47 protein-coding genes and 1 pseudogene are annotated in these 50,452 nt (G+C 47.7%); 33 read left to right on the top strand and 15 right to left on the bottom strand.

Annotated elements, in window-relative coordinates:
- Window positions 1-270: 270 nt before the first annotated feature.
- The 11 genes from ACOI06_RS12515 (at window position 271) to ACOI06_RS12465 (ending at window position 13,033) form a co-directional block, all read left to right on the top strand.
- Window positions 271-816 (top strand): hypothetical protein, encoded by a 546-nt coding sequence (locus ACOI06_RS12515; protein ID WP_420662928.1) that lies wholly within the window; start codon window positions 271-273, stop codon window positions 814-816.
- Complete coding sequence (locus tag ACOI06_RS12510) at window positions 813-1,571, top strand: ABC transporter permease (RefSeq protein WP_420662927.1); 759 nt, start codon at window positions 813-815, stop codon at window positions 1,569-1,571. The genes ACOI06_RS12515 and ACOI06_RS12510 overlap by 4 nt, the downstream gene beginning before the upstream one ends.
- Complete coding sequence (locus ACOI06_RS12505) at window positions 1,571-2,242, top strand: ABC transporter ATP-binding protein (protein WP_420662926.1); 672 nt, start codon at window positions 1,571-1,573, stop codon at window positions 2,240-2,242. Before ACOI06_RS12510 ends, ACOI06_RS12505 begins: the two co-directional genes overlap by 1 nt.
- A gap of 5 nt (window positions 2,243-2,247) precedes the next feature.
- On the top strand, window positions 2,248-3,192 hold the full coding sequence (locus ACOI06_RS12500; protein ID WP_420662925.1) for an ABC transporter substrate-binding protein: 945 nt from the start codon (window positions 2,248-2,250) through the stop codon (window positions 3,190-3,192).
- 97 nt (window positions 3,193-3,289) lie between these two features.
- Window positions 3,290-3,817: a hypothetical protein gene (locus tag ACOI06_RS12495; protein ID WP_420662924.1), complete on the top strand. Its 528-nt coding sequence runs from the start codon at window positions 3,290-3,292 to the stop codon at window positions 3,815-3,817.
- A gap of 478 nt (window positions 3,818-4,295) precedes the next feature.
- Window positions 4,296-5,666, top strand: a complete 1,371-nt coding sequence (gene ltrA / locus ACOI06_RS12490; protein WP_420662923.1) for a group II intron reverse transcriptase/maturase — start codon at window positions 4,296-4,298, stop codon at window positions 5,664-5,666.
- Window positions 5,667-5,778: 112 nt separating this feature from the next.
- Window positions 5,779-7,056, top strand: a complete 1,278-nt coding sequence (locus ACOI06_RS12485; RefSeq protein WP_420662922.1) for a pyridoxal phosphate-dependent aminotransferase — start codon at window positions 5,779-5,781, stop codon at window positions 7,054-7,056.
- 720 nt (window positions 7,057-7,776) lie between these two features.
- Window positions 7,777-8,784 (top strand): NAD-dependent epimerase, encoded by a 1,008-nt coding sequence (locus ACOI06_RS12480; protein WP_420662921.1) that lies wholly within the window; start codon window positions 7,777-7,779, stop codon window positions 8,782-8,784.
- A 5-nt stretch (window positions 8,785-8,789) separates the two neighbouring features.
- Window positions 8,790-10,097, top strand: coding sequence for a nucleotide sugar dehydrogenase (locus ACOI06_RS12475; protein WP_420662920.1), 1,308 nt, complete (start codon window positions 8,790-8,792; stop codon window positions 10,095-10,097).
- Window positions 10,098-10,252: 155 nt separating this feature from the next.
- Window positions 10,253-12,025, top strand: coding sequence for an ABC transporter ATP-binding protein (locus ACOI06_RS12470; RefSeq protein ID WP_420662919.1), 1,773 nt, complete (start codon window positions 10,253-10,255; stop codon window positions 12,023-12,025).
- A 69-nt stretch (window positions 12,026-12,094) separates the two neighbouring features.
- Window positions 12,095-13,033, top strand: a complete 939-nt coding sequence (locus ACOI06_RS12465) for a glycosyltransferase family 2 protein (RefSeq protein WP_420662918.1) — start codon at window positions 12,095-12,097, stop codon at window positions 13,031-13,033.
- Between the two features lie 88 nt (window positions 13,034-13,121).
- On the opposite strand, the gene ACOI06_RS12460 is transcribed toward ACOI06_RS12465, so the two are convergent.
- Genes ACOI06_RS12460 through rfbF form a run of 7 tightly spaced genes read right to left on the bottom strand, consistent with a single transcriptional unit; the run spans window position 13,122 to window position 19,376 of the window.
- On the bottom strand, window positions 13,122-13,892 hold the full coding sequence (locus tag ACOI06_RS12460; RefSeq protein WP_420662917.1) for a cephalosporin hydroxylase family protein: 771 nt from the start codon (window positions 13,890-13,892) through the stop codon (window positions 13,122-13,124).
- The gene (locus ACOI06_RS12455; protein ID WP_420662916.1) at window positions 13,885-14,934 is read right to left on the bottom strand and encodes a class I SAM-dependent methyltransferase; all 1,050 of its coding nucleotides are present in this window, start codon (window positions 14,932-14,934) and stop codon (window positions 13,885-13,887) included. Before ACOI06_RS12455 ends, ACOI06_RS12460 begins: the two co-directional genes overlap by 8 nt.
- Window positions 14,935-14,937: 3 nt before the next feature.
- A complete protein-coding gene (locus tag ACOI06_RS12450) occupies window positions 14,938-15,759 on the bottom strand; it encodes an NAD-dependent epimerase/dehydratase family protein (RefSeq protein WP_420662915.1) in 822 nt (273 codons plus the stop codon).
- Window positions 15,756-16,979 carry a methyltransferase domain-containing protein gene (locus ACOI06_RS12445; RefSeq protein ID WP_420662914.1) on the bottom strand — a complete coding sequence of 408 codons (1,224 nt, stop codon included), beginning with the start codon at window positions 16,977-16,979 and terminating at the stop codon, window positions 15,756-15,758. Before ACOI06_RS12445 ends, ACOI06_RS12450 begins: the two co-directional genes overlap by 4 nt.
- Complete coding sequence (gene rfbC / locus ACOI06_RS12440) at window positions 16,976-17,539, bottom strand: dTDP-4-dehydrorhamnose 3,5-epimerase (protein ID WP_420662913.1); 564 nt, start codon at window positions 17,537-17,539, stop codon at window positions 16,976-16,978. The genes ACOI06_RS12445 and rfbC overlap by 4 nt, the downstream gene beginning before the upstream one ends.
- Window positions 17,536-18,606, bottom strand: a complete 1,071-nt coding sequence (rfbG, locus tag ACOI06_RS12435) for a CDP-glucose 4,6-dehydratase (protein WP_420662912.1) — start codon at window positions 18,604-18,606, stop codon at window positions 17,536-17,538. The genes rfbC and rfbG overlap by 4 nt, the downstream gene beginning before the upstream one ends.
- Window positions 18,603-19,376 (bottom strand): glucose-1-phosphate cytidylyltransferase, encoded by a 774-nt coding sequence (gene rfbF, locus ACOI06_RS12430; RefSeq protein ID WP_420662911.1) that lies wholly within the window; start codon window positions 19,374-19,376, stop codon window positions 18,603-18,605. The genes rfbG and rfbF overlap by 4 nt, the downstream gene beginning before the upstream one ends.
- A gap of 500 nt (window positions 19,377-19,876) precedes the next feature.
- Between rfbF and ACOI06_RS12425 the strand changes: the two genes are divergently transcribed.
- On the top strand, window positions 19,877-21,007 hold the full coding sequence (locus tag ACOI06_RS12425) for a glycosyltransferase family 4 protein (RefSeq protein ID WP_420662910.1): 1,131 nt from the start codon (window positions 19,877-19,879) through the stop codon (window positions 21,005-21,007).
- Window positions 21,008-21,121: 114 nt separating this feature from the next.
- On the opposite strand, the gene ACOI06_RS12420 is transcribed toward ACOI06_RS12425, so the two are convergent.
- Window positions 21,122-22,273, bottom strand: a complete 1,152-nt coding sequence (locus ACOI06_RS12420) for a glycosyltransferase (protein WP_420662909.1) — start codon at window positions 22,271-22,273, stop codon at window positions 21,122-21,124.
- Window positions 22,274-23,009: 736 nt separating this feature from the next.
- On the opposite strand from ACOI06_RS12420, the gene ACOI06_RS12415 reads away from it, so the two are divergent.
- The 3 genes from ACOI06_RS12415 (at window position 23,010) to ACOI06_RS12405 (ending at window position 27,101) form a co-directional block, all read left to right on the top strand.
- A complete protein-coding gene (locus tag ACOI06_RS12415; protein ID WP_420662908.1) occupies window positions 23,010-25,547 on the top strand; it encodes a ribonucleoside-diphosphate reductase subunit alpha in 2,538 nt (845 codons plus the stop codon).
- 27 nt (window positions 25,548-25,574) lie between these two features.
- Window positions 25,575-26,672, top strand: a complete 1,098-nt coding sequence (locus ACOI06_RS12410; RefSeq protein WP_420662907.1) for a ribonucleotide-diphosphate reductase subunit beta — start codon at window positions 25,575-25,577, stop codon at window positions 26,670-26,672.
- Between the two features lie 195 nt (window positions 26,673-26,867).
- The gene (locus tag ACOI06_RS12405; RefSeq protein ID WP_420662906.1) at window positions 26,868-27,101 is read left to right on the top strand and encodes a type II toxin-antitoxin system Phd/YefM family antitoxin; all 234 of its coding nucleotides are present in this window, start codon (window positions 26,868-26,870) and stop codon (window positions 27,099-27,101) included.
- Window positions 27,102-27,389: 288 nt separating this feature from the next.
- On the opposite strand, the gene ACOI06_RS12400 is transcribed toward ACOI06_RS12405, so the two are convergent.
- Together ACOI06_RS12400 and ACOI06_RS12395 are read right to left on the bottom strand one after the other, a co-directional pair.
- On the bottom strand, window positions 27,390-28,172 hold the full coding sequence (locus ACOI06_RS12400) for a 3-hydroxybutyrate dehydrogenase (RefSeq protein ID WP_420662905.1): 783 nt from the start codon (window positions 28,170-28,172) through the stop codon (window positions 27,390-27,392).
- 175 nt (window positions 28,173-28,347) lie between these two features.
- On the bottom strand, window positions 28,348-29,001 hold the full coding sequence (locus tag ACOI06_RS12395; RefSeq protein ID WP_420662904.1) for a YczE/YyaS/YitT family protein: 654 nt from the start codon (window positions 28,999-29,001) through the stop codon (window positions 28,348-28,350).
- A gap of 358 nt (window positions 29,002-29,359) precedes the next feature.
- On the opposite strand from ACOI06_RS12395, the gene ACOI06_RS12390 reads away from it, so the two are divergent.
- The 7 genes and pseudogenes from ACOI06_RS12390 to ACOI06_RS12360 all read left to right on the top strand — a co-directional run.
- Entirely contained in the window at window positions 29,360-29,755 is a 396-nt protein-coding gene (locus ACOI06_RS12390) for a porin (protein ID WP_420662903.1), read from the top strand.
- A 20-nt stretch (window positions 29,756-29,775) separates the two neighbouring features.
- On the top strand, window positions 29,776-29,919 hold the full coding sequence (locus ACOI06_RS12385; RefSeq protein WP_420662902.1) for a hypothetical protein: 144 nt from the start codon (window positions 29,776-29,778) through the stop codon (window positions 29,917-29,919).
- Window positions 29,920-30,180 carry a hypothetical protein gene (locus ACOI06_RS12380; protein WP_420662901.1) on the top strand — a complete coding sequence of 87 codons (261 nt, stop codon included), beginning with the start codon at window positions 29,920-29,922 and terminating at the stop codon, window positions 30,178-30,180.
- Window positions 30,096-30,428, top strand: a complete 333-nt coding sequence (locus ACOI06_RS12375; protein ID WP_420662930.1) for a hypothetical protein — start codon at window positions 30,096-30,098, stop codon at window positions 30,426-30,428. The genes ACOI06_RS12380 and ACOI06_RS12375 overlap by 85 nt, the downstream gene beginning before the upstream one ends.
- Before the next feature lie 122 nt (window positions 30,429-30,550).
- Window positions 30,551-31,489 carry an alpha/beta hydrolase gene (locus tag ACOI06_RS12370; protein WP_420662900.1) on the top strand — a complete coding sequence of 313 codons (939 nt, stop codon included), beginning with the start codon at window positions 30,551-30,553 and terminating at the stop codon, window positions 31,487-31,489.
- 246 nt (window positions 31,490-31,735) lie between these two features.
- On the top strand, window positions 31,736-33,019 hold the full coding sequence (locus ACOI06_RS12365; protein ID WP_420662899.1) for an SLC13 family permease: 1,284 nt from the start codon (window positions 31,736-31,738) through the stop codon (window positions 33,017-33,019).
- Between the two features lie 309 nt (window positions 33,020-33,328).
- A pseudogene (locus ACOI06_RS12360) lies at window positions 33,329-34,381 on the top strand (AAA family ATPase); the annotation flags it as partial.
- Window positions 34,382-34,405: 24 nt separating this feature from the next.
- On the opposite strand, the gene ACOI06_RS12355 reads toward ACOI06_RS12360, so the two are convergent.
- The gene (locus ACOI06_RS12355; protein WP_420662898.1) at window positions 34,406-34,663 is read right to left on the bottom strand and encodes a type II toxin-antitoxin system CcdA family antitoxin; all 258 of its coding nucleotides are present in this window, start codon (window positions 34,661-34,663) and stop codon (window positions 34,406-34,408) included.
- A gap of 475 nt (window positions 34,664-35,138) precedes the next feature.
- Here ACOI06_RS12355 and ubiU point away from each other — a divergent pair, with 475 nt between their 5' ends.
- From ubiU to ACOI06_RS12325, 6 genes are all read left to right on the top strand, one after another.
- Window positions 35,139-36,182, top strand: a complete 1,044-nt coding sequence (ubiU, locus tag ACOI06_RS12350; RefSeq protein WP_420662897.1) for a ubiquinone anaerobic biosynthesis protein UbiU — start codon at window positions 35,139-35,141, stop codon at window positions 36,180-36,182.
- 38 nt (window positions 36,183-36,220) lie between these two features.
- Window positions 36,221-37,141 (top strand): ubiquinone anaerobic biosynthesis protein UbiV, encoded by a 921-nt coding sequence (gene ubiV, locus ACOI06_RS12345; protein ID WP_420662896.1) that lies wholly within the window; start codon window positions 36,221-36,223, stop codon window positions 37,139-37,141.
- A 48-nt stretch (window positions 37,142-37,189) separates the two neighbouring features.
- Entirely contained in the window at window positions 37,190-37,675 is a 486-nt protein-coding gene (ubiT, locus tag ACOI06_RS12340; RefSeq protein WP_420662895.1) for a ubiquinone anaerobic biosynthesis accessory factor UbiT, read from the top strand.
- A 300-nt stretch (window positions 37,676-37,975) separates the two neighbouring features.
- The gene (locus ACOI06_RS12335) at window positions 37,976-38,602 is read left to right on the top strand and encodes an HNH endonuclease (protein ID WP_420662894.1); all 627 of its coding nucleotides are present in this window, start codon (window positions 37,976-37,978) and stop codon (window positions 38,600-38,602) included.
- A complete protein-coding gene (locus tag ACOI06_RS12330; protein ID WP_420662893.1) occupies window positions 38,599-38,826 on the top strand; it encodes an ABC-three component system middle component 6 in 228 nt (75 codons plus the stop codon). Before ACOI06_RS12335 ends, ACOI06_RS12330 begins: the two co-directional genes overlap by 4 nt.
- Window positions 38,823-40,568 carry a DUF2326 domain-containing protein gene (locus tag ACOI06_RS12325; protein ID WP_420662892.1) on the top strand — a complete coding sequence of 582 codons (1,746 nt, stop codon included), beginning with the start codon at window positions 38,823-38,825 and terminating at the stop codon, window positions 40,566-40,568. Before ACOI06_RS12330 ends, ACOI06_RS12325 begins: the two co-directional genes overlap by 4 nt.
- A 35-nt stretch (window positions 40,569-40,603) precedes the next feature.
- On the opposite strand, the gene ACOI06_RS12320 is transcribed toward ACOI06_RS12325, so the two are convergent.
- The 3 genes from ACOI06_RS12320 to ACOI06_RS12310 all read right to left on the bottom strand — a co-directional run bounded on the left by ACOI06_RS12320 (window position 40,604) and on the right by ACOI06_RS12310 (window position 43,576).
- Window positions 40,604-41,545: a hypothetical protein gene (locus ACOI06_RS12320; RefSeq protein ID WP_420662891.1), complete on the bottom strand. Its 942-nt coding sequence runs from the start codon at window positions 41,543-41,545 to the stop codon at window positions 40,604-40,606.
- Between the two features lie 116 nt (window positions 41,546-41,661).
- A complete protein-coding gene (locus tag ACOI06_RS12315) occupies window positions 41,662-42,900 on the bottom strand; it encodes an MFS transporter (protein WP_420662890.1) in 1,239 nt (412 codons plus the stop codon).
- A gap of 217 nt (window positions 42,901-43,117) precedes the next feature.
- Window positions 43,118-43,576, bottom strand: coding sequence for a GNAT family N-acetyltransferase (locus tag ACOI06_RS12310; RefSeq protein WP_420662929.1), 459 nt, complete (start codon window positions 43,574-43,576; stop codon window positions 43,118-43,120).
- A gap of 265 nt (window positions 43,577-43,841) precedes the next feature.
- Here ACOI06_RS12310 and ACOI06_RS12305 point away from each other — a divergent pair, with 265 nt between their 5' ends.
- On the top strand, window positions 43,842-45,458 hold the full coding sequence (locus ACOI06_RS12305; protein WP_420662889.1) for an HD domain-containing phosphohydrolase: 1,617 nt from the start codon (window positions 43,842-43,844) through the stop codon (window positions 45,456-45,458).
- Window positions 45,459-45,512: 54 nt separating this feature from the next.
- Here the strand turns inward: ACOI06_RS12305 and cpdA are convergent, their stop codons facing one another.
- Window positions 45,513-46,349 carry a 3',5'-cyclic-AMP phosphodiesterase gene (gene cpdA, locus ACOI06_RS12300; protein WP_420662888.1) on the bottom strand — a complete coding sequence of 279 codons (837 nt, stop codon included), beginning with the start codon at window positions 46,347-46,349 and terminating at the stop codon, window positions 45,513-45,515.
- A 201-nt stretch (window positions 46,350-46,550) separates the two neighbouring features.
- Between cpdA and ACOI06_RS12295 the strand changes: the two genes are divergently transcribed.
- From ACOI06_RS12295 to tnpB, 4 genes are all read left to right on the top strand, one after another.
- Window positions 46,551-47,873 (top strand): surface lipoprotein assembly modifier, encoded by a 1,323-nt coding sequence (locus ACOI06_RS12295; protein WP_420662887.1) that lies wholly within the window; start codon window positions 46,551-46,553, stop codon window positions 47,871-47,873.
- Between the two features lie 30 nt (window positions 47,874-47,903).
- The gene (locus tag ACOI06_RS12290; protein ID WP_420662886.1) at window positions 47,904-48,845 is read left to right on the top strand and encodes a FecR family protein; all 942 of its coding nucleotides are present in this window, start codon (window positions 47,904-47,906) and stop codon (window positions 48,843-48,845) included.
- 737 nt (window positions 48,846-49,582) lie between these two features.
- On the top strand, window positions 49,583-49,912 hold the full coding sequence (tnpA, locus tag ACOI06_RS12285; RefSeq protein WP_420662885.1) for an IS66 family insertion sequence element accessory protein TnpA: 330 nt from the start codon (window positions 49,583-49,585) through the stop codon (window positions 49,910-49,912).
- Window positions 49,912-50,256, top strand: a complete 345-nt coding sequence (gene tnpB / locus ACOI06_RS12280) for an IS66 family insertion sequence element accessory protein TnpB (RefSeq protein ID WP_420662884.1) — start codon at window positions 49,912-49,914, stop codon at window positions 50,254-50,256. The genes tnpA and tnpB overlap by 1 nt, the downstream gene beginning before the upstream one ends.
- Window positions 50,257-50,452: the final 196 nt, after the last annotated feature.

The following is a 50,452-nucleotide window of genomic DNA, read 5'->3' as shown; positions in this document are numbered from 1 at the left end:
CTCTCTGATACTGGGCGTGGAGGAAAGCGTCAGACTAACAAAGCGAAAAGCAATGTTAGCAGCATCCAAAGAAGCGTCAAAAAAGAAAAAATAGCAGCTTAGCTGTTGTTTTGGAAGCTCGTTGCTTTAGCGGCGAGTAGTTCACAATTTGTTGGTGATTGTGCGGGTGTATTCGGTGACTGCCAATTAAATATCGAATATGATATTGAGAACGGCACGCATTTGCATTTGACGTGTTCTAGATAATATTTCGACAAAGAATCAGCAGCCATGGCAACCCTTATTGATCAAAACTTGTGGGTAGAACCCACAATCACAGTTTTAGATGGTGATGTCCAGACAACATTTCATATTCAAGATTGCTTCAACTTTCATGGCTACGATGCCGTAGGTGGTGTCGTCTTGGGCTTTCGTTTAATGCAGGCTGTTCAAAAGCACCTGAATCAGGATCAACCTTTGAAGCGCCATGATGTGTCGTTGTTTACCGCATTTCCAGGTTTGGGCGCACGCGATGTGTTTGAGCTAATCACCAGAATGTGTAGTGAAAACCGCTTCGAACTAGATATCGAATTTGAACATCCAAAAGCCACAAAAGGCGTTGCAGGTTCGTTCTATTACCGATTTAGATACGGTGGGAAAACGATCGAGCTAGCACCGATTGAAGGTGCTCCCAGTGATGATTTTATTAATACGGGTAAAGCCAGTAAAGATCCAAACGCCAGTGCCGAATTGTTAGCGCACTGGGTGGATGTGAAGCACGAGCTTGCCAATGCGTTGTTGCAAAGCCGGGCTGATGAGGTAATTCGCGTTTTATGAAACGGCGTGCCCAGGCGCTGATCACACCGGTTGCATTGCTGGTTTACTGGCAGGTAATCGCAAGCACAGGTTTGATTTCGACGTATCTGCTACCAACACCACTCATGGTGTGGCAGGCGTTTGTCGATTTATTGATGTCAGGCCTGTTGGGTCGCAATATTGCCACGTCGTTGGCAAGAGTGTTCGCGGGCTTTGGGATTAGTTGTGCATTGGCGTTTGTATTGGCGTTGTTAGTCAACGCGTCACGTGTGATTGAACAGCTTTTGTCAGCACCATTGGCCTTGTTGCGGATGATTCCGCCACTCGCCATGACGCCGTTATTGATTTTGTGGTTTGGCATTGGCAGTACAACGCAGATCACGATCATTGTGTTGGCGTCTATTTTTCCGGTGTTTCTGAACTGTAGAGATGGTTTACGCCGAGTCGAACCTGGCCATCAAGAGCTGGCAAGAACATTACACATGCCTTCTTGGCGTTATTTCATGATGGTGTTGTTACCGAGTGCCGTGCCTTCAATTGTGACAGGGGTTCGGGTCGGGTTTGGCTACAGCTGGCGAGCATTGATCGGGGCTGAATTGATTGCGGCTTCTGCCGGCTTGGGATACTTGATCATCGATGCGCAGGAAATGATGCGCACAGACGATGTGATGGTGGGCATTCTGACCATCGGCATTATTGGGTGGTTGCTTGATCAGTTGTTTTATCAGTTGGTGTGTAAGCGGTTGTCTCACCGCTTTCCGGAGGTTTGTCGCTAATGGCTGCATTGATTGACGTGCGTAAGCAGTTCGATGATCAGGTTGTGATTGATCGGGTGAGTCTGGACTTGAGTACTCATCCGGTGACCGCATTGGTTGGTGCTTCGGGTTGTGGAAAATCCACCCTGCTGCGGATTGCTGCGGGTTTGTTGCCGACCGATGAGGGTGAAGTGCAGGCATCACCGGATCGGATTGGCGTGGTGTTTCAGGATGCGCGTTTGTTGCCTTGGTTAACTGTTCGAGAGAACTTGTTGCTTGCATTGCCACCTAGACAACCTGGTCGTCAGCAAGCAGTGAAAGAAGCGCTTGAAGCCGTTCGATTAGCGGATGCGCAAGATAAGTTTCCGCGTCAATTATCAGGTGGCATGTCGCAACGCGTCGCAATTGCTCGGGCGTTGCTTAGAAAGCCTGAATTGCTCCTCATGGATGAACCTTTTGCTGCACTGGATGCGATGACGCGCGCTGAACTCCAAAGCATGCTGCGCACACTCGTGACAGAGCAATCGTTGAATTGCATGTTTGTGACCCATGATTTGAATGAAGCCGAATTGATAAGTGACCGATTGGTGGTTATGCATGGTGGTCGACTGATTGCCTGTTATGAAAAACACAATGGTTTTTACGAGGCCGATATGCAGGCCAATATCCGACAATTGTTGAATTTGAGGTGATTTAAATGAAAAAAACATTGCTATCTCTATTAATTGGCGCATCCGCCATGGCAGTTGGTGTCACGAGCGTGAGTGCTGAAACACTGGACATCAGCTACGTACGTTCCCCCTTTAATTTGCAGACCATCATCATGAAAGAAAACAACTTGCTTGAACAAGAGATGGCTAAACAGAATGTGGATGTGAAGTGGCATGAAATCACCTCGGGCTCTAAACAAGCCCAGGCGCTGGCCAGTGGCGACTTGGACATTGCCGGTGTGATGAACACCGCATCGGTGTTGATGGCCAATGGTGCCGGTAACCCTGTCAAGATCATTGCGGGTGTGTCACGCCCAACAGATACTTTTGCGATTGTTGGTAAAAAAGATGGCCCTAAAACTGTGGCTGATCTGAAAGGCAAGAAAGTGGCGGGGCCTAAAGGGACAGTTCTGCACCAGACATTGGTTGCCGCTTTGGCTAAAAATGGCATGAGCATGAACGATATTGAGTTCTTGCAAATGGATATTCCGCAGGCTTTTGCAGCGATGCAAACAGGGCAAGTGGATGCGGCATTGCTAGCAGCAGGTTTCATTATGAATGCTGAACGTGAGGGTGCCAACGTGGTGACCACTGCGCAAGGTCTGACTGTCCCTAAACTTGTGATGGCGACAAGTGAGAAAGTGGCTACGGACAAACCTGAGTGGGTTGAAGCTGTTGTACGTGCACACGATCAAGCCGCAGACTGGATTGCAGCTAATACCGATCAAGCGATTGAAATTGGCGCCAAGCGTCAAGGTATTAGCGTTGAAGATGCCCGTAAATTGTATGATTGGGCGCATTTCACACAGCGCATGAACCAAGGTGATATCGACAGCATGAAAGAAGATCAGACCTTTATGCTGGACAACGACCTGATGCGTAAGCCCGTGGAAGTCGAAGCGATTTTCTTGAAGGGTTCGTTAGAACAATAAATATGGGAAACAGGTACATGGTCGGTGCAGCTTGCTCACCGACCATGTCATCAGTTCGGATTGTGGCAGAAAGCCAGTGTTTCACAAGGAAAGATCTATGCAGGAATATGTTGTTCAGATTCAGGATCAGGATGGTGTCATTGAAATAACGCGCCAAGATTTACTGAACTATACGGGCTATGGCAATGTGATTGCAGCCGCACTCATGATTCGCGTTTGCCGTCATGCGTTCCAGTTACTCTCACCTGACGAACCTGTGAATCGCCGTGAGTTGTATTGGGCATTGGGCTTTTGTGGCCCAGGCATTTTGGATTGTGTCGAATTAGTGAGCCACGCTGTGCGTGAAGGACGATGTTTGCAAAAACCTATCCTGAACCATCCACATGCGCCTGCTTCACTAGGCGGACAGTTTGTCTTTGATGTCATGTATCGGGATCGTGCGGTTCGTTTGTGGCCAGCCAAAGATTTGTTTGATGATGAGTTCCGTCAACAAGTGTCGACTTGGCAGGAGCAAGATGGTAGTGACGCCCGTCAGGCTTTTCTAGATTACAAAGAACGTAAAGTTAAAGAGATTCTGTCGTATCCGGAAGAAAACTTGTTTACAGTCGAATGGTTGCAGAAATAAGCAAATTGATAGATAAAAGCGTGTGAATGGAGGATTGCTCACAAAAATTGTCAGCGGTCATCCATTTTTTACGTGCGCCCAGCATGGGCGCATTCCTGCGGGTGCAAGTCCCGCCGTGAGTTGGTCACAGCGAATGAAGTGAAGCGCAACTGCACGAGGGTGACCGAGTGTGGAAAGGAAGCGTGGAGCATAAATCGTGAGCCGATGAACAAGAACTGTATAGAAGGCGTTGCTAAGCAGGGCGAGTGGGCATGTAACCATGAAGCTCTTGTGATCAAGGCGAAGCAGCGTAGATACAGCGGTTGTGCGATGAAGGAATGCGTTCTTACCTGGGGAGATCTCACCTTAATCCTGAAAGGGTAACGGTATGACGCCGGAGTGAGAAGTCAGCAGAGGTCGTAGTAGCTGCAGGGACGAGGCCAAATAATCCGCCAACGAGCCCCAGCGAAGGACCGAACGAGAAGGAGTATGACCCGATATGGCGATGCAAATCGTACTGCCTCAGATGTTCACGCGAGTGGAGCGGGAAGGCGCAGTCAATGGTGAAGCCATTGGTGATCCTACCAGCGAGGAAACGAGGTGTCCGCGCCATGAAACGGCGCATACAGGGTCAGGGCTGCTGCAAGCAGTCCTGACGAGAGAGAATCTGTTAACGGCGATGAAGCGAGTTCGGGCAAATAAAGGTGCGGCCGGTGTGGATGGTTTGGATATAGACCAAACTGCCCAACACTTGGTCAAAGCTTGGCCTAGCATTCGGCAAGCGCTGTTAGCAGGGACGTACCGGCCCAGTCCGGTGCGACGGGTGCTGATTCCGAAGCCTGATGGTGGCCAACGTGAGTTGGGCATTCCGACGGTGACGGATCGACTGATCCAACAAGCCTTGTTGCAAGTTTTGCAACCCTTGCTTGATCCAACATTTAGCGACCATAGTTATGGCTTTCGACCCGGACGTCGTGCACAAGATGCGGTCCTAGCGGCTCAATCCTATGTGCAGTCCGGGCGACGTATCGTGGTGGACGTGGATTTAGAGAAGTTCTTTGACCGTGTCAATCATGACATTCTGATTGACCGTTTACAGAAGCGCGTCCCGGATGCGGGCATTATCCGACTGGTTCGTGCCTATCTGAACAGCGGCATCATGGATGGCGGTGTCGTGATGGAGCGACAGAAAGGGACTCCGCAAGGTGGACCTTTGTCGCCGCTGCTGGCGAACGTGTTGCTAGACGAGGTGGACAAGGAGCTTGAACGCCGAGGTCATTGCTTTGCACGCTATGCAGACGACTGCAACGTATACGTTCGCAGTCGCCGTGCGGGTGAACGAGTGATGAAATTATTGCGACGGTTATATGCTCGATTGCGACTGAAGGTCAATGAGACAAAAAGCGCAGTGACGAGTGTATTTGCTAATCGCAAATTCCTTGGGTTTAGTTTCTGGGATACCCCAAAAGGCGTGGTCAAATGCAAAGTGGCTGCTAAAGCACTGGAGACGTTTAAGCAGCGTATCCGGCAACTGACGCGACGCACGGGTGGGCGCAGTATGCAACAAGTTGTGGAACAACTACGTTCCTATTTGCTGGGATGGAAAGGTTACTTCCGACTGTCACAAACTCCGGGCGTCTGGCGAGAGCTAGACAAATGGATACGACATCGGCTTAGAGCTATACAACTCAGACAATGGCAGCGTGGTAAAACAATCTTCAGGGAGTTGCGCGCATTAGGCGTAAGCGCAATTGTTGCTCATCGAGTGGCGGCAAATAGCCGCCGCTGGTGGCACAATAGTCGCATGCTGCTCAATAGCGTACTAACTTTAGATTGGTTTGATGGATTAGGTCTGCCCCGGCTATCCTGACCTCAACTTCTCGAATCGCCCGGTGCGGACCCGCATGCCGGGTGGTGTGGGAGGGGTGCGCTCCATGAGGACTGTCCCCTATCCCGATATTTCGCTGTTAAGGTAGCGAAATGTGACGAAGTGTAACGACATCATAGAAAACGAATTAACAGAGATTGCCATGCGTTTAATTGAAGAGAAATTCAGAAAACTTGGAACTGACAATGCACCGGGACAAGAAGTACGCCAACAAATTACTCAAGGAGATTTGAAGTTAGTGGGAGACAACATTCCAGGGCGCGTGGTGGATTTTTCGCATGGCGACGTGGACGCGTTTACACCGATCCCCGGCTCGTTCGAAGCGTTTACCGAAGGTTATGAGGTCGGCGGTGCTCAAGCCTATACAGAATACCGGGGCAGTCTGGTGATTCGCGAAGACTTGGCGCAAAAACTCGCTACTTTTACAGGCTCACCGGTGCAGGGTGATGAAGATCTTATCATCACAACAGGTACTCAAGGCGCTTTGTTTCTTGCTGCAGCAAGTACGATCGCACGCGGCACAAAAGTAGTTGTTGTGCAGCCAGATTACTTTGCCAATCGTAAATTGGTCGAGTTTTTTGATGGAGAGATGATACCTGTTCCGATGGATTACCTGAATGTTAAAGGTAAAGCAGGACTTGATTTGAACGTACTGGAAGATGCATTCAAACAAGGTGCCGAAGTGTTCTTGTTCTCCAATCCGAACAACCCAGCGGGTGTTGTGTATTCGGAAGATGAAATTATTGAGATCGCACGCTTAGCTGAAAAATACTCTGTGACATTGATTGTCGATCAGTTGTATTCACGTCTACGGTATGACGGTGAGTCTTATACGCATATGTGCGCGCATTGGCATAAAGCAGGCTTAGATGGCAACAAAATCGTCACTATCATCGGGCCCTCTAAAACCGAATCGATGAGCGGATATCGTTTAGGTGTTGCATTTGGATCGCCTGAAATCATTGAACGCATGGAAAAACTACAGGCCATCGTTTCGTTACGTGCCGCTGGTTATAACCAAGCGGTTCTGAAGACGTGGTTTTCTGAGCCAGAAGGCTGGATGGAACAACGTATTAAGGCGCATCAAGCAATCAGAAATGATTTGATTGAAATTTTGAGCAATATTGAAGATGTTCGTGTGCGCACACCGCAAGCCGGTAGCTACCTGTTTCCTCAACTACCAAAACTGAATTCCTCAGGGCTAGACTTCGTACGAGCCCTGAGGCTTCAAGCGTGCGTCATTGTGACACCGGGGACGGAGTTCAGTCCGTACGCGGAATCTAGTATTCGGTTTAATTTTTCGCAGAATCACCAAGCTGCTGTAGATGCCGTACAGCGCGTAGCTAAGATGGTTGCACGCTATCGAATTTGATGCATATTTTGATGAGTGTGACGGTTAGTGGGTTTGCCTTGTGGGATGGATGCCTTGAGCCAAACGGTTTTCCCTGAGCTTAAGGTGTTTTTATCCTTTTTGTTCTAACCGCCCGGTGTTGATCTGCCATTCCCTTTGATGTTCCAGAATATGAACTGAAATGAGGAACTGTTTTTGCTCCGCACCCTGATTTTGTCTGGTACGTATCGTTGGATGTTCGATTGCTCGATGCTCAATAGAGACGCAGCATCGTCAGCGCATTGCCTAAGAAACCTGTTATCTCTAAAGTGGAGAGTGATTCGCGGAATTTCATCATACAATCTCGCGATCATGTTCAACTTTTAGGGTCGGTTTAGTTCTGGCTCGATTCAGGGATACACTGATCAGTTAACGTGATAGGACGCTTCATAAAACTATGTTCGGCATTGTCTTGTTCGTTGATTGTTTATTTCACATGTACTAGGCGGTCGGCCGTCAATATGCGACGGAACAATCTCAGTAAGTGTTAAGGTTCTGACGATGCGGGGTGATTCTTGGTTTTTGGTCACCACCCGATTGAGGCGACAGTGCGATCATAGGGTCTATGGAAGAAAGATACCTGTAGTGACAAAGTGTTTTTTGAAACCTATCAGTGAATTTCTAGGATAATCTCTTTTGGCTTCGTGGCAGAATCCGATTTCGATTGCCGACTAAAATGCATTGCACAACTATTAACAAACTATGAAAATTCTCGTAACAGGCTCCGCAGGTTTTATTGGCTCAACCCTAACAATGCGTCTGCTCGAGCGTGGCGATACCGTGATTGGTATCGACAACCATAACGATTACTATGATCCTGCGATTAAAGAGGCTCGATTAGCGCGCTTTGTTGATCATCCGAACTACACGCATCTGAGGATCGATCTGGCAGATCGCGAGGCGATTGCCGATTGTTTCGCAACCCATAAACCACAGAGAGTGGTCAATCTAGCAGCCCAGGCCGGTGTGCGTTATTCCATAGAAAACCCCCATGCTTACATTGACAGCAACATTGTGGGTTTTTTGCATATTCTGGAGGGTTGTCGTCACCATGGGGTGGAGCATCTAGCTTATGCCAGCAGTTCTAGCGTTTATGGTGCAAACACGGCAATGCCGTTTTCTGTTCACCAGAATGTTGATCATCCGTTGAGTTTGTACGCAGCAAGCAAAAAGGCCAATGAGCTTATGGCTCATACTTACAGTCAACTTTACGGTTTGCCTACAACCGGACTACGATTTTTTACGGTCTATGGACCGTGGGGTCGCCCGGATATGGCGCTTTTTAAGTTTACAAAGGCGATACTGGCTGACGAGCCGATTCAGGTGTTCAATTACGGCAAGCACAGACGTGACTTTACGTATATTGATGACATTGTCGAAGGTGTGATTCGAGTCACTGACAGACCTGCACCTAGCAACCCGGATTGGAATGGCGACAAACCAGATCCAGGCACGAGCAAAGCACCTTGGCGCGTCTACAATATTGGTAACAACAGTCCGGTAGATCTGATGGACTATATCGCAGCGATTGAAAAAGCTCTAGGTAAAAAGGCACAAATGGACATGTTGCCGTTGCAAGCGGGTGATGTACCAGACACCTATGCCGATGTGGAAGCACTCCATGATCAGTTCGACTTTAAACCGACCACCAGTGTTGAACAAGGTATTGCTAATTTTGTGACTTGGTATCGCGATTATTTCAAGGTTTAATGACGATGACCCGTATTTCAATGCTCACTGATGAAACTGTAGTCGCCGTTGTTGGCTTGGGTTATGTTGGCTTACCATTGGCAGTGGAGTTCGGTAAGCGCTATCACACCATTGGCTACGATCTGTCACAAGATAAAGTTGAGAGCTACAAGAAGTTCTGTGATCCTACCGGCGAAATCTCTACACAAGATCTCAAGGCTGCACACAAACTATCAGTTTCATCTGATCCTAAAGCCATCGAGCGAGCGGATGTTATTGTGGTGGCTGTGCCCACGCCCGTAGACTTGGCGCATACACCTGATCTGTCGCCTCTGATCAAATCTTCTGAAACCGTCGGTCGACATATGAAACGCGGTGCTATCGTGGTCTATGAGTCCACGGTCTATCCTGGTGTCACCGAAGATGTTTGTGTGCCAGTGCTTGAGAAGTTTTCAGGAATGAAGTGGCACCAGGATTTTAACGTCGGCTATTCTCCCGAACGAGTCAACCCTGGCGATCGCGAACGCACCATCACCAAGATCATCAAGGTTGTGGCTGGTGACAATGAGCACACCCTTAAGTTGGTCGGTGATTTGTATGCCTCGGTGATTGAGGCTGGCGTTTACCGCGCTACCTCGATCAAGGTCGCAGAAGCCGCCAAAGTTATTGAAAACACCCAGCGTGATCTAAATATCGCGTTGATGAACGAGCTCTCGATTATCTTTAACAAGATTGGTATCGACACACTTGAAGTATTGGAAGCAGCGGGTACGAAGTGGAATTTTTTGCCGTTTCGTCCCGGCCTTGTAGGCGGTCACTGCATCGGTGTCGATCCCTATTATCTTACCTACAAAGCTGAGATGTTGGGCTATCACCCGCAGGTAATTCCTGCTGGTCGACGCATTAATGATGGCATGGGTGCTTATGTGGCCCAGCAAACCGTCAAGCAGCTTATTCAAACCGGTAGTTGCGTTAAGGGTGCCCATGTGACGGTGCTGGGGCTTACGTTCAAAGAGAATTGTCCGGATCTTCGCAACTCCAAAGTTGCAGACGTGGTTAAAGAACTCGAATCTTATGGCTGCGTGGTTAGTGTGCATGATCCCATTGCTGAAAATCAGGAAGCTAAGCGTGAGTACGACATTACCTTGACTACTTGGGATGATCTACCAGAAGCCGATGCTTTGGTGGCCGCTGTCTCGCATGCTGAGTACATAGAGAAGCCTTTGCCCGAAATTCTGAATAAGCTCAGACCTTCAGGTGTGTTTATAGACGTGAAATCTGCCTACGCTGCTGAAGATATTCTTGCCGCAGGCTTTGCGTTGTGGCGTCTGTGATTAAGAGTCACGGTCAGACTGAATTAAGGGCGATTTTCGTGATATCCCCTTTCGGATTTTTTGTACAATTTGCCATGCATCCCCTTATGCCGCATCAGACTCGTGGGCGTACCGCTTGTGAATCTTTGTAATCAACATCAGCTACGGTGCCGCCTATGAACATGTTACGACGTTATGGGCAGCAACTTAAAGTTTGTCGTGCGGTAAGCTTCTGGGGGGTGCTGCTCGCTGGAGCAGCAGCACTTGCCGAAGGCGTTGCTCTAGCTGCATTGATACCACTGTTAGACCTGATGTCTGGGCGCTCGCAACCTGGTGTGGAACGAGTGTGGGCGGCTATTGGTTGGAAGCCCGAAGGTCAAACCTTGTTGGTGACCTGCCTGCTGATTTTTTTGATATTAGCCACCGTGGCCGCAACCACTCGTGCACTGTCTGAGGTTCTCAGCTTGGATGTGAAAACACGGGTTGAGACTTCGATGCGTGAGCGTATGACCGATGCCCTCTTAGCAATGGACTGGACTGCATTCGTCAAACTACGCCAAGGCGATATTTCAAAAGCGATGGTGCTTGAAGGAATGCAGGTTGGTACGGGTGCCATGTACATCGTGTCTGCCCTTGGAGCAGGTGTGGCGGCTGCGTGTTACCTAGCGATCTCTTTTACCGTATCGTTGGATCTGACACTGATTGCTTTGGGTTTCGGGGCGGTGGGGGGTGCGATCTACATACTGGCTTCACGTGGAGTACGTCATTACGCAGATAGGCTGTCACAACTAGTGGGTGATATAGGGGATCGGTCAACGGAACTTTTTGGTAATCTTAAGTACTTTCGGGCCACTGGACAGGAATTAGAATTACGGCAGCGCGCGGTTGATTTGTTTGGTACCTATGGCAGGCTATATCTTAAGAGTCAACTGTTTGCACCTGTTCTGCGTGGTGGAATTGAAGTTTTAGCGGCATTTTTTATCGCAGGATTCTTATTCTTTCATTTGGGTCTGCGCGAAGGTTCAATCACCCAGATTTTGATATTTCTGGCGATTTTTTATCGCATGGTACCTAGACTACTGAACGCACAAAGCTTTCTGTTTCAGGCTCGCACCTACTTAACTTGGCTTGACACATATGATGAGCGGCTGAAGACAGCACATGGTGCCGCTAAAGTAATTGGAGGCACTGAAAAACCCTTGTTCGAGCACTCAATTCGTCTACGTGATGTCAGTGTGACTTTTTCTGAGAAATCAGAACCTGTACTCAAAGGTATTAACCTTGAATTGCACAAAGGCCAGAGCATTGCATTCGTGGGACCATCCGGTGGCGGTAAAACCACGCTTACCGATATGTTGACAGGCTTAATTCAACCCTCTGAAGGAGCAGTCGAGATTGATGGGCAGGACTTGCGTACACTTAATCAGACAGCATGGCGAGAAAAAATCGGTCTCGTGATGCAGGAGCCTCTTATGTTGCATGCGTCGATTGCAACGAACGTGGCGATGAGTGAAGATATAGATCGTGCCCGAGTTGAAAACGCCTTGCGTGCTGCAGACGCTTGGGAATTTGTAAAGCAGCTGCCAGATGGCATTGATACGCTTACGGCTGAACGAGGAGCTCGTTTATCAGGAGGGCAGCGCCAGCGCATCGCCATTGCCCGTGCTTTATACCGCCAACCCGATTTGCTGATTTTAGATGAGGCGACGAGTGCGTTGGATAGTTACGCTGAAGAGCGTGTTCAGACTGTGGTAGAACGGATGCGCCATCACATGACAACGGTAATTGTGGCGCACAGGTTAAAGACCGTGCGCAATGCGGATCTTATTTGCGTCGTTGCAAACGGTCATATATGTGAATCTGGTGGCTGGGAAGATCTCATGGAACGCAAAGGGATTTTATATGAAATGGCATTGCGTCAGAGTATGGATGGCAGTAGGAATGTATAGTCGCCGACGTAAAAGCATCTATGAGGTAGTGAAGAGACGGAGTGGCTGTCGTGTGTGGAGTGCTGTCATTTGAAGCTAAATATACCAACCTCTGCCCAATTTTCTGAAAAAGGGAAATACCCGCTCGTTAGCATTGGCGTGCCGGTGCGTAATGGTGGAGAATCCCTAGCAGAATCGTTACAGTTGTTGGTGAGTCAGACTTACCCAAATATCGAAATTATCATCAGCGACAATGCTTCTGAGGACGCAACTGCAGAAATCATCCGTAGCTTTGCTAATGCTAATCCCTATATTCGGGTTTATCACCAAAAACAGACGTTGTCTGCGATTCAGAATTTTCGTTTCGTTTTTGACCAGAGCCGAGGTCAGTACTTCATGTGGGCTTCCGACGATGATCGTCGTGATTGCAATTATGTTGAGCTTCTTGTGCAGGCATTAGAGTCAAATTCGAGTGCTTGTCTGGCGTTTGGGCAGACGTACTTGTTCACTAATCATGAGAATTGGCGCACCAACAATACACTCTATGCGTTTGATTACACCTTTAGTAGCACTTTGTCTTTATATGCTAGGGCGTTAATGTTTGGACGTCGTGATCTGTTTTTTAATATTTACGGTCTTATAAGGACCCAGGCGCTAAAGAAATATGATTGGGGCACAACTGAAGACTATATGCCAGATTTGCCGATAATGGTTTTTTTGGCTATGAATGGAGAATTTCTGCAGGCTAACCACTGTCCGTTCTATTACTACTACGAAGAAAAGTCTTCGCAAGAGCGGTCGTTGGATAACTCTCTGCGCAAGATTAAACCTTGTCCGGAAATTCGAGTGTCTTGGTCTGCTGCCACAACTGCTGTGCAGGCTATGAAGCCTGTATTTAAGACTCCTAAAAGTGTGTTTCTCTTTTTGCAAATCTATGCAAGTCGTTTCTGGCGGCGTATAAAACCGAAGATTTTTGAGTTGTCACCTGACTTTGTTGTAACTGTTTATCGAAAACTATTTAAAAAATAACCATCCATTTTGATGAATGGTTATTTAGTCACATGTTAGCAATAACGCCTAATTTATTGATTTCATTGGGACTCTGATGCGATCGGTTTTACGAAATTCGTTTAAGATATCCGTCTGGTGCCACTGACACCATCAGTTGATTATTCAGACCGCGATCAATCTCAAAATTCTGATTTTCTTTAAGAAATGCCCATACCGCTGTTTTTGGATTGTCATCTGGACCCCAAGGGCGATTTTTAACCATCCCTGCAGGCAAATCTTCCACCACAGTATCAAACACAACGCAGTAACTATCGACAGAGGTTAGTGAAGCATAAGCCCGTAGCTCAGCCAAAACATGGTCATGAGTGTGGTTGCTATCCAGACAGACCAACACACGCTTATAGTTTGCGGCGATTTCGCGGACTTGCGCCACAATTTCTGGTGCAATGCTGGATCCTTGAATCATCTGAATACGCGAAGCCATCGGGTGTGCTTCAATCGCCTCACGGTTGTGAGATCGGATGTCGATGTCGATTCCCAGTACCTTACGTTGTGATTTTTTGGGATCAATGCTCTGACCAGTTGCAATGGCTTCTTCAACATCGAGCAGAACGAGCAAAGATGCATTCAGAATGAGCGAGCCACCATGAGCAATTCCGGTTTCAATAATCAAGTCGGGTTTGACCCGCCATATTAATTCTTGTATGGCCACTATATCCTGCGGGTACTGGATGATGGGGCGGCCTAGCCAACTGAAATTGTAGGAATATTGGGCGTCAATTGATTCCAGTAAAAACTGATTGGTTGCGCGTTTAAAAGATTCATTGTTTGCATTAGCCAGAATGCGTTGTTCGACTTCTTTTTTAAAATCACTCATGTTCTATCCCGATGTAGGTATAACGGTCTTGTGTCATGCGACAGATTTCTTCTCTATAGTTGGAGTTCATGATGTAAATTGGCGTGCCTTCTGGCAGCTGAGGTAATGCTTCTTCGGGAGAACTTATCCGAAGTCCGGTGCTTGCAACAAAACGTCCCTGTTTGGCGGGATTAATGTCAATGATGATGTCGATTGGTAAGCTGGCGCGCGCCATTAGCAGAGAAAAGATGACACCTTTGGAAGAGCCACCCCAGATCACTCGAGGACCAATGACGTCATGGGATAATGCTGGAGCAGAAAACGTAAAATCTGATGGTAATGTCACAGGTTCTGCGGTCAGAGCTTCAGTACGTAGACTCGACAGATCCACAACCGCGTAGAGATACTGACCGCCAAACAGATGCCCGGCTTCAATCACTTTTCCAAACCAGCGTGAGAAGTCAGAAATGCGAAAATAATTAACGTGCTCGTAAAAAATATCAAACCAAGCACGTCGCGCTATGATCCAATCTAAACACGGAACTTCAATATAGATTCTGCCGGAACCACCATTGGCGATCGCGATGCTACGCAAAAAATCTATGGGATTCTGTATGTGCTCAAGGACATGACGCAGAATCAGACCAGTTGCTTGGTCAATAATACCCGGCGAAAATGCCTCGCATCGGATCCGGGGGTTGTTACCTTCGTAGGCTGGGTCAAACCCCGTTACATCAAAGCCTTGTCCTATCAGGCGCTCAAGAAAGTAACCTTTGCCACAACCCACTTCCACCAAACTAGTTTTACCAAGGGTTTTTGCAACAATTTCTGCAACCTGATCAAGGTGGTCCTGAAATGCGGAACTAAGCCCTTGCTCATTTTGGTAGTCCTCGTCGTAAACCATAAGCGAAGCATCAAAAGCACTGTTGCAGACGATTCCGGTATGCGGATCTTGTATAAGCACAATGTCGCCTTTAACGCAATCACGCGCTTCCTGAGCTGAGTTATAAGTTTTATTTTGAAACACGGGAAATTCCCGTTGTTGATACAGTACTTGCGACATGATTTAATCCTTGATTCCAACCACAATCGGTGGATCTGTAAAATTGTCTGAACGCTCCCCAAAGCGTAGAAGATCGTGTCGGTCGTACTGGTCGGCAATGCTTTCGACTATGTTGCGCACACTCTGACCACGTCCCGAGCAAATATTGATGGCGCCTTCTTGAGATCCCAGCAAATGTATGACCAGCTGCTTCGCTGCCTCGCGCACGTCTAGGTAATCTCGGATTTGAGTGCCTGCTGTTAGTTCAACCACTTGACCCTGGGACAATTGCTGATGCACATACGGGATCAGTCGTCGGGAATCTTCGCCTGCGCCATATAGATTGAAGAGTCGACACCACGCCAGTGAAACTTGTCTTTCTTGAAAGTATTCTCTCAGGAATAACCATGCTGCCGCTTTTGCTGCTGCATAGGGCGAGGTGGGATTCAGTGGCGTTTTGGTCGAGAGGTACCCGAAACTAGTATCATACTCAAAGCAGGTCCCAACGCCCACAAAGCGTGGTACTCCCGCATCAGCACATCCTTGTGCCATCGACAGCGTACCTTGTAGACAACTCAGATTGCGTGGAGATCGCAAGTACAAACCCGGCTCAGCGTACCAAGCTAGATGTAACACTGCATCCACATTTTGAGCCACTTGGTTCCACCACTGCGCCGATTCTGCAAAGAGATCCTGTGACTGCACCACAGTTGTTCCTGAAGGCCATTCAATGGATTTAGGGTTACGTACGACCACCCGCAGATGATGGTCTGTGGTTTGCAGTATCTGTAGCACCTGTTTGCCCACAAATCCAGTCACGCCAGTGATCAGCAAAGTCTTGCTCATAGCACCTTAAGTGTCGGAACTGCTGTCACAAAACGTACGCCACTTCGATATAAATTTTCATTTTGCATGATGACTTCATTGGCAATATTCCAAGGAAGAATTAGGACGTAGTCCGGTTGACTTTTTGCTAGGGTTTCGGGCCCTTGGATCGGGATATGGCTTCCTGGCATATATTTTCCTTGTTTGGCAGGGGCGACATCCACCACAAACTCAAGTAAATCAGGTTTAATTCCAGCGTAATTCAATAGTGTGTTGCCCTTAGCGGCAGCGCCATAGGCAACGACTTTATGCCCAGCCTTCTTTTGTTCGAGTAGGAATTTCAACAGCTCATCTTTCAATGCATTTGCGCGTGCCTGAAAACCTAGATAAACATCTAAGTCTTGCAGGCCCGCATTTTTTTCTTTCGTGAGCATCATTGCCACACTTTTTTGTGTATCTCTGGAGTCATCAACATGACATCCGAATACCCGTAGACTACCGCCGTGGGTTGTCAGAGTTTGGACATCAAAGACTCTCAGGCCTGCCGACGCAAAGATGCGTTGCACCGTATACAGTGACAGATAAGAAAAGTGCTCATGATAAATAGTGTCAAATTGCACTTGTTCTATCAACTGCAGCAGATGTGGGAACTCTAGTGTGATGGTGCCGCTAGGTTTCAAAGCTGTTTTGAGCCCGCGAGTGAAGTCATTGATATCAGGCACGTGGGCATAGACGTTGTTGCCGGCAATTAGATCGGCTTGGCGTCCTGTGTCACGCAGTTCTTCTGCCAAACCCTGTCCAAAAAACTCTTTTAAAACCTCAATACCTAAGCTCATTGCCACTTGTGCGGTACTGTCGGTCGGTTCAATACCTAGACAAGGAATGCCTTTCTCAACGAAATTTCTCAGCAAGTAACCATCGTTGGAGGCGATTTCGACCACCAAACTATTTTTGTCTAATGACAGTTGTTCGATCATTTGCTGCGCATAGTTCGCTGCGTGGGTGAGCCAACCTTTTGAGGCGCTGGAGAAGTAGGCGTAGTCAGCGTTAAATAACTCATCGGCACGCGCATAGTCCTCGGTCTGGACTAGCCAGCAGTTGTCGCAAACACGTACGCGTAAAGGAAAATACGTTTCTGGACGACTCAGACCGGCCTGTGTTAGGTATGCATTGGAAGGCGGTGCAAAGCCAAGATCAAGAAAGATATGCTCGAGTGAACTGGCACAATGTCGACATTTCATGTGATATTAAGGCCTTCGAAACTGTCGGTTATAAAAGGGTGCTGACGGTCACGCTCTGACAGTATACCAATGGCAAGTGGCCACGTAATCTGCAAGCGTGGATCCTTCACATTCAGTCCGCCTTCGCTATCAACCACATACGGCGCTGAATGTAGGTACAACATCTCTACGTTGTTCGTGAGCGTTTGAAAACCGTGGGCAAAGCCTTGTGGAATCAATAGTGCGTTCATGTTTTTGGCGCTCAGGTGCTGCGCATACCACTTCAAAAAGGTCGGAGAGTCACGACGCAGATCCACGGCTACATCCCAGACTTCACCTCTTAGACAACGTACGAGTTTTATTTCTGCATGCGGGGGCTGTTGGTAATGAAGGCCACGGACAGTGCCTTTTTCGCGGGTGTGGGTTAAGTTGATTTGTGCCACATCGGCTGTCCAACCCACTTGCAGGAGCTCTTCATCACAAAACAGCCGGGCCAGATAACCACGCTCATCCCCCATGCGTTTTGAAACGATGGTACATAACCCTGCAAGTGGTGTGCTTTGGATCTGAAAGCGACTCATGATAGATTTTCCCACGCGTTTAGGTCAGCTTCACACAGTTCGTGTGCGTGTGCACCTAGCGCCTGCTGTGCATACCAATTCATTGTGCGCTCGACAGCGTCGTGTAGCGTGAATCTTGGTTTCACGCCAAGAATTGATCGGGCGCGCGCTGGGTCTAGAGACAAAAGCCCGGCTTCATGCGGTCCTTCCAGACCGTCACCATACTCTACTTGGGCTTTTGGGAAAGCCTGTTTTGCTAACTCAATGACATCATGCACGGTTGCCACTTCATGCGGGTGCGGGCCAAAGTTATAGGGTTCAGCAGCTTTTGGGTGGTGCCAAAGGTGTTCTGCCAGTACCAAATATCCTGCAAGTGGTTCAATCACATGCTGCCATGGTCGCACGGCTTGTGGACGTCGAACACTTAGTGGTTCGTTGGAGAGCCAAGCCCTGACCGCATCGGGTAATAAGCGGTCGACCGACCAGTCGCCCCCTCCAATCACGTTGCCTGCCCGTGCGCTCGCAACGGCTACATCATTGTTCTGTAAAAAAGCCAATCGCCAGCATTCAATCGCGATGTCGCAAGCGGCCTTGCTGGCACTGTAAGGATCATGTCCGCCCAGAGGGTCTTCTTCGCGGTAAGGCCAAACCCATTCCCGATTACGGTAGACCTTGTCTGTTGTTACCATCACTGCCACACGTGTGTGTTCGGATGATCGCAGTGCATCCAGTAAGTGTGCGGTTCCCATGACGTTGGTAGAAAACGTGGTTAAAGGGTCGCTATAGCTGGTTCGTACTAGCGCCTGCGCCGCTAGGTGCAGCACGATCTCTGGCTGCACCTCATGAACAATACGTCTAACTAGCGCCTCGTCACGAATGTCACCAATACGATGATCGCAAAGTTTGTCCAAACCTAGCAGGGAAAATAGATTGGGGTGTGTTGTTGGTGCAAGAGAGAGTCCACACACTGAAGAACCCATACGTGTGAGCCACCATGTAAGCCAGGCGCCTTTGAAACCAGTATGACCTGTTAGTAAAACGCGCCGTCCATGCCAGAAACTAGGCTCGGGTATGCGACCTGCGCTCATGCCCATTGTTTCCAAGGTGCATTGCCCTGGCTCCACAATTCTTCGAGTTGATTTTTATCGCGTAAGGTGTCCATGGGTTGCCAGAAACCATCGTGCTCAAACGCTCGAATTTGTTCCATTGCGACTAGTTTGGCTAAAGGTTCATTTTCCCAGCTACAGTTATTGCCCTCAATCAGGTCAAGAACTGATGGGTTGAGTACAAAGAAGCCTCCATTGATCAAGCCACCATCGCCACGTGGCTTCTCAATGAAACCTGTAACACGTTCACCATCGAGTTCGAGAGCACCATAGCGACCTGGTGGACGCACAGCAGTTACAGTAGCCAGCCGCCCGTGCGCATTGTGAAAACGAATCAGTTCACTGATGTCAACATCAGATACACCATCCCCATAAGTAAAGCAAAAGCTAGGTTCATTTTCAATATAGCGTCGTACGCGTGCCAGTCGCCCACCTGTGAGTGTGCTCTCACCAGTGTCAACCAGTGTCACTTTCCATGGCTCTGCGTTGCGCTCATGAACGGTCATTTCGTTATTACGCATGTCAAACGTAACATCAGACATGTGCAGGAAATAATTAGCGAAATACTCTTTGATGACGTATCCCTTATAGCCGCAGCAAATGATGAACTCGTTGACACCGTGTGCTGAGTACATTTTCATGATATGCCATAAAATAGGTCGTCCACCAATTTCGATCATGGGTTTGGGACGTAATCCCGTTTCTTCGGAAATTCTGGTTCCAAGACCGCCCGCGAGAATTACAGCTTTCATATAAAAGTCTCATTAACAATGTCTCGCTCATGCGAGACTTTACATACTTTTAAGTGTGCAGATCATGGCTGCTGATCTACGTATAGATCAACAAATCATTCCAAGTCCACGCACAAGTCTGTACCGTTCATTATTTTTTGTACGGTTTTCAGCACCAACTTCAGTCAGTTTGAATTATAGATTATCCACCATGCGCGTGTTACCCTAGCTAGCGTCATTGTTGTATTACGCATTTTTATTGCTGCTGATGTTCCGGTCTTGTTTATAGCTTTCATTCACTTCGGTGTATCTTTTCTTATAGTGATTTCGCTTGTCAAGTAATATTGGTCTTAATCTTGGTACAGTGTCGATGAGTCGCGATCACCATTGACATGACTGGTTAATAAGTTAATTAACTAACTACAGAGACCGCGCCACTACAAAATGACAGAAACTCGCCGCGACCACCCCCTAATTACTTGTTTTTTTGACTGCAACACAGACTGTGGTGATGTTCAGCTATGAATGCTGTTCAACGGGCGCCCGCTAAACCGATTCGCGTTCTTTGGATTATTTCCAGCCTGGGAGCAGGTGGTGCAGAACGCATGATCACCGACTTGGCGAACATACTCTGTACACGGCCGGGTTACGAGGTGGGATTGTTGACATGGGCCACCAATGCGGATCATTATCAACTCAATCCCAGAATCACCCGAATCGCCATTAATTTGATGTGGCCATCAAAAACTTTCTGGAAAAGCATTTCAAATAACTGGCGGCGCCTACGCATAATGCGTCAGACGATCAAGGATTTCAAACCTGATGTGGTGATCAGCTTTATCGAACAAAACAATGTGCGTACGCTCGCAGCCATGTTGGGTACTGGCATTCCTGTGATCGTCTCAGAGCGTACTGATCCTCGTCATCATCGAGTTTCAAGAGTCTGGAAGATTGCGCGCCGATTGTTGTATCCACTGGCGGATCAGGTGGTCGTGCAAACCCAGTCTGTGGCGCAGTGGGCTTTAAGCGTTTCAGCGCACAAACGAATCCGTGTGATTCCCAACTTAGTGAGAGTTTTGCCCGCGCCACCTGCTTTTGAAACCCGTCAGCATCGGAAATTATTGGCGGTCGGCCGTTTATCAAAAGAAAAAGGGTTTGACGTGTTGTTACAGGCTTTGGCGCAAAGTAGGTTGCCTGAGCGAGGCGTGATATTGACGATTCTTGGTGAGGGCCCTGAACGTGCTGCTTTGCAGGCACTGGCCGATGACCTTAAAATCAGTGGTGCAGTTGAAATGCCAGGGGTCGTGCCTAACCCATCTGATTGGATGGCTCAAGCGAGTTTGTTTGTTCTGTCTTCACGGTATGAAGGTTTTCCGAATGCTTTGCTTGAAGCTATGGCCATGGGTTGCCCGGTCATCGCAACTGACTGCGACTCTGGTCCACGTGATATTGTTGACCATGAGCGTAATGGCTGGTTAGTGCCTGTGGATGATTTCCAGGCGCTATCTAAAGCGCTTTTGAAAGTATTTAATGATCGAGCTCTGCGTCAGCACTTGGGTTCGCAAGCGACAGCCGTGAGAGACAGATTTTCAGTAGATAGTGTTATTAGACAATGGACCAATCTGATCGAAGAGCTTGTAAAACCTCGATAGATAAAAACAAGTGATTTTTATGACTGTACGGTTGTTTGGGTTGTCAGTAAACGATACGCTTGATAATAATCATCAGTGGCGATTAAACCGATCAAAATCATTCGTTTAAGATCATTACGAAATAAGCTCTGTGTACAGTGTTTCATAGTGATCTACGCAGACATCCAGAGAAAAATGTTCTTTGACCCGACGCCGTCCTTGTTGGCCCATCCAGTGGCGCTGCGGATTTGCGACTAATTTTAGGATGGCCTGACCTAAAGCATTCGCGTTTTTTGCTGACACTACATAACCGGTTTGACCATCGATCACAGCTTCTCGGTTACCGCCCACGTCGGTCACCACCATCGGCAACTCAGCTGACATAGCTTCAAGGATGGCATTGGAGAACCCTTCTTCGTGAGATACCAAAAGGCCGATATCTGAGGCCATTAGAATATCTGGAATGTCCAGTCGCGATCCCAGCCACATTATGTGTTGACTAATGTCTTCTATCTCTGCACGGTGCTTAAGTTCTGTCAGGATGCCTGAATCCCGGCCGACGCAAAGAACAACCCAATCTTGCGGCAATTCATGTTTAATCTGACCTAACGCATCAATCAAGTCTGCATGGCCTTTATATGGAATAAGATTGGCAACAATCACCATGACCAGCGTTTCCCGTTTCAAACCAAGCGCTGAACGCACTTGCTGTCGGTGCTCTTGCTCGGGTGGGGCGCTTATTTCGATACCGTTATAGATCAGCCGCAGTCGTTTTTCAGGCACACCTTCTTCTTTAAGCTGAACCATCACGGCCTGGCTGTTGCCGCAGATGCGATCCATGTAGGTATGCATTTTTCGCTCGACCCAGCCAAATACAGGTCTACGTGCTTGGTAATGGTTCATGCTACGTCGACTCATGATACGCGGACTAGTGCGAGAAATGATCGCTGCAATCGCCCCAAAGAGGTAAGCTGCGGGTAAGAAAAAATGGGATACAGCGTATTGCCTAGTACGCATGATTTTGATTAGATGCCACATGTTGAAAACATGGTGCATTTTTCTGCCTAATGCCGTTGTTGGTGATCTGCGAGCTGTTACGCCATGAATTGTGATGCCATGTTTTTCAAGCTCTTTGGTCAGTACACCACCGAGTGCCAGGGTGAAGATCTCAGGTTTCCAATCTCGTTGCTTTAGCTCTTTGCAGATGCGCACTAGATGCAATTCTGCGCCCCCTACATCCAAGGTGCCAATAACATACAAAATACGACGATTTTTTGAAGGTGGCATGATGTTGATATAAACCTGCGGTTAATTCGACAATGATTCGTATTGTTTCACGACTGGTGTTCGGTTAGTGTGAGATGACCGAGTTGAGGTCACAATGCTTTCTTGAAATGTTGTTTATTACAATTGATATCTTTGGTTATTTACTTGCACGGCCACCAGTATTTGGTGGGTTTTGATCCATGCGCCGCTTCTGTGCTTGATTAGAGTTTTTGTTTAAAACCACCATTTTCTTATGATTAAATCGGTGTTAGAGGTCGGTGTTAAATGTTGTTCTGTAATTCTTTAATCTGTTTTTCTAGACGATATTACAAATGTAGGGCATTTTTATATTTGCAACTAAATAGAGCGTGATTATACTAGACGAGCACCTTCGGCTCGTTAGTGAGAGTTTGTTGGGATAGCCCTATATTTTGTGGTTTCCCGTTGGGAAATGCCTACATACAGTGGTCGGGTGTGTGTTATATTCTTCCAACACCTGTGCTGTTTCTAGCACAGTCGCATCACGGCAAGCGCGATGAATTCAGGCTTTTTGCCCTATTTTTCATCCTTGCAGATCAAATTTCAGCTTCACAGAAAACAAAAAACCAGAGTGTGGATTGAGTCGGCATTCATGGGGGTTGAGTTTCTGGGCTGTGTCATGATGAAAGCGCTTTGCATCGTTCTGTCTGATACCGTTTTTGTGTATGCAGATACGTTGAATTTTTAAAGAATATTTGTCACGGGAGAGAGTACAGCCATGATCGAGACAGTCATTAAACGGGATGGGCGCATAGAGCCTTTTACACCCGGAAAATTGAACGGTTGGGGTGAGTGGGCAGCCCAAGCATTGGGTCCCGAGATGGACTGGTCTTCGGTAGTACTTGAGACCGTTAGTGATATGCCAGCACAAGTTTCAACGCTGGATCTGCAGCAACGTCTGATCAGAACATGTCTGCAACAAGACACCTGGAACTACAACCGCATGGCCGGTCGTTTGTACGCGACGTTGATGCACAAGGAAGTGCATGGCGTCTTTATGCCATCAGTGATCCAATTGCACCGTCGCCTGCAAAAGCTTGGCTACATGGAGTGGCTGGATTATTCAGACGATGAATATGATCAAGTCGAAAAAATGATCGATCATGAGCGTGATCTGGATTATGCACACTACCAATTGCACACGCACCTGTCGAAATACGCCATTGCGGACCGCGTCAAAGACAAAATTTACGAAACACCGCAGTATATCTATATGCGGATGGCCATGGCCTTATCCGTGGATCAGCCTCGTGATCGACGCATGAATGATGTGGCGAAGTTTTATGAGCATTTGTCCAGAAACCGAATCAACGCACCAACACCCAACCACATTAATCTGGGCACCCCATTACGTGGTTATGCCAGTTGCTGCCTGTATACCACCGCAGATAGTGCTCGTTCAATCGCTGTGGGTAATCACATTGCTTACACCATGACGTATCTGAGTGCCGGCATTGGTTCACATATGAACATCCGCTCACTCAATGACCCGGTGCGAGGCGGTGTGATCCGTCACCAGGGTAAGTTGCCATACTATCGTGCTGTCGTGGCTGAGGTGAAATCCAGCCTGCAAAATGGTCGTGGCGGTGCGTGCACGGCTTACTTCTCGATCTTCGATCCAGAAGTTGATGTCTTATTGCGTCTTAAAAACCCCATGTCTACAGAAGATAAAAAAATCCGTGGTATGGATTACTCTTGGGGTTCGAACCGTTTGTTTGCGCGTAAAGTGGCTCGCAACGAAGACATTTTCTTGTTTAACAGCTTTACCGCACCTGATCTGTATGACGCACTCTATAGCGAAGATGAAGAGCGGTTTGAAGAACTGTATGAGAAGTATGAGAACAATCCCTTGTTCCCCAAGCAGACGGTCAATGCGCGTGAATTGCTGATTACTGCAATTAATGAATGGAATGAAACCGGTCGTGTCTATGAGCACAACATCACCGAGATGAACCGACACACCCCATTCAAAGACACAATTTACAGCTCAAACCTGTGCTCTGAAATTGCATTGCCAACCGGTGCTTACAACCGCATCACTGAGATCTATGAAGAGCACGATGTGTCTTTTGTGAAGTTTGAAGACGCCGATGGTGAAACGCACACATTACCGGGTGAGCATGCCGTCGAAACCAGCCGTGGCCTGTTGTATCCACTGGATTTGCAAGTGGGTGATGAGGTCAATGGTGTGGTGGTTGAGAACATTATTCAGAAGTCATCCCCCGAAGTGGCCACATGTAACTTGGCCGGTATCGTGGTCGGAAATATCGAATCGGATGAGCAGTACGAAGAAGTGGCGTACTACGCGTTGCTGATGATCGACAAATGTATTCATCTGGCTGAGTATGAGTTGCCGCATATTGGTTACACCTCAAAAGCACGTTTGAATGCCGGTGTCGGTATCTTAGGCTTGGCTCATTTGATGGCCAAAGAGCGTCAAAGCTACATGACGACCGAAGGTAAACAGTTCATCCATCAAGTGGGTGAGCGTCACTTCTACCATCTCGTGAAAGCCAGCCTACGTTTAGGCCAAGAACTGGGCAATGCCCCCTGGATACACAAGACCAAGTGGCCAGAAGGCTGGATGCCCATGGATACTTACAATCGCAACGTCGATCAGCTGGCAGAATTTACGCATCACTATGATTGGGAAGCGTTGCGTGCTGCGGTGATTAAGAATGGTGGAATTCGGAACTCGGTGCTCGTGGCTCATATGCCAACAGAAACGTCGGCAAACTCCTCTGGAACCACCAACGGTGTCTATCCAATTCGTGAATTGACGATGATCAAGACCGACAACCATCGTGTGAATTACTGGGCTGCTCCCGACGGTGAAGAACTTGCACAATGGTACGAATCGGCTTGGGATATCCCAACCAAAGACATGACAGATGCCTATGCCATTCTGCAAAAGTGGACGGACCAGGGGATTTCTGCTGACTTCTACCGCAAAGTGATTGGAGACGCCTTTATTGAGTCGACCGAAATGATTCAGAACTACTTGTACCGAATCAAGATGGGACTCAAATCGAAGTACTACATGAACCAGAAAACGTCTGCAGGGTTCCAGCAACGTGATGACGCAGACAAAGCGCGTCAAGAGTTGGTTGAGCGAATGGTCGACGGTGCAATGGCTAGTACTCAGCCTGCAAACCAAGGCGTTGCCACAGCCCAGCAAAATTCTTTGTTGGAACCCGTGAGTGTCACAAGCATTCTGGATGAAGATCCAGAGTGTGGCGGCGCATGCACCCTGTAAGTTTGGTGATTCAAGGAAAGAATAATCATGACTGAGAACGTATTTAACTACGACAAGGCCGACTATGAAAAACCACTTCTCTTCTTAGGGGAGAAGCAAGGCCTGTTTGACACCATTAACCGTCATTACCCACGGATCTGGGAGCTTTATAAAACTCAGAAATCACTGGACTGGGATGAGAACGAGTTTGACTACTCAAGCTGCAATGCAGACTTTAAGAAAGCCAACCGTTCCACCTATGACATGATGATCAAAACGCTTGCCTGGCAGTGGGAAGCAGATAGTGTGGCATCACGCGCCATTGCCCCAGTGTTGGCTCCTTTCATCACCTCAAGTGAGCTGTGGGCTTGCTGGCAGCGTATTTCTGATAACGAAGTGATTCATGCGGCAACCTATTCAGAAATCGTGCGTAACTCGTTTGATGATCCAACCACGATCATTGATGAGATCCTGAGTGTGGAAGAAGCCCATTCCCGTCTTGAGCGTGTGGTGAAAGCGTTTGATGATGGTTATCGTGCTTCACACCAGTACGCACTGGGTCAGATTGAAAACAATCAAGAGACGTACAACACCGTGTTCATGACAGTGATTGCACTGTATTGCATGGAACGCATTCAGTTCATGGCGTCCTTTGCTGTCACATTTGCGATTTGTGACACAGGAATGTTCCAGCCCATCGGTAAGTCAGTGCAAAAGATTGCTCAGGATGAGTTGGAAGTTCATGCAGAACTTTGCCGTGCCGTCATTGAAAACGAGCTCTCAACAGAGCGTGGTCAGATCGCGTTTGAGCAAATGCGTGATGACATTGAAGCCCTCATTGCAGAAGTTGTTGATAGCGAATTGCAATGGATTGAATACTTGTTTTCTGAAGGGCGTGAACTGGTGGGTGTGAATGCTGATCGACTGGCTGCTTGGACGCTGTATTGCGCCAAAGAAGTGCACAACACATTGGGCATTGAAACCGATCGTTACGAGTTCCCAAAAACCAATCCTCTGAAGTTTATGGAGAAGTGGTTGAACATCAGTAAGACACAGGCTTCACCTCAGGAGCAGGACATTGCTGCTTACAAAGTGGGTGTGATGCGTCGAAACGATGATGGCGTGATTTTTGATGATTCGTTCTGACGATTCATTTTAGATTCGACATTCGTTGGATTGCCTATGGCTAGCAAGGTCTGTAAATTAGATCTTGCTAGCCATATTTTTTTGGAAATCTGAACGGCAACGATGTGTAGAACCTTGTGTGGCAAGTGAGTAACTTGGTTTTGAGGATCGGTAACTGACGATTTCGTTGGCTGCCTGAAATTGTGGAGATATGCGATGGCGACGACAAAACGTAATAGCCGAATTCTGGATGAGATGGATGAAACGATGTGTGGGCTTCATCGCGTGGGTTTGATCAGCAAGCGTTCGGGTGCGGCGATTATCTCCGAGACAGATTGGGATGCCATCCAGGAAACCCTGTATCTGGCTTCTATGCCGGGCATGCGCGACTCCATCAAGAAAGGGATGGCGGAACCCCTGGGAAGCAGTGCCAAGGAGCTTGATTGGTGATTTGACAGGTCGTCTAAACAAATGTGGCGCTCAAGGATACGAAAAAGGTTGCTGCGGCTGGCTTCAAAACTAAAGTGTAAGCACTGATTGGAATACTGGGGGGCTGACTCGTTGCAAAACAGAAAGACAGACTCGCAGAAGTGATTGTTGCTTTCGAAGAAGCCTCTCAACGTCTGTGCGAGCCTGCTGGCAACAATTGTTTTCAAAATGAAAGAGCGGAATCAAAAAGTTGATATCCGCTCTTGCTCTTGATGCCAAACTCATCATTTGTTTGGCGTTTGTCTTGGGTTACTGCATGAACCAGCCATGGCTCACGACCAGTGACTGACCTGTCAGGGCGTTGTTTTTAGCAGCCGCAAAGAAAAGGACGGCATCGGCCACATCATCGGTGGTGGTGAACTCACCATCCACGGTTTCTTTGAGCATGATGTTTTTGATGACTTCTTCTTCGGTAATCCCGAATTCCTTGGCTTGTTCTGGAATTTGTTTGTCAACCAGTGGTGTGCGCACAAAACCTGGGCAAACGACGTTCGCAGTGACGTTGTGCGGTGCGCCTTCTTTGGCGAGTACTTTAGCCAAACCAATGATGCCGTGCTTGGCGGTCACATAAGGGGCTTTGAGCTTAGACGCTTCTTTTGAGTGCACAGAACCCATGTAGATGACGCGACCATAGTTGGCTTTATACATGTGTTTCAGGCAGGCACGGGTTGTCAGGAAAGCACCATCCAAGTGAATGGCCATGAGCTTTTTCCAGTCATCGTATTTGAAGTCGACTAAAGGACTCACGATCTGGATACCCGCATTGCTGACCAGAACGTCAATCTTGCCGTACTTTTCTGCGACTTTAGCAACGCCTTCATCAACTTGTGCTTCATCTGTGACGTTCATGGCCACTGCAAAGGCTTTTTGACCTTTTGCCATGATTTCATCGGCTGTGGCCTGAGCAGCTTCCAGATTCAAGTCTGCAATGACAGCGATACCGCCTTCATCTGCAAAACGCAGTGCAATTTCTTTACCGATTCCGCTGGCTGCACCGGTGATGATGCCCACCTGTCCATCAAAACGAGCCATGTTTGTTTCTCCTTTACTGTGTGCGCATTGCACTTGTCTAACAGATGTCTGTACGACCATGACTGCATTGGTGCGTGTCAGACCTTAATGTATCTATAGTAGCGGACTCATATGAACATGCACAGAATTCTTCCATGATCACAATGATCTTTATCATGAGAGGCATGTGTGAGTTTTATTCGGGCTTTTGAACGTGGATCATGACCCAAGGGAGCATGGCTTGGGTCAGAGGACCAATCAGCAATGCAAACAGCACTGTGCCGATCCCTAAAACTTCTAAGCCCGCAAGCACGAGCCCAATTGAGAGTGCAGAGACTTCCAGTAAGGTTCGAATCAATCGCAATGACAACCCGGTTTTGCGGCTAATCCCTGTCATCAGACCATCGCGTGGGCCACGACCAAGTTGTGTGCCGATATAAAGAGCTGAGCCAAATCCACACAACCAGACGCCACCCACTGTTAGAACCAGTCGAAGTGTGAAATTGTCGACGGTGGGTAATAACGATAAAGAGAAATCCGCCACAGCACTGATTACAACCGCGTTGGCAATAGTCCCAATGCCAGGCATTTCCCGTAGGGGAATCCAAAGCAACATGACGATGACTGAGACGATAAACACGGCCCAACCAAAGCTGATCGGAAAATGCTGTGTGAGTCCCATGTGCAAAGCATCCCAAGGCGCCAAACCCAGATTGCCCCGAATCATCATGGCCATGGATAAACCAAAAAATGACAATCCAACCACGAGCTGTGTCAGGCGACGGGTGAGTCGACCAGTTTGGAGTTGCTCCAGAGGGTTGAGTTGGACGAGTTGCGTAGTGGGTTTCATAGGAGGAGACAGTTTTGTGGGTGCAACGAATTCAACGGTAATTGCCGTGTGCACGTAAAACATGAAGATACAACAGTTTCGTTGTGTAGGGACTGATTGTGAGCAGAATCCGACGGTTGTGACGCAATCTCACCTAGAAATAACAAATGTCATGCGAGCTATCTAGCAACCATGCTGCGTAGTGTAGGTACTCAAAAACGAACGTCGACATGGGTGTTACCTTGCACCTCTATCTAGTCACTTGCATCTGATTCTGATTCTCATTTTATTTCAATCATGTGGTTAATACATGATTCGATCGAGTCGTTTCATCAAATTTCAAAACACTGCGCTGACTAGACGTGGTCTGGAGACTATTGTGAAAAACACAGTGCGTACATGCATTCTTTTGGCTTCCTTCTCATTACCTAGCCTAGCATTGGCGCAACCATCCTTGACACTGTATGGAGTGGCTGACAGCGGGTTTGGCTATGAGGGTTTTCGGTATAAGGGGCAGGGTCAGTCTGTGACGGTTTCGAATGTTGGGTTGCAAGAAAGCTACCTTAAAACCAGCCGCTGGGGTCTCAAAGGGACAGAAACGATTTCGTCTAATTTGAACGTGTTTTTTAATTTCGAGCAGGAAATTAAGCTGTTGACGGGTCAAGCTGGCAAAGTGCCGCGTGGTTTTAATCGTAAATCCGTTTTGGGTTTAAGCTCAAAATCATTCGGTACTTTGAGTTTTGGGCGTCAAAAACACTCGGGAAAGACTTTCTGAAGCTTGAGACGACGAAAGGTATGGGTAAACCAAGTCGAGCATTCGGTGTCAGTGGGCTGCGTACGGACAATCTCATCAAGTACATCTCTCCCAAGATGCGCGGTTTCAGAGTGGGGGTTGGCTATGCCACCAATGGTGGCTATGAGCTTGAGAAGACAGGGTAGATGAAGTCGGTACAACAAGATTATTTAGTCACCACGGGTGCGCATTATGCACAGGGGCCTTGGTCAGTTGGTGGTGTGTACGATGTGCAGCGTCCAAATGATAAAACGGCAATCGACTGGATTACACGGTACGTAACTGGGCGGTCGCTTTTACCTATGACTTCTCTGTTGTCAAAATCAACCTTGGCTATGGTGAAGATCGCAATGGTAAGTTCAAAAGCCCGGGGTATGTCAGTAGCAGTGCGTTTGATCCATCCGTGAAGTTGGTTGGTTTGGGTGATTACAAACATCGCGGCTTTCATTCCAAAAACTACATGGTGAGCATGGTCGTGCCTTTCAAGACCGGAAAGCTGAACCTGTCTTGGACGCATTCGAGTTCAAACCTCTCAAATGTCTATCCACAACAAAACCCCGGAAAGTCGATGGCATCCGGTGATCAGGACATTGTGGCAGCGTCCTATGTTTACCCATTGTCTAAAAGAACCTCGCTTTATGCGTATGGTTCCTAGGGCACCAACCTTGCATACGTGAAATCATTAGACGGAATGCAGATCGGGGTTGGGATTGATCATCAGTTTTAAGGCAATATAAGGATTGTGTATTTGTGCTTTGAACCGAGAAAGGAAATCCCATGCGTGAAATCAGTCCCAAACTGAAGCCCTTTATTGATGCATTTAATGCAGCCGTCCCCGCGCTGATGGCTGCGGGATACAAAGCAACTGCGGTCAATGCCAGAGAATGGTTAGCTAACACCACACGAGATCTGGTGACAGACATTCCAGAGATTGAGGCGGTTTGGGATGAGGTTGTGCCCACGCATGGGTATAACGTCCCGATTCGGATTTATCATCCCGCACCGTCAGAACAGCGCCCTGTTCTGATTCACTACCATGGGGGCGGTCACATGGCAGGCAGTGTGACGGTCTACGATTCGATTAGTCGAAAAATCGCCCAAGCCACAGGTTGCATTGTGGTGTCTGTGGAATATCGCTTGGCACCCGAAAGTCCGTATCCGCATGGGTTGAATGATGCCTATGGCGTGGCGAAAAATCTTTTCTCTGTGTTGACGGCTCGCCAGATTAATTTCCTGCCCAAACTTTCACTGGTGGGCGACTCTGCGGGTGGTGCATTGGTCGCCTCGGTGATCGGTAAAGCGCAGTTCGATCCTGAACTGACGATCGACAAAGCCATCATGATTTATCCATCTTTGGATTACACGCTGAGTTACCCATCAGTTGAACAAAATGCCGTCGGTTACTTACTGCAAAAATCCAAGGTGATCTGGTATTACGATCATTATTTTCAGAACGCTGAGAATCGCAAAGCGGTATCTCCGTTGTTTGGTGACTTCACGGCACGTATGCCAGAAACCTTGATGGTGACCGCTGAGTTTTGTCCTTTGAGAGATGAGGATTTTGCGTATCTTGAGAAGTTGCGAGAAGTCGGGGTTCAGACAACGCATCTACATTTCCCAGATATGCCACACACATTTATGAATATGGAAGATCTGGTCAAAGAAGAGTGTCAGCAGGTCTATGACGCGATGGCTACGTTCATGAAGGGTGCGTGATTTGGTTGGTGTTTGAATAGTATTTGAGTAGCACTTGATCGGATATTGAAACGGGCATTTGGTATGTTTGAATGACAGGGGGCGCACAGGTTTGTGCGCCCCCTGTCATGATTGCGTCACTTTTAAATGCAGTGCATGTGTTTGATGTAGCCGCTCAGTGTTCAAGTCGTCACGGTCAGTCGGTTACGCTAGCGTGGTGTCTTTTTCGGTTACGAGAATCGATGGGATTTTTTAAGGTGGATCAGAATGGATATCACGGTTGTTTTGTTTGTGCTGGCTTATGTGGCCATGGCTCTGGGGCATTTGCCTGTATTCAACGTGGACCGTGCTGGTGCGGCGGTTTTGATGGCAATGCTGCTGATTGTCGCAGGTCGTATTTCACCGCAAGCAGCGTGGAACAGTATTGACTTTGAGACGATCGGGATGCTGTTTGGTCTGATGATTGTGTCTGCGGCTTTTGTGGAAGGGGGCTTTTATCGTTGGCTCGCCCGAAAGTTGGCAGACATGCCTGTGGGTCCGAAAACGTTGACCGCCTTGATGATTGTGACGGGTGCGCTCCTGTCAGCAGTGCTTAGCAATAGCATTGTGGTGCTGGCCATGACCCCGGTGCTCTGTGCGATGACGCTGCAGCGACAAATGAATCCGGTGCCCATTTTGTTGGCAATGTGTTTTGCGGCGAATCTGGGTTCGACAGCCACACTCATTGGAAGCCCGAACAATATTATTCTTGCCGCTTCCATGCATTTGTCATTTGTGGAGTTTTCTAAACTCACCCTGATTCCAGTGTTGCTAAGCCTCTTTTTTGTTTGGGTTGTACTGGTAATTTACTATCGTAAGAGTTGGATGCTGACGGCTGACATGCAGGCGCAAATCCAGATGCCTGATCACAATGTGCAGGTCAATGCTGGCATGATCGATCGGGGTGCTGATCCTAACAAATTACACAATCGGACCGAGACGATTAAAGCGGCTGTGGTGACTGTTTGTGTGGTTGCGGCGTTTGTATTTACAGACTGGCCACATGTGATGATTGCTCTGGGTGGTGGCAGTGTTCTATTGCTAAACCGTTCTATTTCATCGCATGATTTGCTGCGTCACGTGGATGCCAACTTGCTGTTGATGTTGATGGGCTTATTCGTGGTGAATGAAGCCATGGCGATGACGGGTCTGCTGACAGAGTTTGTTGATTGGATCCATGGCACAGGTGTGAACTTGCATTCGATTTTTCAGTCGTTTTTTATTTCAGCCGCTGTTAGTGATTTGATTGGTAACAGCCCCACCATTATGTTGCTGAGTCCGTTTATTTCGAATGTGAAAGAGGGTGTGGAATTGTTGGGCGCAGCTGTGGCTTTGGGGACGGGGTTTTCTTCAAACTCGATCTTGTTTGGTAGCTTGGCAGGGATCATTGTGGCCGAGCAGGCCAAAGCCCGTGGCGTGACGATTGGTTTTCTGGAGTTTAGTCGCACGGGTTTGCCCATTACATTGATCAGTCTGGGGCTGGGGGTACTTTGGTTGACGTTGATTAAGTGAGTGTATGTTTCTGCCGTGTAGCCTATCTAAAAGAGTTGTGACGTCAACCTGATGAGTGACGGCTTTATCAGCTTTGCTGATTAAATGTAAAAGTAGTGGAATTAAATCGAAATTTCGGATTTAATCGACTTATTTTTACAAAGGCTGACCATGCTTCTGAGGTTTTCAGTGACTAACTTTCGATCTGTTCGAGAGACGGCAGAGTTAAGTTTTATTGCGACAGCTCTGAAGGAAGCTGCTGAGCAGCTTATTCAAACCCGTTCTGCAAAACACGGGGTGCTCCCAGTCGTTGCCTAATATGGTGCAAATGCGTCTGGTAAGTCCAATGTACTTGCTGCGCTTCAATTTATGCGCTCCATGGTCATTTCCTCATTCAGAGAAGCAGGGCGACTACAGATGCCCCATCGTCCCTTTTTGCTCGATGATGAGAGTCAATTTCAGCCATCTAGTTTTGTAGTCGATTTTGTGCTGAACGATGTGCGGTATCAGTACGGAGTCTCCCAGAGTACTGAAGGGGTTCATGAAGAATGGTTGTATGCTTTTCCAAAACTAATCAGACAGGTGCTATTTGCTCGCAATATGGACGAAACCGATGGGTTCTATTTTGGGCGGTCTTTTAGTGGTGGCCGGCAAATTCAGTCTGTTACCCCAAAAAATGCGCTGTTTCTATCGGCGGGCCATGCGTCCGATCATCCGTTGTTGGTACAAATCTTTGATTTCTTCGAAAAAGGTTTGAACTTTAGGATGAGCGAGCCTGGTAAAGCGTCATCTGACATTTTTACACGGTTGGAGACTGATGAAGAACTTGCTAAAGACGTGGTTCGTTATCTCGGGCTGGCGGATGTGGTTATTACCGAGATGCGTGTGAAGAAAACGGAAATGCCTGAGGATACAACTCAAGGTGGTTTGAATAGGCTTGATGAAATTCGAACGCTCGAACTTGGTCATAAGACGAAAGACGGTACCATTAAGTATCTTGATATTTCAGATGAAAGTTTAGGGACAAGGCATCTATGCGATATTTTGCCCTCAGTGTTGTTGGCACTTAGATACGGTGGCATCTTAGTTTTAGACGAGATTACCACTAGCCTTCATACTTTACTTGCGAGAAAAATTGTTTCCGTGTTTCAAAACCAAAAATTGAATACGCACGGAGCTCAACTTGTGTTCTCAACACATGATACAAATTTATTGGCGCCAGGCATTTTAAGGCGTGATCAGGTTTGGTTCACTGAAAAATCTGCGGCGGGAGATACTTTGTTATTCCCGTTAACAGACATTAAAACAAAGAATACTGACAACATTGAAAAAGGCTATATACAAGGTCGATTTGGCGCAATTCCTTTTGTAGGGAATGAATGAGATTGGGGCGTGGAAAATTTACCATCAGAAGTTTCTCCACTCATCCAGTGGCAAACCTTCTGCCTTGATGGTGGCGTTGTAGGCGATGATGAAATCTGTGTGATCCTCGCGCCATTTGCGTTTTTGGTCGAGCTGTGTGAGGTCATGTTGATGGATATTGCAGGTCTGGGAAGCATTGGTTTTAGGGTTTGAAATGATTGTCCGTACGTTACTGTTCAGAGCAAGACTGGCGATCTGCTGATCTAGCATGCGTGTGTGGCGGGTGGTTTTTGTGCCCGGCATAACAATCCAAATGCGTGTTTAAACATGTGCATATTTTAATCCGCATCCTAGGCTGAGCCCTCGCGGTTGAATACATTTTTTTACCCACTTATCTACGTTGTCCATTGTCAGCAGCTGCTGGTTTGCGTCTGCGGCTTTCTCTAACGTGGTCAACAATACGCGTTGGCTCTTGAGGATGTTGCCAGTGTGTTGGGTGGTGTTTAGTTGATGTTGGTCAATAAAATATATCAATAAAAACAGAAAGTTACTGTGTTTTTGCAGTTTCTCGAGAGCATTTGATATTTATTAAAACCCCTTGTCATTTTTTGATGCATCGTATGTGAGGTTTTTTCCTCAAGAGGCAGTCATCGAGGCTGCGATATCGATTCTGTCAGGTGCAGCTGACAGTCTGAGTTGATATTGCGTAGGCACGACTGCGTGATCTGACGGAGCACCGACTGCACCTCTTGGTTTTCCTGTTTTAAAGGATCATGCGATGTTTCATCAAACAATAGCGTCTGAGTCTGAGGCGCACGAACAGACTTTTGATTTGGTTTGCCCAGCGGGTAGTCTGCCCGCGTTAAAAGCCGCAGTGGACGAGGGTGCCGATTGTGTTTATCTAGGATTTAGGGATGTGACCAATGCCCGAAACTTTGCGGGTTTAAATTTTGACCAACGCAGCATTGAACAAGGGATTCAGTACGCCCATGATCGCAACTGCAAGGTGTTGCTGGCTCTAAACACGTATGCACAACCACACGCTTGGGAGAATTGGCGTTCAGCGGTTGACCGCGCTGCTGGCATTGGAGTCGATGCCATGATTATTGCCGATGCAGGTCTGATGGCTTACGCCAGTGAACAGCATCCAGACTTACGGCTACATCTCTCAGTTCAGGGATCAGCAACGAATTACGAAGCGATTCGCTTTTATCAGAAACACTTTGGGATTTCACGTGTGGTGCTGCCGCGGGTGTTGTCGATTGCGCAGGTCGAAGATGTATGTCGCCACACAACCGTTGAAATCGAAGTCTTTGGGTTCGGTAGTTTATGCGTGATGGTGGAGGGGCGCTGCGCACTGTCTTCCTATGCAGCCGGTAAGTCGCCCAATACGCATGGTGTGTGCTCACCTGCCAAACATGTCCGTTGGCATCAAACACCCAAGGGGCTGGAGTCGCGTTTAAACGGTGTGCTCATTGACCGTTATGGCGATGAAGAAAATGCTGGGTATCCCACGCTGTGTAAAGGCCGTTTTGACGTGAATGAAGAAACGTATTACGCACTAGAAGAACCCACCAGTCTAAACACCTTGGAGCTTTTGCCACGTTTGATGGCAATGGGCGTGCGCGCGGTCAAGATTGAAGGCCGCCAGCGTAGTCCAGCTTATGTCGCTCAGGTCACGCGTGTTTGGCGCCAAGCCATCGATCAGGCCAGACAACAACAAAGCCGTTACTCGGTCCATCCAGCCTGGATGAATGAGCTTAATAAAGTCGCCGAGGGGCAACAACATACGTTAGGTGCCTATCACCGCCCCTGGAAATGAACGCTGTGTTCTGCATACTGTATTTGTAAGGAATTCTCATGAAAATTGCACTTGGACCGCTGCAGTACTACTGGCCGCGTGTGGATACTCTGGCTTTTTATGCGGATGCCGCCCAGTGGCCTGTCGACATCGTGTACCTGGGTGAAACTGTTTGTTCGCGCCGCCATGAATTGCGTTTGCAAGACTGGTTGGATATTGCTGAGTTATTAACCGATGCCGGCAAAGTTCCGATCATGTCGACTCAGGTTCTTCTGGAGTCTGGCCATGAACTTAAAACACTCCACAAAATAGTTGCAAACCCCCAGTACCTTGTACAGGCCAATGATATGGGGGCGGTGCATAAGATGGAAGGTAAGCCTTTTGTTGCGGGTCCGTTCTTAAATATTTACAACCCACCAACGCTTGATTTGATTGCCCGACTCGGTGCAGTGCGTTGGACCATGCCATTGGAAATGGGTCGTGACGGCTTGCAGCTGTTACAGCAAGCCCGAGCCCCAAGTCTGCAAACTGAAGTGTTTGTCTATGGACGTATGCCACTGGCGTTTTCTGCGCGCTGCTTTACAGCGAGGTATCGCAACTATCCCAAAGACAACTGTCAGTATGTCTGTCGAGACTATCCAGATGGTTTGCTGATGCAGACACGGGAAGCGCAAGAGTTTTTGACGATTAACGGTATTCAGACGCAATCCGCGCTGGTCTACAACTTGATTCGGGAGCTCGATGAACTGCAATCACTAGGTGTCGATGTGATCCAGCTCAGCCCCCAGTCTCAGAATATGGAGCAGGTTGTGCGAATGTTTCGTTCTGTGCTGGATGGCCAAGTGGATGCACATCAGGCTTATCAAGATCTAATGCCACTGATGCCTGCAAGACCCTGTAACGGCTTTTGGTATGGACAGGCGGGTTTGAATGAAGTGGATCCGAACCAGCATCAACTGGCATACACAGAGGCGCTTTGAGGCGTGCTGTCCGCAAGCTTTGTGAAACATAATTTTTAGGAAATATTCATGATGCAACCACTTGAAGCGCGCAAGATGCCGGGCTTTATAAGCATGGCTTCCCGGTTTGTGCGGATTCCTGTGACGCAATGCTTCGTCATGGGACTGAACTGGGTTTTGGTGAAACATTTGCCCGAGGACACATTGGAATACATCGATGGCAAGACATTACGCGTCCATGTGCTGGATATAGATTTGAAGCTGGATTACAGCTGGAATGGTCACGCGTTTGAGTCGGTCAAACTGTCTGAACAAACCCCAGATGTCACATTTGCAGCTACTGCAAAGGACTTTTACGTGCTCATGCAACGACAAGAAGATCCAGATACGTTGTTCTTTAGTAGACGTCTAATGATTGAAGGGGACACAGAACTGGGACTGATTTTAAAGAACTCCTTGGATGCCATTGATCTACAGGTACTGAAGCCACGAGCAGTCTTATCCGATACGTTCATGGGTGTAAAAACGCAACTGAGATCTCGAATGCGGCTGTGATTTGAACGGCTTGACAGACTTTTTGTTGGTGAGTGTTTTATGACAAATTGATTTAAAATTAAACTTAGATTTTGATGTTTGTTGCAACGCTAAGTTGTCAAAATCAATGTGAATACAGATTCAGATACAAAGTTGATCTGTCATAGTTAGCCTATTGAAAGACAAAAGCCCAAGCCGAGTAGTATGAGTGTTAGTTACCCAACCAGAATCATTCTGGCTTTTCGAAGTGGTGGTGTTTGTGCGTTTCCCAAATGCAGCAAGCATCTAACGCATGAATCAAAATCTGGTCGTGACATTTATGTGGGCGAGGCGGCCCATATTTGTGGTGAAAAACCAAGTGCGGCACGTTATGAAGCCTCAATGACGGATGAGCAAAGAGATAGTGTCCACAATTTGATTTATCTGTGTGCTGATCATCATATCGTCATTGATAAAGCTGAGGTTGATTGGTCTGTTTCAATGCTCCAAACGCTAAAAGCCTCGCATGAGGCAAAAGTACGAATGGCGTTAGAAGTGGCATTTGCCGATGTCGCATTTCCAGAGCTTGAAAATGCTGTGTCTTGGATTTCCAGTCAGGTTCCTGCAGGAAATGGTTCGTTTGAACTAGTTTCGCCAGAAGAGAAGATCAGAAAGAACGAGCTTTCGAATGGATCGCGACACATTATTGCTTGTGGTCTCATGTCACTTACAACGGTTTCAGACTATATCGAGGCCGAAGCACAACAGGATCCTGATTTCCCCGGACGTCTCAAAGCAGGATTTCTGGAGCATTACTGCTATCTTCGCAAGGTAGGCCATAAAAGCGATGAGCTCTTTGAATTGATGTGTGATTTTTCTCAACGAGGCATGTGCCGGCAGGCAGACCGAACGGCTGGTTTGGCGGTGTTGATTTATCTATTTGAAATTTGTGATGTTTTCGAATCATGATTCTGCCGACAAAGTATATTTCCCCAAATGAGGCTCTGATAGGTGTTGGTGCCACGATCCTTTCACATTTGAAGGAACCGATGACGGTTTCTAATCTATGGGAGAGGCTGCGCTCAGAGTCCAATGTCGGTACTTTTGAACGCTTTGTGCTTGTTTCTGATCTTCTTTACCTTATCGGAGCGATCGACATACAAGATGACTTAATTGCGAAAGCCAAATCATGATTAAGGCGGTGTGCGCTAATCGTAAAGGTTTCCATCAAGTCATATTCACCCCGGGTGTGAATCTTGTGGTTGCTGATCGTTCTATTGGGTCGAGTCAAAAAGACACCACGAACGCTTTGGGGAAATCGACTCTGATTGAAATTATTGATTTCTGCTTGGCTAGTCACGTGTCTCCCGGCAAGGGACTGCGAACTGAGAGTTTGCAGGGATGGATGTTTACGCTTGAGCTTGCGATTGGGGGTAATGATGTGGCTGTCAGTCGAGCAACGGACACACCGGGTTTTGTGGTGATCGATGGTTCAACTTCAGAATGGCCGATTCAGCCCTGTGAGAACAAGGACGGGCAACGTTGTCTGGATATCAAAAAATGGAGGTTGGTACTCGCTTGGGCGATGTTTGCGCTTGATGAAATAGCTTCGGGGCTTGCCTATAAGCCATCGGTGCGATCCTTGCTTTCGTACTTCATTCGAAATCAGGCTGCGGCTTACAACACGCCATTTAAGTATTTTGACGCTCAAAAAACTTGGGACATTCAGCTGCATAACGCATTCCTACTTGGATTGGACTGGGAAAAGGCTGCGATGTGGCAGGTACTGAAAGATCAAAAAAAGGTTTTAGATGCATTAAAAAATGCCATCAAAACAGGCGCTGTGGATGGCGAATTAGCTTCGCTCGGGGAACTCGAAGCGGAGCGGTTGCGTTTGACAACACGATTGGAGCGTGAGCGCGAGGCATTATCAAGCTTTCGTGTCCTGCCGCAATATCGCGAGATTGAAAAACAAATCAATGTTTTAACAACCGATATTCATGCGCTGGTGAATGCGAATGTCGTTGATAAGCGTCGGCTCAATCGCTATAACGAATCACTTGCCACCGAAGACGAGCCGACAAATGAGCGTCTCGAGGCACTGTACGAAGAAGCCCGGGTTGTCTTGTCAGACACAGTCAAGAAAGTACTGTCAGAAGCACGGGCTTTTAATGAAAAAATCATTTCTAATCGCCGCACATTCATTGCAAATGAGGTGTGCGCCTTGGAAGAAGCGATATCTAAACGAGACAGTCAAATTGTGTCTCTAACGGATATGCGGGCCAGTTATCTTTCGGTGTTGTCTGGTCAAGGCGCACTTGATGAGCTTACAGATTTGCAAGAACTCCATGCGGCTACGCAAGCTGGTATCCATGAATTAACAAATCGTATTTCTCAACTGCGTCAGATGACCACAAAGATCGATTCAATAAAGGTAGAAACTGTTGAACTCAAACTTGCAACCACGTTGGATTACGAAGAACGGCGAGCACTTTGGTCACAAGCGCTTCGTTTGTTTTCAGAGTTTTCTGAGTGTCTATATAAATCGCCAGGTTGCCTAGTCATCGATATTGATGATGTGGGTTACAAGTTTGATGTCGAGATTGCGGGCAGCCCTAGCGAAGGAATTTGCAAGATGAAAATATTTTGCTATGACCTGATGTTGATCTGCTTTGCGAGAAAACGCGGCTTGGGTATTGATTTTCTCATTCATGACAGCACCATCTTTGATGGTGTCGATCCAAGACAACGTGCCCATGCGCTTGAATTGGCAGCTGTCATGTCAGAGAAATATGGTTTTCAGTACATTTTTACCCTGAATTCCGACATGGTTCCGGCCAATGACTTTTCGCCAGATTTTGATTTCGAACGTCTAATTCGGATCAGGCTGACAGACACTGATGCCGGTGGGAGTCTTTTGGGATTTCGATACTGATTGAAAGTGATGACTTCTCCCACCCACATGCATACTTAAAACTTCCAACACTGATCCAGTAACGGTGTTTTGGTGACGGTGACTAACTCTTTGTCCATATAAGAGGTCGAGTCGGGATTCGGTGCATAGTGAAGTTGAGCTAGTCCCATAAAGCTCGCAAAACGATCCAGCACTCTGAGTTGATACGCGCGACTGATCACTTCTGCGGGTTCGTTGAAATGATAGTCTGATGGTGGGACTTCATGAAGAATCATGGGAAATGCATTCAAAAATGCATCTGAGTAAAACTCGATTGGCCGAGGCGTATCCCCATATTTATGCAACAGATAGATTGAAAATAATGCGGAGTGTTGTATGAATGCGAATTCCGCATGGCCATCCTGGTAACCCCAGTTATATTTTCTCAAGCTTGTTTTAAGGATGAAGGGATAGAGTTCCGCACCTTCATGTTTGGTGAGGAGGTTGCGGCACTTCTGGCTGAGTATGAATTTACCTTTGTACTTTCGGATCAGACCCGCGAGTTCTGCGACAACGCGCACGGTATTTAGCTCTTGGAAGTCGGCTTCCGTGTTGATAGGGCCGATCCATCCGTGTTTCATGTGTGAAAATTTCTCTCGATAAAGCGGAACTAAACTACGGCAAAGGTTTCTGGGTAGATTGCCTGTGGCCGTGGGTTTAAGTCCTTTTTCACCGATGGCTTCAATCAGTTGTGCAAACAACCAGAAAAAAGGTGTGTCCTGACAGTCTGCGAGTGGGACTCGATCTTGAAATTCAACAAGCTCAGGGCAATCAAACGGCATATGCAGAACTTTGTGCATTTGCTCGGGTGAAAGCCCATGAAACTCTTCAGGGGCTTGGTGATTTTGTTGATTCATAAAGGCTTGCGCAAACGCTTGTAATTCTTCGAGCGTGTCAAAAGATTGGTTTTGTAGGGCTTCTTCAAGCGCTTGTGCGACGGGATGTTTGCTGCTGGACATGGTTGAACCCCCTAAAAAAACTAAGATTGCGTGGCTTTGCCAGTTATGAGATGGTGTTAGGCGTGTAATAGACTGGCTGGTTTACTTGGTTATTCGCTTGACTCTATATTTTTGCATCATGCGTTGGCGATTTTTTTGTTCACCAAAAACGGAATTGCACCCAAGAAAACACTGACCATGCCCGCCATAAACCCGAGTCGATATTCGCCTGAATAATCGTACAGGAAGCCCGAGGCCCATGCACCCGTTGCTGAGCCTAAAGTACCTAACGCAGAGATCGTGCCATAAATCGTAGCGTGTGCGGATCCTGCATATAGTCTTGTGCAGATGACAGACACGATAGGTCCGCGCACACCTTGCGATAAACCAAACGTCAACACATAAAGCCACAAGATGATAGGACTGTGCTTGTAAGACAAGATGTAAATGAAGACTGTGCCGATGAACGTTAACAAGAATGAAAATGTCACAACGTTGCGGTTGCCAAAGTGATGCAGTAGCCAACCAATTGACACCATGCCAAACACAGACAGCATGCCCGTGATACCAAAGGCAGCCGCCGCATGGGTCGCACTAAACCCATGATCGACTAAAAAGATAATGGCTTGCACCATCACCACAAACACCGCAAAAGACGCAAAAAACACGACAACTACTAGTGACCAAAAATCAGGAGTTTTCATGGCGGATTTTAGAAGTGCTGTGCGCTTTTGACTTTGGTCGGATTCAGCCTTGACCGGTTGGTAGTCAGGAGAGCCTGCTTTGATGCGATTCCAGGGCAACAGAAACGTGAACGGAACGCAAATCAGTAAGATTGCACCCAACACTTCATAGCCGGCTCGCCAACCTTCAGTGCTGATCATGTATTGAGAAAAAGGCACGATCAGTAAATTGCCTGCACCAAATCCGGCGTAGGCGATGCCGATGGCTGTGCTGGTGCCTTTTTGATACCAACGACCAATCAATGCAGATGCAGGAATCATCCCTAACGCGGAGACAGAAATCCCACTGAGAACGCCCACCAACAGATAGAGTTGCCAAAGCTCAGTCAGATGGCTTGCGAGCAAATAAGCACAGCCCATGATGATGAGCCCGCTTCTGTACACAATGCGAGGTCCAAATCGATCAAAAATGACACCCACCAACGGGGCAGCTAATGCACTGGCCAGCATGTAAAACGAATAGACACTGGCTGTGGCCGTGCGAGTCCATTCGTATTCACGATCCAGTGGCACCAGAAAGGCCATGTAAGTATTGCCAACACCACGACCCAGAAAGTTGAAGACAAACGCCAGCGCAACGACAAGTATGGCGATTTTGTAATTAGAGGCCTGTTGGCGTTGTGCGTCTGTCATTCGGACCTCGGCGTTTTGAGCGGGTAATTAGATTCGAAGAACCTGATCATTGTTCAGGAGCTCTTACATGTTCATCATACAAGCAAAAGACAGATGTGGCTTTCTAGAGGGTAGTGGCACTTCAAAGCAGTTTTGTGTATTTCAGTCGTTTGTAAGAGTCGTTAGATGCCAGTTAGCGTATTTGGATCACAATAAAAACCCCGCTGATTTGATGGCACTACAACGTTCGTTGCATCAAAAAGTTGTGCAGCTCAGAACCGTTGCGCACGACTGTTTCTTGACGTATCTCTTCAAACCCTCGTTTTGTAAAAAATGACTTGGCCGCTAGGCTGCTATGTACTTGAAGTTGCTGCAGGTGTAGTGTCTGAGCCTCTTGAATGAGTGTGTCATATAGTTGACGACCAATACCCTGATGCGCGTAATCCGGGTGACAGTAGAAGCAGTCGATATAACCATTCTGATCTTCTGTGCGCAATTCAATAAAACCCATCGGTTCATCCTGTGCGTCCACAGCGACAAAGACCGAATAGTGTTCGGTGAGACGTGCTAAAAATTGATGAGCCGTCATGGGCGCAGGACTCCATGCCGCGACCTGTGTGTGCGTATAGTGTTGTGGTGCAGTCGAATGTACTGCCAGATGAAGGAGCACCGTCAATGATGATGTGTCTGAGGGCATCAGTGATCGGATTGAAATGCAGGGCATCAGTTCGCTTTATCCAGACTATAAAAGGGGACTTCCAGCATAATGATATCAATATGTTATGTGATCCTTGCCTGTAAAATGAGAAACTGTGATCAAGATGGCTTTTTATTGAATCAATGCAAACTGTTCGCCTTTTAGAGCGCTCAGGGCTATGCTTAGTGGTGAGCTAAACAACATCAGGCCATAAGCTAGGTGTTAGATGCATGTGGCAAAAACCATGAACGAAAGGACGTGCAAAATGGCAGATGTACCTGTGATAACGCAGGATCAACCTCAGCAGGCGCTACTGAGTAAGCTGATTGAGCTCATGATTTCTTTGTCTGGGCAGCGCGATATTGCGCTTCTCTATGTGCAAATTATCGAGGCCGCGCAACGTTTGACGGGTGCCCAGGGTGGCACACTTTACACCGTTGACCATCACGAAGATCCGCCCTGTTTGCGCTTTGAAGTTGTGAACAACACTGAGCTTGGCGTCTACATGGGGGCAGGCAGTGAACAGCCTGTGACGTTTGCGCCGGTGCCTTTATATCTGCCGGAAGGTACACCCAACAAGCAACATGTGTGTGCATATACGTTTCATAGTGGGCGTGCGACCCGTTTGCCAGACGTGTATGAAGCACGAGACTTTGATTTTTCTGGTACCCGTCAATTTGATCAAAGTACCGGTTATCGCTCAAAGTCCATGTTTACGCTGCCACTGATTAATCATGAAGGTGATGTCATTGGCGTCTTGCAGCTTTTGAATGCGCAAGACCCCACAACCGGTGAAGTGATTCCGTTTGGTGATGAGATGGAAGCGGCAGTAGGTGCTTTGGCTTCGGCAGCTGCCATCACTTTAAATAATCAGATTCTTCTGAAAGGCCACAAAGATTTGCTCGATGCGTTTGTACAGGTCATTGCACAAGCGATTGATGCCAAATCTGCACACACTTCAGGACATTGTCAGCGCGTACCGCATCTGACCAGTTTGCTGGCACAGGCGGCTTGCGATGCCACCGAAGGCCCGTTGGTTGATTTCTCTCTGACGGAAGACGAGTGGTATGAATTGCATGTTGCCTCTTGGTTACATGATTGCGGCAAGCTGTCGACACCCGATACGCTACTGGACAAAGCCACCAAATTACAGCTGTTAACTGATAGTATCGAAACCATTAAAGCGCGGTTTGCAGCGCTGATTGCGCAGACTCAGCTCAATGCGGATGATCCGCGCTCGCCTGAAGTGCAGGCTCAGGTAGAGCAACTGCAAGCGGACTGTGTTTTTTTAGAAAAGTGCAATTTGGGTGCTGAGTTTATGCGTGAAGAAGATCAGGCTCGGGTTAAAGAAATTGCGACTCACACATGGGTAGATGTGCATGGCCAAGAGCAACCGATTCTGACACCTGACGAAGTGTCACTGCTCTGTATTTCCCGTGGAACGTTGAGCGCTCAGGAGCGAGAGCGAATCAATGACCATATTGTGGTCACAATCAATATGTTGGAGGCTTTGCCATTTCCTCGTTCCTTGCAACGAGTCCCTGAGTATGCCGGGGGGCATCATGAGCGCGTCGATGGTCGTGGTTACCCAAAAGGGTTGCGTGGCGAAGAGATGTCTTGGCCTGCCAGGATGATGGCAATTGCCGACGTGTTTGAGGCTTTAACGGCGCAAGACCGCCCTTATAAAGAGCCCATGAAACTGTCACAAGCTTTGTCTATTTTGCGTAATATGGCGCAGACCGGACATTTGGATCCCGATCTTTATCAGCTCTTTATTGAGCACGGCGTCTGGCTTAAATATGCCGATGAGTATTTGCAGGCTGCTCAGATTGATGTGAGCGATGCGTCTGAATACGCGCTGACGAGCACCCCTGATCAATGATTGACGATTAATGAGTGATAAGCAACGAATGAGAAGATTCTTTAGTTGCGTTGCTCAATAACCACCACTTTTCCAGTCGGGCGTGATGCCTTCAATGGGAACACGAATCACTTTTGTCTCGATATTACCGTCTTCTCTTAAGCTCAATTGACGATATCCGGGGGGCACATCATCAAGTGCAAAATTGGCGCTATTGACGGCGAATTGAATCGACGTGGCAGGTGTGGATAAAAGTCGCACAGGGGCTCGGCGCGCACCGAATGCGTACACACTGTCAAAAGCTTGGTGAACATGACCCCAAGTGATGGCCTTAATGTTGGCAAAACGTCCCACTAAGGTCATTAATTGATCTGCATTGTCGATCATCATTGGGTCGAGCCAAGTGCTGCCCATTGGAATGGGGTTGTGATGAACCGCGAGCAATACATGACGGTCAGGTGATTGCTGACAGCTTTGTTCGATGAGTTGCAACTGATCTTCATGTAGCGTGCCTGCGTTGGAGCGGCGGATGCTGGAGTCCAGACAAATAATTCGCCAAGTGCCGATGTCTGTGACTGGTTCGCACCAGCTCTGTGGAAGAATGGATTGCATGAGGGCGGGATCGTCGTGATTGCCGGGTATTGCGCGAATTTCTGGAGCGATGTCTTGAAAAAGGCTTTCTAGACGTGCATACACTTGGGCGTGCCCACTTTGAGCGAGATCACCACTTAACAGTAAGAGGTCTGGTTCGGATGGGTGAGTTTTGATATGCGCCAGCACACCCATCAGGGTTTTCTCGGTCTCGACACCGAGTAGTTTCCCCTGTAGGTTCTCAAAAAGGTGAGGATCTGTCAGCTGAATGATTTCGACACTTTTTTGATCGATTGCTTGTTGATTTTTTTGTGTTGGCATAAGTCTAAAAGCTTTTGAATGGACTCTCGCATCAGCATATTAGATGCAATGTCGTTAGGTTGCCATAGAATGGTACTTAGCGACTAAGAATTTGGTTACTTAGATAAGTTTTTATTTTTCAAAAGTGTAGACACAGTTTCCATGCCATTGACGTTCATAAAGCCCTTTATTTCTTGTTTAACTGTTGTGGTGCTAAGTGCCGTGTCTGCGAGCAGTCTGGCACAAACAACGCTCTCAAAAAACGATGAACAACAATTAAAAAAAGCACGTGAGTTTCTGGATGCGGGGCAGGGCGCGGCCGCCTTGAAGCAGCTCGAGCCTCTTGAGATGAAACTAGCCGGTGAACCGGCATTTGATGATGTCTATGGACGCGCTGCGTTGGCCACAAACCAGCCATCGATCGCTTTATTTGCGCTTGAGCGGTGTCTTGAGGTTGATCCCAACCGTGTGTCCTGTCAGCTTTCGATGAGCAAGGCGTATATTGCATTAAATGACCCAGACAATGCGCGCAGTTATTTGCATTCCTTGCGTGCGCACCCTGATACCGCGGTTCAACAAACAGTGAGTGAATATGCCGACATGATTGGTGGCATGGCGACTCAGGACTCAGACACGCGCCTGTCGTCTTATCTTCAGTTCGGCATTGGGTTTGATACGAATATCAATGCAGTCACGTCGCAAGAGAACATGCTGATTCCAGGCTTAGGTCCTGGCATGATGCGTCTGAGACCTGAAAACAAGCGTAAAGAAAGTGGCTTTGCGTCTGCACGTTACAGCCTGCGCTATTCGACACCCCTCGGAGAAGGCTGGCGCTTTCTTACGCAGATGGATTTGTCCGGTACTGGAAACTTTGAGACGAGTGACTTTAATACCCTAGTGGGTGATCTCAGTGTTGGGGTTTCCAAACAAATCGACAGCCATCGGTTTGTCGTGAAATTACTCGCACAAAACTATCGGTTGCGAGGTGACAGCTACCGTAATACAGTGGGTATGCTGGGGCAATATACGTATTCGTTGTCGAATAACTCAGAAATCGGTGCCTGGGCTCAGTACACACGCTTGAACTACAGCAGCACCACACAAAACCCTAATAACGGTCTGCGTAACGCGCATCGGTATGTGGGTGGCCTCACTTGGTGGCAAGGTGTGTTGAATGACAGAGGGCTTGTGTATGCCAACGTGTATGGTGGTGCCCAAGAGACCGTCAACCAAGGACCTCTAGCAAAACATTACAGTTTTGATCTGGTTGGTGCGCGTCTAGGGATTCGGTATCTGGCGATGCCGCAATTGCAACTGAATGCGAGCTTCGGGATTGAAGATCGGCATTATCGAGGCCAGAATCCTTTATTTCTTAAAAGTCGCCAAGAAACTTTCTATGACGTCAGCTTGGGAGCAACTTGGTCAATTAACCGAAAACTCTCGATTCGTCCTCAATACAACTACAACAAGAGCAGTTCGAACATGCCGTTGTACCAGTATGACCGCCATGTTTTTAGCATCAATTTGAGATACGAACTGTTTTGAAGCGATTGGATCGCCTCAGTGAAATAAAGAATGGGTGACCTTATGTGGATTCAAAAACGCTTAATGACTGTGCTCATCGGCTCAATCGTGGTGACGGCCGGTGCATACGCGCAAACAGACCCCGCAGCTACAGTGCATTTTGTGCGCGGTGATGTCACGGCGATTATGTCAGGGCAAGCTGATCGCGCACTTCAGAAGTCAGACCGGATTTACCGCAAAGAACGTATTGAAACGGGTGATCAATCTCGTATTCAGATGCGATTTACGGATGGCGGTTTAGTCTCGTTAATGGCTGACTCTGTCTTTGTAGTGGAAGACTATTTTTACAAAGAAGGGGAAACCGAGACGGCGATCTTTGGTTTGCTCAAAGGCGGATTACGTACAGTTTCAGGCGCAATTGGTAAAGTCCGTCATGAAGACTATCAACTCAAAACACCGGTTGCCACACTGGGGATTCGAGGCACACAATACACCGCTGTTTTATTTCCTGCAGATACGTTACGGGTTCATGTGGGTGAAGGACGAATCGTTTTGACCAACGATCACGGATCGTTGGACGTGCCGTCTGGCCATAGTGCTGAAGTCACGTTTGAAACAGCACCTCGTTTGTCTGAGGAGCCACCAGTTGATCTTGGCTTGGCACCCGCTTCTTCGCCTTCATCGTCTCCTTCGTCCTCACCATCAGCCCCAGCCTTGGCACAAGGTTTGGATAGTGACGGTGCAATGGGCACACAAAATGATCATCAAGATATCGTCAGTACCGACGGCATGATGATCCAAGACTTTGTGACCAGTGTGAGTGATCCGGGGACATTGCCAGGTTTTGATCCAACAGGGCCAACAGAAGGAGAATATCTACCCGGTTACGAGGGAGAATATCCACCCGGTTACGAGGGAGAATATCCACCTGGCTATGAGGGAGAGTATCCACCTGGCTATGAGGGAGAGTATCCACCTGGGTACGAGCACTGATACGACAGTCTAATAGCTTAGTCGTTATGGCGCGGCCTTTTGGCTACAAAAGTGTGAAGCGGCGTATCAAGCGACGCGCATTGTGTGTAGAACTGCCGGAACAAACAGCCCTCTCAAGAGATTCAGGTTTTCGGTGTTTAGTCTGTCTGTGGGCGATGTCGGTGCCGATGTCTCCTGATAGATCGGCTAACACTGTGTCGTCGTGGGGTGCCCTGCAAAATTATTAGTTGTGTGGCGACGATTATCGCAATACGATAGGCGTATTCGGGTTGTGCTCGTGTTTGTTTTCTGATCACACAAAAGGCGCGGCGTTCGGATCTGATGTGCGCGCTTGAATAGCCACTGTGTCACGCGAACCCTGCATTAAAAGTTATCTATTTATCCTCAATACAACAGCCAATTAGATCTAATTGGCTGTTGCATCACTAACATGATTTCAGTACCAATTTAATCAGAAGTAAGCTGTTTTGAAGCGATACGGTTGCTCTCGTAGATAAAGAGTAGGGAAACCTGATGTGGATAAGAAAGCGCTTGATGACTGTGCTCATCGGCTCAGTTGTTGTGACGGCCGGTGCATATGCACAAACAGACCCCGCAGCCACGGTGCATTTTGTGCGCGGCGATGTGACGGCAATTGCCTCAGGTCAGGTGTAAGCGTTGCCGCATCGGCGTGATGGTGCTACGCGTTAGAAAGCATCAAACTGTTGGGCATGATCAACTTTTATTTGTTTTAGAACATGTCCGCAAAAAAACTACAAACCCCTCAAGTCCGCAGCTACGACGAATGGTGCACGCTGGTGCACCAATACAAAGCAGAAAACACCACCATCAAAGCCTTTTGTCAGCAAAGAAAGATTGCGTATTCCACCTTTTGCAAGTGGCTATCTAAATTGCGTAAAAGCAGTGTGACCTCACAGCCTAGTCTGAACAATGCCATTCAGTCTGAAGCGCAGCCCAAGTCATCTGATTTTTTAGACATTGGTGCAATTAATTTAAACCAGTCATCGAGTCTGGAGTTACGGCTGGATCTTGGAGATGGCGTGGTTCTCACGCTGTCACGCCGCTGATGTTCTTTCCTGAAGGCAACATCCAGGTTCACCTTTACGGTCAGCCTGTCGATATGCGCAAGTCCTTTGATGGTCTGTACGCCATGGTCCGGCATGCGATGCAGCTGAATCCGCTGTCTGGCGCACTGTTTGTGTTTATCAATCGACGCGCCAATCAGATGAAGGTTCTGTACTGGGATCGAACCGGTTTCTGTATCTGGGCCAAACGGTTGGAGCGTGGCCGGTTTATTTCAAACTGGAATGAGATCACGTCTAGGGAGATTGATTGGACGGCTTTAAAGCTACTTCTGGAAGGCATTGAGCCCAAGCGTCAGAAGTTGCGATTCCGACTCCCAAAGGTCTAGGAAATAATGATCAAAACAGCAGAAAATAACGCATAAAACTCTTTCAAAAACAAGGAGATAATGGTATAATTTAGCTCATGAGTTCAGCGCAAAACACCGTCCCAACCGATTCGGTTTCCGGCACATTCGTGACCCAGGAACAGGTGGCTGAACTCGTGCAATCAAACCAACTTTTACAGCAGCAGGTTGAGGCACT

Origin of the sequence: Orrella sp. 11846 (genome assembly GCF_048820935.1) — a bacterium.
In the GTDB taxonomy this organism is placed as follows: Bacteria; Pseudomonadota; Gammaproteobacteria; order Burkholderiales; family Burkholderiaceae_B; genus Algicoccus.
The sequence above is the reverse complement of the archived record's forward strand: the minus strand, read 5'-3'. Positions and strand labels throughout refer to the sequence as shown.

Coding starts and splice junctions, on each gene's coding strand:
- ACOI06_RS12515 (WP_420662928.1), top strand. CDS start 271: ATGGCAACCCTTATTGATCAAAACTTGTGGGTAGAACCCACAATCACA.
- ACOI06_RS12510 (WP_420662927.1), top strand. CDS start 813: ATGAAACGGCGTGCCCAGGCGCTGATCACACCGGTTGCATTGCTGGTT.
- ACOI06_RS12505 (WP_420662926.1), top strand. CDS start 1,571: ATGGCTGCATTGATTGACGTGCGTAAGCAGTTCGATGATCAGGTTGTG.
- ACOI06_RS12500 (WP_420662925.1), top strand. CDS start 2,248: ATGAAAAAAACATTGCTATCTCTATTAATTGGCGCATCCGCCATGGCA.
- ACOI06_RS12495 (WP_420662924.1), top strand. CDS start 3,290: ATGCAGGAATATGTTGTTCAGATTCAGGATCAGGATGGTGTCATTGAA.
- ltrA (WP_420662923.1), top strand. CDS start 4,296: ATGGCGATGCAAATCGTACTGCCTCAGATGTTCACGCGAGTGGAGCGG.
- ACOI06_RS12480 (WP_420662921.1), top strand. CDS start 7,777: ATGAAAATTCTCGTAACAGGCTCCGCAGGTTTTATTGGCTCAACCCTA.
- ACOI06_RS12475 (WP_420662920.1), top strand. CDS start 8,790: ATGACCCGTATTTCAATGCTCACTGATGAAACTGTAGTCGCCGTTGTT.
- ACOI06_RS12470 (WP_420662919.1), top strand. CDS start 10,253: ATGAACATGTTACGACGTTATGGGCAGCAACTTAAAGTTTGTCGTGCG.
- ACOI06_RS12460 (WP_420662917.1), bottom strand. CDS start 13,892: ATGAGTGATTTTAAAAAAGAAGTCGAACAACGCATTCTGGCTAATGCA.
- ACOI06_RS12455 (WP_420662916.1), bottom strand. CDS start 14,934: ATGTCGCAAGTACTGTATCAACAACGGGAATTTCCCGTGTTTCAAAAT.
- ACOI06_RS12450 (WP_420662915.1), bottom strand. CDS start 15,759: ATGAGCAAGACTTTGCTGATCACTGGCGTGACTGGATTTGTGGGCAAA.
- ACOI06_RS12445 (WP_420662914.1), bottom strand. CDS start 16,979: ATGAAATGTCGACATTGTGCCAGTTCACTCGAGCATATCTTTCTTGAT.
- rfbC (WP_420662913.1), bottom strand. CDS start 17,539: ATGAGTCGCTTTCAGATCCAAAGCACACCACTTGCAGGGTTATGTACC.
- rfbG (WP_420662912.1), bottom strand. CDS start 18,606: ATGAGCGCAGGTCGCATACCCGAGCCTAGTTTCTGGCATGGACGGCGC.
- rfbF (WP_420662911.1), bottom strand. CDS start 19,376: ATGAAAGCTGTAATTCTCGCGGGCGGTCTTGGAACCAGAATTTCCGAA.
- ACOI06_RS12425 (WP_420662910.1), top strand. CDS start 19,877: ATGAATGCTGTTCAACGGGCGCCCGCTAAACCGATTCGCGTTCTTTGG.
- ACOI06_RS12420 (WP_420662909.1), bottom strand. CDS start 22,273: ATGCCACCTTCAAAAAATCGTCGTATTTTGTATGTTATTGGCACCTTG.
- ACOI06_RS12415 (WP_420662908.1), top strand. CDS start 23,010: ATGATCGAGACAGTCATTAAACGGGATGGGCGCATAGAGCCTTTTACA.
- ACOI06_RS12410 (WP_420662907.1), top strand. CDS start 25,575: ATGACTGAGAACGTATTTAACTACGACAAGGCCGACTATGAAAAACCA.
- ACOI06_RS12405 (WP_420662906.1), top strand. CDS start 26,868: ATGGCGACGACAAAACGTAATAGCCGAATTCTGGATGAGATGGATGAA.
- ACOI06_RS12400 (WP_420662905.1), bottom strand. CDS start 28,172: ATGGCTCGTTTTGATGGACAGGTGGGCATCATCACCGGTGCAGCCAGC.
- ACOI06_RS12395 (WP_420662904.1), bottom strand. CDS start 29,001: ATGAAACCCACTACGCAACTCGTCCAACTCAACCCTCTGGAGCAACTC.
- ACOI06_RS12385 (WP_420662902.1), top strand. CDS start 29,776: ATGGGTAAACCAAGTCGAGCATTCGGTGTCAGTGGGCTGCGTACGGAC.
- ACOI06_RS12380 (WP_420662901.1), top strand. CDS start 29,920: ATGAAGTCGGTACAACAAGATTATTTAGTCACCACGGGTGCGCATTAT.
- ACOI06_RS12370 (WP_420662900.1), top strand. CDS start 30,551: ATGCGTGAAATCAGTCCCAAACTGAAGCCCTTTATTGATGCATTTAAT.
- ACOI06_RS12365 (WP_420662899.1), top strand. CDS start 31,736: ATGGATATCACGGTTGTTTTGTTTGTGCTGGCTTATGTGGCCATGGCT.
- ACOI06_RS12355 (WP_420662898.1), bottom strand. CDS start 34,663: ATGCCGGGCACAAAAACCACCCGCCACACACGCATGCTAGATCAGCAG.
- ubiU (WP_420662897.1), top strand. CDS start 35,139: ATGTTTCATCAAACAATAGCGTCTGAGTCTGAGGCGCACGAACAGACT.
- ubiV (WP_420662896.1), top strand. CDS start 36,221: ATGAAAATTGCACTTGGACCGCTGCAGTACTACTGGCCGCGTGTGGAT.
- ubiT (WP_420662895.1), top strand. CDS start 37,190: ATGATGCAACCACTTGAAGCGCGCAAGATGCCGGGCTTTATAAGCATG.
- ACOI06_RS12330 (WP_420662893.1), top strand. CDS start 38,599: ATGATTCTGCCGACAAAGTATATTTCCCCAAATGAGGCTCTGATAGGT.
- ACOI06_RS12325 (WP_420662892.1), top strand. CDS start 38,823: ATGATTAAGGCGGTGTGCGCTAATCGTAAAGGTTTCCATCAAGTCATA.
- ACOI06_RS12320 (WP_420662891.1), bottom strand. CDS start 41,545: ATGTCCAGCAGCAAACATCCCGTCGCACAAGCGCTTGAAGAAGCCCTA.
- ACOI06_RS12315 (WP_420662890.1), bottom strand. CDS start 42,900: ATGACAGACGCACAACGCCAACAGGCCTCTAATTACAAAATCGCCATA.
- ACOI06_RS12310 (WP_420662929.1), bottom strand. CDS start 43,576: ATGCCCTCAGACACATCATCATTGACGGTGCTCCTTCATCTGGCAGTA.
- ACOI06_RS12305 (WP_420662889.1), top strand. CDS start 43,842: ATGGCAGATGTACCTGTGATAACGCAGGATCAACCTCAGCAGGCGCTA.
- cpdA (WP_420662888.1), bottom strand. CDS start 46,349: ATGCCAACACAAAAAAATCAACAAGCAATCGATCAAAAAAGTGTCGAA.
- ACOI06_RS12290 (WP_420662886.1), top strand. CDS start 47,904: ATGGGTGACCTTATGTGGATTCAAAAACGCTTAATGACTGTGCTCATC.
- tnpA (WP_420662885.1), top strand. CDS start 49,583: ATGTCCGCAAAAAAACTACAAACCCCTCAAGTCCGCAGCTACGACGAA.
- tnpB (WP_420662884.1), top strand. CDS start 49,912: ATGTTCTTTCCTGAAGGCAACATCCAGGTTCACCTTTACGGTCAGCCT.